We start from the raw sequence: 49754 nt of genomic DNA on the forward strand, positions 1-49754 counted from the left end.
CCCCCCCCCCCCGCCCCCCCCCCCCCCCCCCCCCCCCCCCCCCCGCCCCGGGGGGGGGGGGGCGCGGGCCCCCCCCCCCCCCCCCCCCCCCCCCCCCCCCCCCCCCCCGGCCCGGAGGGTCACCGGTGCCGGCTGCCCCGCTCGGGGGCTACCAGTGCTGGGAGGGGGGCGGCAGCGGCCGGTTGACCGCCGTCACCGAGACCCCGGTGTCCAGGTTGTCGGGGGTCAGCACCAGCGGCCCGAACGCCCTCTCGTCCGGTGCGGCGTATCCCGGGGGCGGGCAGACCTCCTCCCAGTAGTACGTCCCCGGCCCGCCGGTGCCCCGGCAGATGCCGTCGGTCCCGGTCGTGCAGAGGTCGCCGACCTTCGTGTCCGCCCACTTCGTCCTGGTCTGCGTGCCACCGGAGCCTTTCGTCCCCTGCCACGTCTTCCACAGCTGGAACTTCGCCCCGGCCAGCGGCCTGCCGTCCGGGTCCTGCTTGATCAGGCTCAGCACGCCCTTGTGCTGTTTGCAGTGACGGAAGCCGAAGTCGTAGGTGTGGTTGTTCTCTCCCGGCCCGCCGGTGGTCAGCGCCCGCTCCGGGAACGTCCCGCCGGGCGGGACGATGCCCTTGGAGTTGATGAAGGGGTTGTCGCCGACATCCGGGACGGTGGGTACCCACTGGTGGAGCGGACCGCCCTCGGCGTAGTCGGCCGGGTTGTCCAGGCGGATGGTGTACCCGGTCCTCGGCTTGAGGCCGCCGGTGACGTTGGAGTCGTCGAAGTAGTACTCACCACGGGCCGTCGTCTTCGCCGTTCCGACCAGCTTCTCCGACGCGTCGTACAGGTTGACGGTCACGCCCGCGACCGGGTTCTGGCCCGGCTTCTGGATGCCCTTGCGCTCGGGGTCGTACCAGACCCGGTTGCCGATCTGCAGCGGGGCCTGGTCGCAGAGCACCTCCAGGTCGCCCATCGAGGCGCCCTTGCCGAACGGGGCGATGCCCCCTGCCGGGTTGAGGCGCAGGCCGTACCTCGGGTCCTGCCGGCCGTCGCGCTGGACGAAGGCGGTGCCGTACCCGAAGGCGGTGCTGTTGGGGTCGAAGCTGGAGGTCGCGATGGTGTTCTCGACCTTGGAGAGCGCCATGCCCGCGTAGGCCGCGTTGTGGTGGAAGGTCATCCGGCTGTTGTCGAAGAACCGGGTGCCCCGGGGGGAGAGTCCGCAGCCGTTGTTGGTGTCCATCACGTACATCCCGTCCGCCGGGCACGCCTTGTCCAGGTCGCCGCCCGACAGGACGGCGGCGACCGATTGGGGCGTGGGGGAGGCCGGAGAACGGTCGGCGAAGCGGTCGCGGAAGTCCAGCAGCATCGAGCCGTCGGTCTCGAAGCCGATCTCGCCCAACTCCGGCTCGGGCTGGGCCAGATTGGCCTGGCAGGCCTGGCCGTTCTGGGAGGTCGGGAAGGTGTTGGTCCAGGGGAACCAGCCGGCGCCGTCGCACGGGCCCGAGCCGACGGTGGACTGGCGCGGGTAGTCCAGCGGCTGGTCCAGCACCGGCTTGTGGAACGCGCCGGTGTGCGGGTCGAAGGGCAGGACCACCGCGCGCAGGTCCGAGGCCCTCCCGGTGGACTCGCCGGAGCACACCCCGCCGAGGTAGCCGACGCCGTCCTGGAGGCCGAGACCGAAGGGACGCCAGTCCCCGGCCGCCGGGCAGCCCGGGGCCGGGATCGGGTAGACGGCCTTCGGCGCCGCCGCGGTGGGCACGGTGGCGTCGTAGCGGTAGAGCCGGCGGTCGTTGAGGTTGACGACGAACAGGTCCGCGCCGTCGTCGGTGACCTTGATGCCGCCGAGGCTCTCCTTGCCGGGTACGGCGAGGAAAGCGTCGTCGGTGCCGCCGCCGTGGGCGGTCGTCCCGGCGTCCGGGACGGTGGCGAACAGCGTGGTCCTGTTCTGGGCGAGGTCGGTGACGTAGATCGCCCCCGCGCCGCCCGGGCCGTAGTCCGTGGACCGCTTGGCCAGCGCCGAGGAGAACACCCGCTTGTCGGCCTTGTTCCACGCGATGCCGAACAGCGTGCCGGTCTCCGCGTCGGTGGCGATGTTCGTGACGTTGACGTCGACGCCGTCCTGGCCGCGCGCGCTGTACGGGAAGGACACCAGCGTGCGCTGCGACCCGCCCTCGCGAGTGGCGGGCTGGCAGGTCGTCACCAGCGGGGCGTTCTTCTGGCAGTAGTCACCGGGGCTCCACAGCCCGGTGGTGTACGCCACGTTCTTGCCGCCGGAGAGGTCGACGAACTCCTCGTTGCTGCTCAGCTGGTTGGGCGCGCCGTCCAGCCCCTGGCGTGAGGCGAAGGCCGGGAAGAGCACGCCCGGTTTCGGATTCCTCACCTGCACCCGGTACTTGCCGCCGGTCGCCGTGCTCGTGGCCGGGGCCAGCGTCACCGTGCCGTCGGCCGCGGTCGCTCCCTCGATGCTGACCCCGGCGTCGTCGGTGAGGGTCACCCGGACGCCCGCGATGCCCGGTTCCAGCGCGGGCGTCCACACGCCGCTCGCGTCCACGGCCCGGATGACCCGGACCGTCACCGATCCGTCGCCCGCCTGCGGGTACGCCGCTGGGGCCGCCGCCAACGAGAGGCTGCCGATCCCCACGGTGAGAGCCGCGACGCCGCCGACCGCGCGGCGGCCGATGGAACCCGACCTTCGCCGACCCGGTTCGCGCGCGGCGTCGTCCGATTGTTCGTTCGTAGCTGTCATCTCCTGCTCTCATCCTTCAGAAGGGGCGGCTGCCCAACCGTGTGAGGGAGTACATAGAGATGGCGGAGAACCGCCCTGTCAGCGAAGCGTAAAGGGGATTTGTGAAAGGTCGTGGCAGAATAACGAATTTGACCTGCACCAAGCTTTTACGGAATCGTTTCTTCTCGTACGAATGTTCAGTTCGGCGATTCTGTGTGCGAATGTGGAATGCGTCAGTCGTGCACGTTCTTGCTGGAGAGCGTTGCGGATGTCGCGGGTTGACGCCCGCCGGTGCCCTGGTCGGGTACGGGCGGGTTCATCGGTGGCGGGCGGGCGGCGGGCCCGCCGCGCGTGCGCGCGGCGGGCCCTGCTCGTCCGGGTGGGGCCGGGTTACTCGACGACCAGCTCCACCGGGATGTTCCCCCGGGTGGCCCGGGAGTACGGGCAGACCTCGTGCGCCTGCCTGACCAGCAGCTCGCCGCTCTCGCCCGCGAGCGTGTCGGGCAGCTCGACGCGCAGCACGACCGCGAGACCGAAGCCCGCGCCGTCCTTGCCGATGGAGACCTCGGCCGTCACCGAGACCTCGCTGGTGTCGACGCGGGCCTGGCGGCCGACCAGGCCGAGGGCGGAGGCGAAGCAGGCCGCGTAGCCGGCCGCGAAGAGCTGCTCGGGGTTGGTGCCCTGTCCGTTGCCGCCGAGGGCGGGCGGCGTGGCCAGTGCGAGGTCCAGCTGTCCGTCGGAGCTGACCGCCCGGCCCTCCCGGCCGTTCGCCGTGGCCACCGCGGTGTAGAGCGCGTCCATTGGTCGGTTCCCTTCCGTCTCGGCGGCCGCCCGGGCCGCCCTTCGCTCACAAGTGAAGCACGCAATTCAATTGCGCACAACTGAATGGCGTGCGTGATCGGTACCATGGGGGCATGACCACGCTCCCCGAGCTCCCGGACGAGGAACTGCTCCGCCTGGACCAGCAGATCTGCTTCTCGCTGAACGCCGCCTCGCGCGCCTTCGGCGGCGTCTACCGGGTGCTGCTCAAGGACCTCGGCCTCACCTACCCGCAGTACCTGGTCATGCTGGTGCTCTGGGAGCACGGCGAGCTGCCGGTGAAGCGGATCGGCGGATACCTGCGACTGGACTCCGGCACCCTCTCGCCGCTGCTCAAGCGGCTGGAGGCGGCCGGCCTGGTGCGCCGCGAGCGGAGCCCCGAGGACGAGCGCTCCGTCACCGTCGGCCTCACCGGGGCCGGCTCGGCGCTGCGCGAGCGCGCCGGGCAGGTGCCCCGCCGGCTGCTCGCCGCCACCGGCCTGCCGGTCGAGGACCTCGCCGCCCTGCGGGCCCTGCTGGACCGGGTGACGGGCGCGCTGGACTCGGCCGTGCTGGAGGCCGCCGAAGCCTGAGGCCCGAGGCCGGGGTTGGGGTCGGGGTGTCCTGGGCCGGGTTGCCGGCCGGGCTTGGCTGTGATCTGCGTCACCCTTTTGGCGGTGGCGGGGCGTGCGCTCCCGTGAAGCGCCAGGTCAGCAGGGGTGTGCGAAAACGAACAGAAGCGATCGCCAATTGTCGGCGGGATCGGGCTAACAACCCCCGGCCACCGGACGGTTACAGCACAAGCCCCCAAAGGGCCGTCGGCCCGCCACCCGGTGGGCCGGCCAGCTGACCCACGGAAGGGGGGAGGCGTGTGGTGAACACCCCCGGGCCGGGCGAGGAGCATCGCCTGCGGGCGGATCCGCTCGACGGGCTGCCGGTCGACTTCGCGGCCTTCTTCACCCAGGAGAACCCCGGCTACCTCCGCTACGCGCAGCAGCGCCTGCGGCACCGCGAGGACGCGCAGGACGCCGTCCAGAACGCCGGAGCCGTGCTGTACAAGAACTGGCGGCGGGCGCTGGCCAGTGCCGACCTGAAGGCGTTCGCGTTCAAGGTCGTCAAGGACGCGGTGGTGGACGTCCTGCGGGAACGCCGCCGCTCCGAGCGCAAGCGCCTGCGGGTGCTCGCCCAGCGGCGGCCCGACACCAGCCAGGACGAACTGGACGAGCTCGCCGAACTCGACGCCCTGGACTGGGCGATGGAGGAACTCGCCCGGGCCGCGCCGGTCCAGGCGGACGTGGTCCGGCTGCGCCAGGCCGGCCTCTCCTACCCGGACATCGGCCGGGCGGTCGGCATCGCGCACACCACCGCCCGGACCTACTACAGCCTCGGCCGCCGCCACCTCGAGTACCTGCTCGACCACGAGGGCGCCGGCGAGGGTTCCGGCGAGGGCGCCCGCGACGGCGGGGAGAGGCGGCCGGGATGAACCTGACGGAGCTGCTCCGCGCCGACGCCGACGGACTCGAACGGGACTTCGGCAACCACGACCCGGTGTCCTTCACCCGGCGGCTGGCCGAGCTCCTCACCACCGGCGCGCGCCCGGCCGCCGCGCGGACCACCGGCCGCACCGAACGCCCCCCGGCGGCCGCCCGGCGGCAGGCGCTCCCGGCGGCCCGGGACGGACACCTGCCACGCCAGCGCGCCGAGAGCCTGGCCGCCGGGGCGCTGACCGTCGGCGGGCGGGCCGAACTCCGGCGCGATCTGCGCCACTTGTGCGGCGGCGTCGCGGGGGCGGCGGACGTCGGCGAACTCGCCCTCGACCTGGAGCTGGCCGACAAGGCGGCGTTCCGCACCCTGGGCTGCCTGCTCTACGGCATGGGCCGTCCGGCCGACGCCGTCTTCTGGTGGCGGATCGCCGCGCAGTTCGGCGACCCGCTGGCCGTCCACTGCCTCGCCGTCCACTACGCCGCCGAGGGGGAGCGGGGCGACGCGGCCCGCTGGGGCGCCCAGGCGCAGGACCTCAGCGCCCCCGACCGGCTGCCCGCCGTCGCCCTCGGTGCCGGGCCCGACGGGGCCGCCGAACTGGCCCGCGCGCTCACCGAGGGATTCGACGGAGAGATCGTGCTGACCCTGCGGGCGAGCGTCGCGACGCGACCGCGCCCGCGTCCGCGCGGCGCGACCGCGTCGGCCGGCGCGGTGGTCGGCGGCGCGTCGGGCGGTGGCGGGCCCGGATCGCCGCCCGCCGAGGCGATCGCCCCGCGAGCCGTCCGCGGCCGGGGTCCGTCGGCCCGGATCCGATGAGGCGGCGGCCGGGCGTTCGCGGGCACGGCCGCCCGGCCGCCGCCGGACCCGGGTGACGGGTGGACCACCGGGCCGGCGAACGCGCCCGTCGGTGCGGCCGGGCGGTCGACCCGCCGCGTCGACGGTCGGCCGACCGAGCGCCGGGCGTCCTACCGGGCGCTGTTCGAACTGGCCGTCGGCGGCCCGTCGACCGCCGGGTCCTGGCCGTCGTCGCGGCGCGTCCGCGAGAACATCATGGCCACCGTGCTCAGCCCCAGGGCCGTGAGCGCCATGGAACCGAGCAGGACGTAGCCAGCAGGCGGCGGCGGTGCCGGTGGCGGCCGCGGTCTGAGGACCGGGAGGATGTGCCGGCCGGGGCCCGCCGTGTTCCAGGTGGTGGCGAGGAGGCCGCCGGGGCGCCAGAACTGGCGCAACCAGACCGCCGCCATCACCGGGTAGACGAACGCCACGGGGCCGCTGAACCGGTCGTCCCGGGTGAACGGGGCGCCGGCCTCGCCACCGGAGAGCAGGACGATCCCGAGCACCAGCATCACGAGGCCGGCGGCGGCGAAGATCCCCCCGACCACGCGGCCCAGCGGCAGCATGCCCGCTCGCTCCGGGCGTTCGGGCCGCCGTCGCCACGGCGGGAGGCGCCGCGGGCCCGCGCTCGATGCCTCGGTGCCGCGCAGGAACCACCGGGCGAAACCGCGGAAGTCCATGACGAGCAGGCCGCCCAGGACCGTGGCCAGGATCCCGAACCCGAGGGTGAACGCTCCTCCCGCAGCCGCTTCATGGCCTGCCGACGTCATCCCTGCCTCTTCTCGCGCGTTCTTCGTGCGGGAACAGGTTCCCCGGCCATCGGCATCCTCGGGGACGCGAAGCGATCGGACAAGATCTTCTCCGAACTCCCGCACGCCGTCCGCCTCCTGCCGACCGCGCTGGTCCCGGTGCCCGCCGCGCTGCCCGGTCGGGGTGCCGGGTGGCCCGGCCTTCGCCCGGTGGGTCCGTCTTCGGACGGGGGCACCATGTGCCGCCGGGTTTTTCGTTCCCCGCGACCATCACCGGCCCGGCGGCCGCTGCCTACTGTTCATCAACTCGTCCACTCGCCCCCCCCCCACCCGCCGGACGGCACCTGAGCCGGGCCGTCCCGCGCGTCCGTCCCCACCGCCCGGCCACCCCCCACCCACCGCCCGGCCCTCGACCGGCCGGTGGACGGCCAGCAAGGAGAGACAGCATGACCTCACGAAGGAGGGCCACCGGGCGGCGGCGGGCAGCCTGTACCTCCGCCGTGGCCGCGGCGGTGGCCGTGTCGTCGACGGCCTGCGGCGGCGGCGCGTCCGCCGGCGGGGCCTCGACGGTCGTCGTCGCGATCGCGTCCGACCCGGGCAGTCTCAGCCCGTTGACGACCCTGGCCGGCACCGCGCTCATGATCAACAGGTTCGCCTACGACCCCCTGGTGCACAGCGCCGCGGACGGCTCGATGGCGCCCGGGGTGGCCGAGACCTGGTCGGTCGAGGGCGGCACCGCGCGGTTCACCCTCCGCGAGGGCGTCACCTGTGAGGACGGCTCCCCGCTCACCGCCTCGGACGTCGCCGCCGAGTACCACCACATCGCCGACCCCGCGAACAAGTCACCACTGCGGCCAAGCCTCCTGAGCCACCGACGGCAACCCCGTGAAAGCCACACCCGACACCCCCGGGTGAGCCAAACCCCACGAACGGCTCGCTCGACCCGATCAAGAAGGTAGGACCCCGTGACCACGACCAGGCCACTGATCGTCGAGGACCTGTACCGGTTCGCAGTCCCGGGCCAGCCGGCCCTCGCCCCCGACGGCGGGCAGGTCGCCTACACCCTGACCACCCAGGACGCCGAGCACGACCGCCCGGTGAGCTCGCTCTGGCTCGTCCCCGCCACCGGCGGACCGGCCGCCCCCCGGCGGCTCACCCACGGGCCCGCCGACAGCGCGCCGCAGTGGTCGCCGGACGGCACCGCCCTGGCGTTCCTGCGCGCCGGACAGCTCCACCTGCTCCCCGCCGGCGGCGGCGAGGCCCGGCCGCTCACCTACCGCGAGCACGGCGCCGGCCTCCCGGTCTGGAGCCCGGACGGCGGCCGGATCGCCTTCGCCGCCGTCGTCGGCCGCCCGGGCCCGGCGGAACCGCTGGTCGTCGACCGCCTCGGCAAGGCCGACGGCGAGGGCCTGCTGGGCCCGCAGCGCACCCATCTGTTCGTGGTGGAGGTGGACTCGGGCCGCACCACCCGGGTGACCGGTGGCGACGTCCGGATCACCGGTCTGCCCGCCTGGTCGCCCGACGGCACCCGGCTGGCCTTCCCGGCGGCGGTCGGCCCGGACGCCGATCTCACCGGAGCCGTCGGGGCCTTCCTCGTCGGGGCAGAAGAGGAGGACGCCGTCCCGCGGCCGGTCGGACCGGCCGGCGGCCTGATCCGGACCGTCGACTGGTACCCGGCGGGCGACGCGCTGCTGCTGGCCGGCCGCACCACCCTCGCCACCGGTCATGACGCGCTGCTGCGCCAGCCGCTCGACGGCTCGGCGCCCACCGCGCTCACCACCGCCCTGGACCGGAACGTGATGCCCGGAGGGCCCGGCTACCCGGGCGCCCTGCCGCAGTTCCACGGCGAGAAGGGCGGGCAGATCGTCTTCTGCGCCCGCGACCGGGGCGCCACCCGGCTGTACGGGCTGGGCCCCGGCGACGGCTCCGGCCCCGGCGACGGCTTCGGCTTCGGCTTCGGTGAGATCGTCGAACTTCCGCTGCCGCCCGGCAGCGGTGTGTCCGGCTGCTCCGTCGCCGCCCGGGCCGGAGCGGGCGGCAGGGCCGCGCTCGCCGTCGCCGACCGCTCCTCCTTCGGCGAGATCGACCTGCTCGACCTCGCCACCGGCGAACTCACCCGGCTCACCGCGCACATGGCCCAGGCCCTCCCCGAGGTGACCCTGCACCCCGTCACCGAACGGGAGTTCACCATCGCGGACGGCACCCGGGTGCACGGCCTGATCACCCGCGACCCGCAGGCCCCCGCCCCCGGCCCGCTGCTCGTCGACCTCCACGGCGGCCCGCACAACGCCTGGGCCCCGCACGCCACCCCCGTCCACCTCTACCACCAGGAACTCGTCAGCCGGGGCTGGACCGTCCTCACCCTCAACATCCGTGGCAGCGACGGCTACGGCGAGGACTTCTTCACCGCCGCCCTCGACGCCTGGGGCGAGAGCGACGAGCAGGACGTGCTGCAACCCGTCGCCGCCCTCGTCGCCGAGGGCCTCGCCGACCCCGGGCGGATCGCGCTCACCGGCTACAGCTACGGCGGCTACCTCAGCTGCTGGCTCTCCGCCCGCAGCGACGTCTTCGCCGCCGTCGTCCCCGGCGGCCTGATCGCCGACCTGCCCGCCCTGGCCGCCACCTCCGACGAGGGCCACGAGATCGGTCATGCCGAAATCGCCGACGCCGCCCGGCAGCGGGAACTCTCCCCGCTCACCCACGTCGACGGCGTCCGGGCGCCCACGCTGATCCTGCACGGCGCCGCCGACGACACCTGCCCCGCCGGCCAGGCCGAGCAGTGGTTCCACGCGCTGCGGACCAGGGGCGTCCCGGTCCGGATGGTCCGCTACCCCGGGGGCTCGCACCTGTTCATCCTCGCCGGACGCCCCTCGCACCGCGTCGACTACAGCCGCCGCCTCGTCGACTGGGTCACCGAGCACACCGCCCGCTGACCGCACCACTCGCCCCACCACGCACCACCTCCCGATCCCACCGCGAACAGGAGCCGCACCATGACCGCACCCCAGAACCGCTCGCTCGACACCGCCCACTGGGCCGGCCGCCTCGCCGAACTGGCCGCCCGCCACTCGGTGCCCGGCGCGAGCCTGGCCATCTGGCACCACGGCCGGCAGATCGAGGCCGCCACCGGCTTCGCCAACGCCGACGCCCGGATCGAGGCGACCACCGACACCCTCTGGCAGATCGGCTCGATCTCCAAGGTGTGGACGACCACGGTCGCGATGGCCCTGGTCGAGGAGGGCGTGCTCAACCTGGACAGCCCGATCGTCAAGGTCCTGCCCGAACTCCGGCTCGCCGACGAACACCTGACCCAGAACGTGACCCTGCGCCACCTGGTCACCCACACCAGCGGCATCGACGGCGACTTCTTCGCCGACACCGGCCGGGGCGACGACTGCCTGGAGAAGTACACCGAACTGCTCGCCGACGTCTCCGTCAACCACCCGCTCGGCGCGACCATGTCCTACTGCAACGCCGGGTTCTCGCTGCTCGGCCGCGTCCTGGAGCGGGTCACCGGCGTCCAGTGGGACGAGCTGATGCGCGCCCGCCTCTTCCGCCCGCTCGGCCTGACCCACACCGCGACCCTGCCCGAGGAGGTGCTGCGCCACCGCGCCGCCGCCGGACACCTCGGCGACCCGCTCAAGGTCGCCGCGCACTGGTCGCTGATGCGCTCCGCCGGCCCGGCCGGCCTGATCTGCGCCACCGCGAGCGATGTGCTGGCCTTCGCCCGCCTCCACCTCGCCGAGGGCGTCACCGAGGACGGCACCCGGCTGCTGAGCGCCGAGTCCGTCCGCGCCATGCAGACCCCGCAGGTCGAACTGCCCGACCGGCACCTGTTCGGCCACGCCTGGGGCCTCGGCTGGATCCTCGCCGAGTGGGACGGGCGCCCGGTGTACGCGCACGACGGCGGCACCATCGGCCAGAGCGCCTTCCTGCGCGTCCTGCCCGGCGAGCGGCTCGCGATCTGCCTGCTCACCAACGGCGGCAGCACCAGGGACCTGTACGAGGACCTGTTCCGGGAGATCACCGCCGAACTCGCCGACGTGACCATGCCCGGCCCGATCCGGCCCGCCGAGGGCCCGGTGGCGACGGACCCGGCCGCCATCACCGGCGTCTACGAGCGCGCCTCCTCGCAGATCGAGATCCTCGAACGGGGCGGCGAGCTGATCATGGTCAGCCGCTTCACCGGCGAACTGGCCGACCTGGTCAAGCAGCCGGAGCAGGAGCACCCGATGCGCCCGCTGGAGCCCGGCACCTTCGTCGTCCAGCGCGACGGCGCGGCCGGCTGGTTCCCGGTCGTCTTCTACACCCTCGCCGACGGCTCGCGCTATCTGCACCACGGCGGCCGGGCCAACCCGAAGGTGAGCTGACATGCCGCCGACCACCACACCCCCGCACACCGCCTCCCGGCGCTCGGCCGACCCCTCGGCCGTCGCCCGGCTGGAGGCCCGGCTGCCCGAGCTGGTCGCCGACATCGAGACGCTCGTCACCGCCGAGTCCCCGACCGCCGACCGGGCCGCCGTCGCCCGCTGCGCGGACCTCGTCGCCGAGCTCGGCACCCGTCTCACCGGCCTGGCCCCGGAACGGCTGGAGACCGCCGGCCGCCCGCAGCTGCGCTGGCGCTTCGGCGCCGGCGACGGCGTCCTGCTGCTGGGCCACCTCGACACCGTCTGGCCGGTCGGCTCCCTGGCCACCCACCCCTTCGGCGTCACCGACGGCAGGCTCACCGGCCCCGGCTGCTTCGACATGAAGGCCGGACTGGTGCAGCTCTTCCACGCCCTGGCCACCCTCGACGACCTCGACGGCGTCACCGTCCTGGTGACCAGTGACGAGGAGACCGGCTCCGCCGACTCCCGCGCCCTCATCGAGGCCGAGGCCCGGCGCACCCGCGCCGTCCTGGTCCTGGAGGCCGCCGAGGACGGCGCCCTGAAGACCGAGCGCAAGGGCGCCTCCCTCTACGACCTGGCGATCACCGGCCGCGCCGCGCACGCCGGGCTGGAGCCCGAGCGCGGCATCAACGCGACCACCGAACTCGCCCGCCAGGTCCTCGCCCTGGCCGCCCTCGCCGATCCGGACGCCGGCACCACCGTCACCCCGACCGTCGCCACCGCAGGCACCACCCGCAACACGGTGCCGGACACGGCGCTGCTGCGGATCGACGTCCGCGCCCGGACCGCCGCCGAGCAGCAGCGGGTCGACACCGCCCTGCACGGACTCGCCCCCACCCTGAAGGGCGCCGCGCTCGCCCTCTCCGGCGGGCCCGACCGGCCCCCGCTCCCCGCCGCCTCCTCGGCCGGGCTGTTCGCCCGCGCCCAGCGGCTGAACGACGCCCTCGGCCTCGGGCCGCTGCGCGGCGCGGCCGTCGGCGGCGGCTCGGACGGCAACATCACCGCCGGTGTCGGCACCCCGACCCTGGACGGGCTCGGCGCCGTCGGCGGCGGCGCCCACGCCGACCACGAACACGTGATCGTCGCCGAACTCCCGCGCCGGGCCGCCCTGCTGGCGGCCCTGGTCGACGAACTGCGCGGACGGCCGGCATGACCGCCCCGCACCCGCCCCCGCACCCCGTCCGGCCCCCGGGGCCGGCCGACCTCCTGCGCGGCGCGCGCCGGGCCGCCGAGCGGGCCGCGCTCGGCAGCGGTGTCACCATCGGCGAACTGCACGGCCTCGACGCCATGCGCGAGGCCTGCGACCTGCTCCACCGGGTCTGGCGGCCCGAACCGGGCAACCCGATGATGACCCCCGAACTGCTGCTGGTCTTCGCCCACTCCGGCAGCTACGTCGTCGGCGTCCACCGGAACGGCCGGATGATCGGCACCTGCCTCGGCATGCTCGCCGCCGTCGGCCTCCACTCGCACATCGCCGCCGTCGTCGACGACGTCCGGGGCCGCAGCGTCGGCTACGCCGTCAAACTCCACCAGCGCGCCTGGTCGCTGGAGCGCGGCATCACCACCGTCACCTGGACCTACGACCCGCTGGTCAGCCGCAACGCCTACTTCAACCTCGCCAAACTGGGCGCGGTGCCCGCCGAGTACCTCGCCAACTTCTATGGCGCGATGCGCGACGGCGTCAACGCGGGCGCCGACTCGGACCGGCTGCTCGTCCGCTGGGACCTCGCCGGCGAGCGGGCCGCCCTGGCCTGCGAGGGCCACCCGCGCACCGTCGACCCCGCCGCGCTGCGCCCGCCCGCGGCGGTCGCCCTCGACCTCGGTCCTGACGGCCGCCCCGTCGCCCGGCGGCTGCCCGGCGGCGCCCGCGACGGCACCGTCCTGGTCCGCGTCCCGCCCGACATCGAGGCGCTCAGACAGACCGACCCCAAGGCCGCGGGGGAGTGGCGCCGCGCCCTGCGCGACGTCCTCGGCGGCCTGATGGACGACGGCCGGCACACCGTCACCGGCTTCGCCCGGGACGGCCGGTACCTCATCGAACGACGTCAGGAGAACAGAGCATGAAGCCCGTCGGAGTGGAACTGCGCCGGATCGCGATGCCACTGGTGTCGCCGTTCCGCACGTCGTTCGGCACCCAGACCACCCGTGAACTCCTGCTGCTGCGGCTGGAGACCACCGAGGGCGAGGGCTGGGGCGAATGCGTCACGATGACCGACCCGGTCTACTCCTCGGAGTACACCGAGGCCGCTGCCGACGTGCTCCGCCGTCACCTGCTGCCCGCCCTGTTCGCCCAGCCGCACCTCGACCCCTGGACGGTCGCCCCCGCCCTCGCCGCCTTCAAGGGCCACCGGATGGCCAAGGCCGCCCTGGAGACGGCCGTCCTGGACGCCTGGCTGCGGGCCCGCTCGATCTCCTTCGCCGAATGGCTCGGCGCCACCGCCGACCGCGTCCCGGCCGGGGTCTCGGTGGGCATCATGGACGACATCCCCGCCCTGCTCGACGCCGTCGAGGGCTACCTCGCCGAGGGCTACCTGCGGATCAAGCTGAAGATCGAGCCCGGCTGGGACATCGAGCCCGTCCGCGCCGTGCGCGAACGCTTCGGCGACGGCATACCGCTCCAGGTCGACGCCAACACCGCGTACACCGTGGCCGACGCACAACACCTCGCCCGGCTCGACGAGTTCGGCCTGCTGCTGATCGAGCAGCCGCTCGACGAGGAGGACGTGCGCGGCCACGCCCGGCTCGCCCGGCAGCTGCGCACCCCCATCTGCCTGGACGAGTCGATCGTCTCCGCCCGCTCGGCCGCCGACGCCCTCGCCCTGGGCGCCTGCTCGGTCGTCAACGTCAAGCCCGGCCGGGTCGGCGGCTACCTGGAGGCCCGGCGGATCCACGACGTGAGCGCCGCGCACGGGGTGCCCGTCTGGTGCGGCGGCATGCTGGAGACCGGCCTCGGCCGGGCCGCCAACGTCGCGCTCGCCGCCCTGCCCGGCTTCACCCTCCCCGGCGACACCTCCGCCTCCGGCCGCTACTACCGCACGGACATCACCGAGCCCTTCGTCCTCCGCGACGGCCACCTGGACGTCCCCCGGGGGCCGGGCCTCGGCGTCTCACCGATCCCCGAACTGCTCGCCGAGGTCACCGTGTCGAACGAATGGACCGCCCGATGAACACCGCTCGACCCGCCCTGCGGGCCGTCTTCGAGGAGGCCGGCGTCCGGGGCCACGTCTTCGCCCGCGACATCGACGGCCCCGCCGCCCTCGGACTCGACGAGGACACACCGGTCGTCCTCGCCTCCGTCTTCAAGATCCCGGTCGCCCTGGCCTACGCCCGCGAGGCCGCCGCCGGCCGGCTGGAACGCACCGAGCGGCACCCGGTGCCCCCGCCGCTGCGGGACGGCGGCATCGGCACCTCCGGCTGCGCCGACCCGGTCGAGCTGAGCCTGCGCGACCTCGTCCTGCTGATGCTGACGATGAGCGACAACGCCGCCACCGACGTCGTCCTGCACCGGGTCGGCCTCGACCGGGTCAACGCCCTGCTCGCCGGGCTCGGCCGCGACCGGACCCACCTGATCGGCGGCTGCGCGGACCTCATCGGCTCACTGCTCGCCGACCTCGGCGCCGCCGACGAGGAGGAGGCACAGGCCAGGCTCGCCGCCCTCACCCCCGCGCAGACGATGGCACTGTCGGTCTGCGTGCCCGAGCGCACCACCCGGGGCACCGCCCGCGACACGGCCGAACTCCTGGCCCAGATCTGGCGCGACGAGGCGGGCCCGGCCGAGGCCTGCGCCGAGGTCAGGGCGGTGATGGGCCGTCAGATCTGGCCGCACCGGCTCAGTTCGGGCTTCGAGGACGGCTACCGGATCGCCGGCAAGACGGGCACCCTGCCCGGCTGGCGCAACGAGGCCGGGGTGGTCGAGCACCCCGACGGCGGACGGTACGCGGTGGCGGTGTTCACCCGGGCCGAGACGCCCCGGCAGCGTGACCCCGGCGCGGACCGGGCGATCGGCCGGGCCGCCCGGATCGCGGTCGACGCACTGCGGGCGACGGCACCGTCCACCCCGGAGCCGTCGTCGGTGGTGAACCCGCCTACTGTGACCGCATGATCCCGACCGCGCGGGCCGTCCTCGGCCGCATCCTGACCGACCTGGGATCGACGCTGGTCGAGGTCGTGGCCGGGGACCCCGACCCGGTCCGACCGGTCGGCGGGGTGCTCATCCACGACCCGATGGACGAGCCCGCGCGGCTGCCCGGGGCCGTCGTCCTCGGCGTTGGTGTCGCCGGTGCGCCGGCCGTCGCCGCCCTGGTCGAGCGGGCGGCCGGCCTCGGCGCGGCCGCCGTGATCGTCCGCTCGCCGGTCGCCGTCGACGACACCGTCACCGCCGCCGTCGCCGGGAGCGGCGTGCCCGTCCTCGGCCTCACCCCCGGCGCCTCCTGGGCCCAGGTCGCCGCCCTGCTGCGGGCCCTGCTGGCCGTCGACGAGTTCGCGGGCGAGGACCTGGCGGGCGCCGGGGAGGACGTCGGCGGCCCGCTCTCCGGCGATCTGTTCGCCCTCGCCAACGCGATCGCCGCCCTCCTCGACGGGCCGGTCACCGTCGAGGACCGCGGCGGCAAGGTACTCGCCTTCTCCAGCCGCCAGGACGAGGGCGACCCGGCCCGGATCGCGACCATCCTGGACCGCCAGGTCCCCGCCGAGAAACTCCGCGACCTGGAGGCCCGGGGCGCCTTCCACGCGCTCTACCGCAGCGAGGGCCCGCTCTACGTCGACGGCGTCGCCGACAAACCCCGGGTGGCGATCGCCGTCCGGGCGGGCGGGGAGATCCTCGGCTCCATCTGGGTGGTCGTCCAGGACCGCCTGGGCCCCGACGGCGAGCACGCCCTGACCGAGGCCGCGAAGGTCGCCGCCCTCCACCTGCTGCGCCGCCGGGCCGGCGAGGACGTCGGCCACCGGCTCCGCGCCGACCTGCTGGCCACCGTCCTCGAAGGCGGCGCCGCCGCACCGCAGGCCGCCGCCCGGCTCGGGCTGACGGCCCAGCCCGCCTGCGTCCTGGCCCTGACGGTGCTCGGCGATTCCTCCGCCCCCGACCTGCTCGCCGCCGGCCACCGCTCCGGCGAGGCGCTCGCCCTGCACCTGGCCGCCGTCCACCCGCGCGCCGCCACCGCCTCGCTCGGCGGTGTGACCTACGCCGTCCTGCCGAGCGGCTCCGACGAGGCGGCCGTCCGGGTCGCCGACACCTTCCTCTCCCGGATCGCCCCCCGCGTCCCGGCGGTCATCGGCCTCGGCCGGCTCGCCGCCCACCCCGGCGAGCTGCCCCGCTCACGGGCCGACGCCGACCGCGCCCTGCGGGTGCTCACCGCCGGCGGCACGCCGCACCGCGTCGCCCATCTCTCCGACGTCTACGTCGCGTCGCTCCTCCTCGAACTCGCCGACCGGGTCCACGCCGAGGACGACCTCCCCGACAACCCCGTCGCCCGCCTGCGGGCCTACGACGCCGAACACCACAGCGCGCTCACCGAGACCCTCGCGGCCTGGCTGGACACCTTCGGCGACGTCGTCGCGGCCGCCGCCGCCGTCCACATCCACCCCAACACCTTCCGCTACCGGCTCAAGCGCCTCGCCGAGGTGGCGGACCTCGACCTCGCCGACCCCGGGGCCCGCTTCGAGGCCATGCTCCACCTCCGCCTCACCCCGCCCACCCCCTGACCGGGGCGCGGCTCTGCGTACGGGCCGCGGGTCGCCGCCCGGGGAGCTTCGGGGCGGAGCCGGAGGGAGCGGCACCCTGGACTTGCTAGGACGTCCGACTATATGGTCGTGGCCAAGGCCCGCAGTGCAGGGAAGCCGGTGTGAGTCCGGCACGGTCCCGCCACTGTGACCGGGGAGCGCGTCACCGCAGTACCAGCCACTGGCAGCCGGCCGGGAAGGCCGGGTGGCGCGCGCTGATCCGGGAGTCAGGATGCCGACTGCGGGTGTTCCGTGTTGTCCACGAGGATGGAGCAAACACGCATGGCACCGGTCTGTGTCCTTCCTGGCCCTGGTGATCCTGCGACGGTCGCGGCACGCACGTCACCCTGACGGCTCGCCGCGCCCGGCAGCACCCGCGTCCCGCACACCTGCGTGTCGGGCGGGCGTGCCGCCGTGCCCCGGTTCCCTCGGATCCCACCTGACATCCTGACGAGAGCAGGCTTGTGATGGTCCGTGAACTCACCCATTTCATCGGCGGAAAGCATGTCCCCGGTACGTCCGGGGTGTTCGGCGACGTGTACGACCCCAGCACCGGCACGGTCCAGGCGCGGGTACCGCTCGCCGGCCGGGCCGAGACCGAGGTGGCGATAGCCGACGCCGAACAGGCCCAGACCGAGTGGGCCGGCTGGAACCCGCAGCGTCGCGCCCGGGTGCTGCTGCGCTTCCTGCAACTCGTCGAGGCCGAACGCGAGCCGCTGGCCCGACTGCTCTCCGCCGAGCACGGCAAGACCGTCGCCGACGCCCACGGCGACCTGCAACGCGGCCTGGAGGTGGTCGAGTTCGCCGCCGGCGTGCCGCACCTCCTCAAGGGCGAGTTCACCGACGGCGCCGGCCCCGGCATCGACGTCCACTCGCTCCGCCGGCCGCTCGGTGTGGTCGCCGGCATCACCCCGTTCAACTTCCCCGCGATGATCCCGCTCTGGAAGGCCGCACCCGCCATCGCCTGCGGAAACGCCTTCCTCCTCAAGCCGTCCGAACGCGACCCCTCGGTGCCGCTGCGGCTGGCCGAGCTGTTCCTGGAGGCCGGCCTGCCGCCGGGCGTGCTGAACGTGGTCAACGGCGGCAAGGAGGCGGTCGACACCCTGCTCGACGACCCCCGGGTACAGGCCCTGGGATTCGTCGGGTCCACACCGGTCGCCCAGTACGTGTACGCCACGGCGGCGGCCCGCGGAAAGCGGGCGCAGTGCTTCGGCGGTGCCAAGAACCACCTGATCGTCATGCCCGACGCCGATCTCGACCAGGCCGCCGACGCGCTGATCGGTGCGGGCTACGGCTCCGCCGGCGAGCGGTGCATGGCCATCTCCGTCGCGGTGCCGGTGGGGGAGGAGACCGCCTCCGCCCTGGTCGCCAGGCTCACCGAGCGGATCGCCGCGCTGAAGGTCGGCGCCGCCCACGATCCCGAGGCCGATTTCGGCCCGCTCATCAGCCGGGACGCCCTGGAGCGGGTGCGCGGCCTCCTGGACCTCGGCGTCCAGGAGGGCGCCGAACTGGTGGTCGACGGACGCGAGTTGACCGTGCCCGGGTACGAGGGCGGCTACTTCCTCGGCGCCACGCTCTTCGACCGCGTCACCCCCGGGATGCGGATCTACCAGGAGGAGATCTTCGGCCCGGTCCTGTGCGTGGTCCGCGCCGCGGACTACGAGGAGGCGCTGCGGCTGCCGAGCGAGCACGAGTACGGCAACGGGGTGGCGATCTTCACCCGGGACGGCGACACCGCCCGGGACTTCTCCCGGCGGGTGAACACCGGTATGGTCGGTGTCAATGTGCCGATTCCGGTGCCGGTGGCGTACCACACCTTCGGCGGCTGGAAGCGCTCCGGGTTCGGCGACCTCAACCAGTACGGGCCGGACGCGATCCGCTTCTACACCCGGACCAAGACCGTCACCTCGTGCTGGCCCTCCGGGGTCAAGGAGGGCGCGAGTTTCACCATCCCCACGATGGGCTGAGGGCCGCTGTGCACAGGGAACTGACCGAGGATCAGCTCGCCATCGTCTCGACCACCAGGGACTTCGCGCAGGAGTGCCTTGCCCCGTACGCGGTGGAGTGGGACCAGAACAAGCACTTTCCCGTGGACGTCCTCGCCAGGGCGGCCGCTCTCGGGCTCGGCGGCGTCCACGTCCGCGAGGAGTGCGGCGGCTCCGGCCTGACCCGGCTGGACGCCGTCCTGGCCTTCGAAGCCCTCGCCACCGGCTGCCCCTCCATCGCCGGCTACACCTCCATCCACAACATGGTCGCCGGGATGATCGACCGCCACGGCACACCCGGGCAGCGGGCCCGCTGGCTGCCGGGCCTCTGCTCGATGCGCGACCTGGCGAGCTACTGCCTCACCGAGCCGGGCGCCGGCTCGGACGCCGCCGCACTCACCACCCGCGCCCGCCGCGACGGCGACCACTACGTCCTGGACGGCGTCAAGCAGTTCATCTCCGGCGCCGGGTCCTCGCAGGTGTACGTGGTGATGGCCCGCACCGGTGGCGAGGGGCCGCACGGCATCTCCGCGTTCGTCGTCGAACGCGGGGATCCGGGACTCTCGTTCGGGCCCAACGAGCGCAAGATGGGCTGGAACGCCCAGCCCACCCGCCAGGTGGTCCTGGACGGCGTCCGGCTGCCCGCGGACCGCCTGCTCGGGGTGGAGGGCGGAGGTTTCCGGATCGCCATGAACGGCCTCGACGGCGGCCGGCTCGGCATCGCCGCCTGCTCCCTCGGCGGGGCCCAGGACGCACTGGAACGGGCCACCAAGTACCTCGCCGAACGGGAGGCGTTTGGCGCCAGGCTCCTGCACGCCCAGGCCCTGCAGTTCCAGCTCGCCGACATGGCGACCGAGCTGGAGGCCGCCAGGTCGCTGCTCTGGCGCGCCGCCACCGCGCTGGACGACGGCGACCCGCAGGCCCCCCACCTGTGCGCGATGGCCAAGCGCTTCGCCACCGACACCGGTTACGAGGTCGCCAACCGCGCCCTCCAACTGCACGGCGGCTACGGCTACCTCGCCGAGTACGGCGTCGAGAAGATCGTCCGCGACCTGCGGGTGCACCAGATCCTCGAAGGGACCAACGAGATCATGCGCGTCATCGTCGCCCGCGGCCTGACCGGGGCCGCCTGATGAACACCGGGACGGAACAGGAGGACGTCCTCCTCGAACGCGAGGGCCGGATCGGCCGGATCGTCCTCAACCGGCCGAAGGCCCTCAACGCGCTGACCCACCCGATGGTCCGCCGGATCGACGAGGCCCTCGCCCGCTGGGAGCAGGACGAGACCGTGGCGGCCGTGGTCATCACCGGCGCGGGGGAGCGCGGCCTCTGCGCGGGCGGGGACATCCGCGCCATCTACGAGGACGCCCGGGCCGGCGGCACCGCCTCCCTCGGCTTCTGGCGCGACGAGTACCGCCTCAACGCCAGGATCGCCCGCTACCCCAAGCCGTACATCGCCGTGATGGACGGCATCGTGATGGGCGGCGGAGTCGGAATCTCCGCCCACGGCCGTGTCCGCGTCGTCACCGAACGCACCAGGATCGCCATGCCCGAGACCGGCATCGGCTTCGTCCCCGACGTCGGCGGCACCTACCTGCTCGCCCTCGCCCCGGGCGAACTCGGCACCCACCTCGCACTCACCGCCGCGACCGCCGGACCGGGCGACGCGCTGCTGTGCGGACTGGCCGACCTCCTCGTCCCCGCCGCGAAGCTGCCGTCGTTCCTCGCCGCGCTCACCGAGGAGGAGGTCACCGCCGCGGTGCACCGCCACGCCGCTCCCGTCCCCGCCGGCCCGCTCGCCGCACAGCTCGACTGGATCGACCACTGCTACGCCGCCGACACGGTCGAGGAGATCCTCGACCGCCTGCGCGCCAGCGGGGAGGGCGCGGCGAAGGAGGCCGCCGAGCAGATCGCCGCCAAGTCGCCCACCGCCCTCAAGGTGACCCTGCGCTCGCTGCGCCGGGCCCGCCGGCTCGGCCCGCTGGAGCAGGTCCTGGACCAGGAGTACCGGGTCTCCAGCGCGGCCCTGCGCTCGCCCGACCTGGTCGAGGGCGTCCGGGCCCAGGTGATCGACAAGGACCGCTCCCCACGCTGGTCGCCACCGGCCCTGGAGGCCGTGACCGAGGACGACGTGGACCGCTTCTTCACCCCGCTGGGCCCGCAGGAGCTGGGCCTCGGCACCACCACCGCATGGGAGGAACGCTGGTGACCATCCGCACGATCGCCTTCGTGGGACTGGGCAACATGGGCGGCCCGATGGCCGCGAACCTCGTCAGGGCCGGCCACCGGGTGACCGGCTTCGACCTCGACCCCGACGCCCTGCGCCGCGCCGAGGCGGCCGGCGTGCCGGCCGCCGCCTCCGCGCCGGCCGCCGTGGCCGACGCGCAGCTGGTGATCACCATGCTGCCCGCGGGCCGCCAGGTCCTCGACCTCTACCGGGACGGCGGACTGCTGGCCGCGGCCGAGCCCGGAACCCTGTTCGTCGACTGCTCGACCATCGACGTGGCCGACGCCCGCGAAGCGCACGCGGCGGCCCTCGCGGCGGGCCACCGGGCGCTGGACGCGCCGGTCTCCGGCGGTGTGACCGGTGCGAGCGCCGCGAGCCTCACCTTCATGGTCGGCGCGGCGGAGGCGGACTTCGCCGCCGCCCTGCCGGTCCTGGAGGCGATGGGCCGCAAGGTCGTGCACTGCGGCCCGTCCGGCGCCGGGCAGGCCGCGAAGATCTGCAACAACATGATCCTCGGGATCTCGATGATCGCCGTCAGCGAGGCCTTCGTCCTCGGCGAGCACCTCGGCCTGAGCCACCAGGCGCTGTTCGACGTGGTCTCGACCGCCTCCGGCCAGTGCTGGGCGCTCACCAGCAACTGTCCAGTGCCCGGTCCGGTGCCCGCCAGCCCCGCCAACCGGGACTACCGGCCTGGCTTCGCCGCCGCGCTGATGGCCAAGGACCTCGGCCTGGCCGCCGACGCCGCGAAGGCCGCCGGTGTTCCGGTGGAACTGGGCTCCCACGCGGCCGAGCTGTACGCCGGGTTCGCCGCGGACCAGGGTGCCGGGCTGGACTTCTCGGCGGTCATCAACACCATCAGGGAGAGCGCGAAGTGACGGGCCACGAGCCGGTCCTGGCGGAGGTGTTCTGACCCGTGAGGCCGGGGTCGGGGTCGGGGCCGGCGAGTGGCCGGCCCTTGACCCCTTCTCCGCACGACCGACATGATGAGCCGTCATGTACTGACTCCGCCGCTGGGGGAAGTCCGGTCCGAGTCCGGCGCTGACCCGCAACGGTAGGCCGCCGACGGCTGTCGGCGGCGAGCCCGAGGACCCGTCGGCGGAGGCGTGTGTTCCCTCCTCCCGTCGTGGTCTGCGGGCCGGAGTTCCCAGGGCTGCCCGGTTCCGCACCGGCGGCCGGGCGGGGACCCCGTGCGCCCGGGCCCGGAAAGGCGTCCCATGCCCACGCTCCGCCGCTCCCTCGGTCTGCTCGCGATACCCGCGCTCGTCCTGACCGCCGTGCTTCCGGCGTCCGCCGCCCAGGCGGCCCCGGCCCCGGCTCCGGCTCCGGTCTCGGCGACCGTCCGTCCCGACGCCGCCGCGGCCGGCTGGCTCGCCCGCCAACTCGTCGACGGAGACCACTTCGAGACCGTCTTCGACGGCACCGCCTACCCCGACCAGGGGCTGACCATCGACGCCGTGCTGGCCTTCGCCGCCTCCCACAGCTCCGACCAGGCCGCCGCGAAGGCCACCGCCTGGCTCGCGCAGCCCGGGATCATCAGCGGCTACCTCGGCGACGGCACCACCGAGGCGTACGCCGGGGCCACCGCCAAGCTGCTGCTCGCCGCCGAGGTCCGCGGCGAGGACGTCCACGGCTTCGGCGGTGTCGACCTCCCGGCCCGGCTCCGCTCGCTCCAGAGCCCGAGCGGCCGCTTCTCCGACCGCTCCCAGTGGGGCGACTACAGCAACGCCTTCGGCCAGTCCCTGGCGGTGATCGCCCTCCAGCGCACCCCGGACGGCGCCCCGGCCGCCGCCGTCGACTTCCTCGCCGGCAGCCAGTGCCCGGACGGCGGCTTCCCCGTCGCCTTCGGCCAGACCACCTGCGCGGGCGACCCGGACGCCACCGCGCTCGCCGTCCAGGCCCTTGCCGCCACCGGCCGCACCGCCAAGGCGAACGCCGGACTCGGCCGGCTGACCGCCCACCAGAACACCGACGGGGGGTTCGCCGCAGCCGGCGCGACCACCTCCAACGCCAACACCACCGGACTAGCCACCCAGGCCCTGCTGTCCACCGGACGGCTCGGCGCGGGTCTCAAGGGCTGGAGCAGCCTGGTCAAGCTCCAGCAGGACTGCGCCGCCGACGCCGCCGTCCGCGGCGCGGTCGCGTACGACGCGTCCGGGTTCAGCCAGGCCAACGGAGCCCGGGCCACCGCGCAGGCCGTCCTGGGTCTGTCCGGCACCCCGCTGGCCGCCCTCTCCGCCCACGGCGCGCGCCCGGCAGCCCCGGTCCTGGCCTGCCCGGCACCGGCCGGCCGCTGAAACCGCCGAAACCGCCGATCCCGTGAGGAGCCTTTCGATGACCCGCACCCCTGCCCCGGCCCCGGCCCGCCGGATCCGCCGCACCGTCGGTTCGGTCGCCGCCGTCGCGGCCCTGACCGCCGGCCTGCTCGGCGTCTCCGCCGCCCAGGCGCCGCGGGCGAGTGCCACCGCCTGCACCGGTACGACCGGCGTGACCGTCGTCGTCGACTTCACCGCGCTCGGCGGCGGAATCGAGACCGGCTGCGCCCCCGGCGACCCGGCCAGCGGCCTGGCCGCACTGACCGGCGCCGGCTTCCCGTACGCCTTCCACCCGCGCTACCCGGGCTTCGTCTGCAAGATCAACGCTCTCCCCGCCACCTGCACCAACCCCACCGGCACCGCCTACTGGTCGTACTGGCACGCCCAGCACGGCGGCCCGTGGTCGTACAGCTCGCTGGGCGCCGGAAGCTACGACCCGGCCCCCGGGGACGTCGAGGGCTGGTCCTTCGGTGCCGGTGCCCAGCCGGGTATCACCGCGCCCTGATCCCCACCGGGCCGATCCGCCTCGGTGCTCCGGCTGGAACGGAGAAATCCGGCTGGAGCACCAGGAGGCCCGTCATGGTGCCGGCTCCACCCATTGGGCACGCCAGGCGGGCGGAGCGAACGGATCCGCGAAATACTGGGTCTCGCGGGCGACCTTTCCATCGCGGAATTCCATCACGCTGACGGTGGGTACCGGTTTTCCGTCGTAGTCGAGCACGTATTCGGTGATCCAGAGGTCCCCGCTGCCGAGAATCCGGCGGATGGTGAAGCCGAGCCTGGCCGGGTGGTGTGAGCGCAGCGCCTGCAGGTTGTGGCGGCCGTGGATGCGCTCACCCGACTGGGGATAATCAACGATGACGTCGTCGTGGTAGATCTCGTGCTCGGTGTCCTGGTCCCCCGCGGCGGACGCTGCCCAGTGCCGATCCAGCGCCGCTCGGGTCTCCTGGTGCCCCATCGTGTTCCCTCCGATCACAGCGGTGTCGGACGAGGCGCACATCCGGTGTGCCGGCCTCCTGCCGACCACCGTAACCCCGGCGGCGGTCCCGCCGCCGAGCATGGTTTCCGGACGGTCATCCCGGCGGCCCACGATGACAATGACAGACAGGGAGTGGTCCCATGACCGGGGCGACCGGCAGGGTGGCATTGGTGACAGGGGCCGGCAGCGGAATCGGTGCGGCCACCGCGCGCCTTCTGGCCGCACGAGGGATGCGCGTGGTGGTCAACTACCTGCACAGCGGCACGGCAGCCGGGAAGGTCGTGGCCGGCATCGAGGCCGCGGGCGGCCAGGCCATGGCCGTGCAGGCCGACGTGCGCGAGGCAGCGGCGGTCGAGAGCATGATCGAGCAGGTCCGGGCGGCATGGGGCGGCACCGACGTGCTCGTGCACAACGCGCTCACCCCGTATGTGGTCAAGCCGTTCCAGGACATGACGTGGGAAGAGCTGGGCGGCAAGCTCGACGACGAGCTGCGTGCGGCGTTCGCGGTCACCAAGGCCGTCCTGCCCGCCATGACCGAACAGGGCTGGGGACGCATCGTCTATCTCGGCACCGTCCTCAGCCGCCAGCCCCGGGAGGGCATGATCGCACTGGGCACGGCCAAGGCCGCACTGGCGCAGTTCGCCCGGTACCTCGCCCAGGAGCTGGGCCCGCTGGGCATCACGGTCAACGTCGTCGAGCCCGGCCCGGTGGACGACACCCGCATGGCGGCGGATGTGCTCGACGAGGAGCACAGGCGTCGGCAGGTGGCCGCCACCCCCCTGGGCCGCCTGGCACACCCGGACGACGTCGCCCGGGCGGTCGCCTTCTACGCCGGCGAGGACAGCGCCGTCATGACCGGCACCACGGCCGCGGTCAACGGCGGGATGTCCATGTACTGACGCCCCGCCGTCCTGTGCGTACGGCGGCGGCACGATCAAGGAAAAACGTTCATGTACACGATCGATCTCGCCTACGTCGGGCGGGGCCTGCACGAGGAACTGGCCGCCTACATCGCCGACCAGCAGGGCTACTACGCCGACGAAGGCGTCCACGTCGCGCTGCACGACGGCTGCTCGTGGGACGAGGAGCGGCTGCGCCACGGCGCCACCATCGGGCTCGGCCGGGCACTGCTGTCCCGACTGGCCGACGGCACCCCCTGGGTCGCCCTCAGCGTCAACACCCACCGCCCGCTGTTCTGGTTCCTCGCCCGCCCCGGCCTGACCTCCCTGGCCGACCTGGCCGGCCGACGGCTGGCGGTGCACGCCCCCCACACCGCACCCGGGTGCTTCACCCGGATCGTGCTGCGCCGGGCCGGCCTCGACCCGGACCGCGACATCCACACCGTCGTCCGCCCGCCCGGCGACTACGGCATGGACCTGCGCCGGCTGCACGAGGGCGGGATCGACGCCGCCCTGGTCGGCAGCACCATGGCACCGGAAGCGGTAGCCGCCGAGTACGGCTGGCAGGTGCTGGCCTGGGTCGGCGACCACTTCAGGATCCCCACCGTAGGCGTGGCCGTCGACCCCACCCACCTCCACCCGGACGACCCCGCGGTCCAGGCCGTCGTACGAGCCCACCGGCGTGCCCTGCAGGTGATCCACAACGAACCCGACACCACGGTGCGCCACATCCGGACGTTCCTCGGCCGGCACACCGCGGACGAAGCCCGAGCCCACTACGAGACGTTCATCGCACCGCATTTCACCACCGACGGCCAAGCCGACCTCGCCGTCGGCGCCACCGCGATCACCGCGGTCGCCGCCGAACTCGGCGTCCCCGCCACCGTCACCGCAGCCGATTTCTACCGCACCGCGACCGCCGACGGGGCCGGGTGACAGCGTGGCTGAGGCGGTTACCTGCCCGGAATCGGTCTCATCCGACCATCCGGTATCCGGACGGACGGTGACGGCGGGCCCCGCGGGCCCTAGTCTGTGCGGTGCAGTTGGTTCGTCATGTCCTCCAGGCATGGCGTCGTAAGAGGGAACCCGGTGTGAATCCGGGACTGCCCCGCAGCGGTGAGTGGGAACGACCGCCGTCACATGCACTGGGCCCCGTCGGGGTCCGGGAAGCGACGGCCAGTAGGTGCCGGAGAAGGCCGACAGGCCCGGCGTGCCCGCGAGTCCGAAGACCTGCCACTGCCCGCGTGCACCCCGCATGCGGTGATCTCGGTGACCTCGAGGGCGGGTCGGCGGAGCGGGCGGGCACATCCTGGTGTCGCGCACCCCTGTCGTACCTTCGCCTCCTCGTGCTCTCCCGGGATCGCAGCGCGACTCGCGAAGGAGAGTTCCGTGTCAACGAGTTCCACCACCCCGCAGGCCACCGTGTATGGCTACCCGAGGCAGGGGCCGAACCGGGAGCTGAAGAAGGCGGTCGAGGGCTACTGGGCCGGCCGCGTCACCGCCGCCGACCTGCACGCCACCGCCGCGGACCTGCGGCGCGACACCTGGCGACGGCTCGCCGAGGCCGGTGTCACCGAAGTCCCCACCGGGGACTTCTCGCTCTACGACCAGGTGCTGGACACCACGGTGGCGGTCGGCGCGATCCCCGCCCGGCACCGCGCCGCCGTCGACGCCGACCCGCTGGACGGCTACTTCGCCATGGCCCGCGGCACCCAGCAGGTGGCGCCGCTGGAGATGACCAAGTGGTTCGACACCAACTACCACTACCTCGTACCCGAGTTGGGACCGGACACGGTCTTCGCCGCCAACCCGGCCAAGCCGGTCGGCGAGCTGCGCGAGGCGATCGCCCTCGGCCACACCGCCCGCCCGGTCCTGGTCGGCCCGCTCACCTACCTGCTGCTCGCCAAGCCCGCCCCCGGGGTCGCCGCCGACTTCCGGCCCATCACCCTGCTGGACCGGCTGCTGCCCGTCTACGCCGAACTCCTCGCCGACCTGCGCGCCGCCGGAGCCGAGTGGGTCCAGCTCGACGAGCCCGCCCTCGTCCAGGACCGCACACCCGCCGAACTCTCCGCCGCCGCCCGCGTCTACCGGGAGCTCGGCGGGCTCACCGACCGGCCCAGGCTGCTGGTCGCGACCTACTTCGACCGGGCCGGCGAGGCCCTGCCCGTCCTGGCCAGGGCCCCGATCGAGGGCGTCGGGCTCGACTTCACCGGCCCCGGCGCGGCCAACCTCGACGACCTCGCCGCCGTCGGCGGCCTGCCCGGCAAGCGCCTGGTCGCCGGCGTCGTCGACGGCCGCAACATCTGGCTCAACGACCTGGAGAAGTCGCTCTCCACCCTCGGCACGCTCCTCGGCCTCGCCGACCGGGTGGACGTCGCCGCGTCCTGCTCGCTGCTGCACGTCCCGCTGGACGCCGCCGCCGAGCGTGACCTCGACCCGCAGGTCGCCCGCTGGCTCTCCTTCGCCCGCCAGAAGACCGACGAGATCACCACCCTCGCCCGGGGCCTGCGCGAGGGCACCGACACCGTGGCGGCCCAACTCGCCGCCAACCGGGCCGACCTGGCCTCCCGCGCCGCCTCCGCGCTCACCCACGACCCCGCCGTCCGCGCCCGGGTCGCCGCCACCACCGCCGAGGACGCCCGCCGCGCCCAGGCCTACCCCGAGCGCGCCGGGGCCCAGCGCGCCCGCCTCGGCCTGCCGCTGCTGCCGACCACCACCATCGGCTCCTTCCCGCAGACCACCGAGCTGCGCACCGCCCGCGCCGACCTGCGCGCCGGACGCATCGACACCGGCACCTACCAGGACCGGATGCGCGCCGAGGTCCGCGAGGTGATCGCCTACCAGGAGAAGGCCGGGATCGATGTCCTGGTCCACGGCGAGCCCGAACGCAACGACATGGTCCAGTACTTCGCCGAGCAGCTGAGCGGCTACCTGGCCACCCAGCACGGCTGGGTGCAGTCCTACGGCACCCGCTACGTCCGCCCGCCGGTGCTGGCCGGCGACGTCTCCCGGCCCCACCCGATGACCGTCGAGTGGTTCCGCTACGCCCAGGACCTGACGGACCGTCCGGTCAAGGGCATGCTCACCGGCCCGGTCACCATGCTCGCCTGGTCCTTCGTCCGCGACGACCAGCCGCTCGCCGACACCGCCCGCCAGGTCGCCCTCGCCCTGCGCGACGAGGTCACCGACCTGGAGGCGGCCGGCGCCGCCGTCGTCCAGGTCGACGAACCCGCCCTGCGCGAGACGCTGCCGCTGCGCGCGGCGGGCCGCCCCGGCTACCTGGCGTGGGCCACCGAGTCCTTCCGGCTCTCCACCTCCGGGGTGCGCGCGGACACCCAGATCCACACCCACATGTGCTACGCGGAGTTCGGCGCGATCATGACCGCGATCGACGACCTCGACGCCGACGTGATCTCCCTGGAGGCGGCCCGTTCGCACATGCAGGTCGCGCACGAGCTGGCCGAGGCCGGCTACCCGCGTGAGGTCGGCCCGGGCGTCTACGACATCCACTCGCCCCGGGTGCCGAGCACCGAGGAGGCCGCGGCCCTGCTCAGGGCCGGACTGGCGGCCATCCCCGCCGAGCGGCTCTGGGTCAACCCCGACTGCGGCCTGAAGACCCGTGGCTGGCCCGAGACCCGCGCCTCGCTCGACCACCTCGTCGAGGCCGCACGCCTGGTCCGTGCCGAGCTGAAGGGCTGACCCGAGCCGAAGCCGACCCCGGTGCCGGGGTGGGGCGGGGGCGACCGTCCCCGCACCCACCCCGTACCGGCTGTCGGCCGGTTCCCCGGATGCGACAGGAGGGGAGCGGTGGGAAGGAAGTTCGAGGCTCGTCGCATCCGTGTTGACGGGCAGGTGATGATCGCCATTCCCGAGAAGGAGTACGCGATCCTGCTGGCCGGCCGTCGGCAGGTCGGAGCACAGGGAGCCCGGATCCGGGTGCTGCAGCACGCCCTCGGCCATGCCCTGGCCAGGCTGGCGGCGGCCCAGCCCCACACCTCGCCTGTTGCGGGACCGCCGCTTCCGGGCGGGTCGTCGGCGTCGGACGGCGCGAGCCCTCCGGCGACAGGGGAGACGTGATCGCCTCGCCGCCCGGACCGGTGACGTGGTGGCCGGTGACGTGGTGGCTGGTGACGTGGCGGCCGGTGGCCCTCCGCCGGGGCTCGGGCGGGGGCCACCGGCCACCGGTGTCAGTTCCGGTTGTGCAGGCCGAGATTCTGGTAGATCTCCGTCGTGACCGTGGAGAAGTTCATCGTCATGAAATGGAGCCCGGGAGTGCCCTCGGAAATCAGCCGGCGGCACATCTCGGTGGCGAAGTCGATACCGATGGAGCGGACCTGCTCGGCGTCGTCCTGCGCGTTGGTCATTCTTTCGACGAATGACGGAGGAATGATCGCGGTGCTGAGCTCGGGAATGCGCCGGAGTGACCGGATCGTGGTAATCGGCATGATTTCCGGGATGATCGGGACGGTGCACCCGGCCTTCTCCGCCCGGTCGCGGAACCGGAGATGGCCGTCCACGTCGAAGAACATCTGGGTGATCGCGTAGTCGGCCCCGGCCCGGCACTTCTCCACGAAATGCCGGATATCGCTGTCGCGGTCGTGCGAGCGGGGGTGCGTCTCGGGGAACGCCGCGACGCCGACACAGAACTCGCCGGACTCCTTGATCAGCTCGACCAGCTCCGTCGCGTACGTCACGCCCTCGGGGTGGCGCACCCAGTCGCCCAGCGGGTCGCCGGGCGGATCGCCCCGGAGGGCGAGGATGTTGCGAACGCCCTGGTCAGCGTAGTGGCCGAGGATGTTGCGCAGCTCGGCGACGCTGTGGTTCACCGCGGTCAAATGGGCGACCGGGGTCAGCGTGGTCTCCTGGGCGATCCGCCCGGTGATGCCGACGGTGCGTCCGCGCGTCGATCCACCCGCGCCGTAGGTCACGGAGACGAAGGTGGGTGACAGTGCCTCCAGCCTGCGGATCGCATTCCACAGACCGGCCTCCGCCCGCGCACTGCGGGGAGGCATGAACTCGAACGAGTAGGAGCATTCCCCGGCCGCCAGGAGCTCGCGGATCGGGACTGCCCGGTCGGTCCTCGTACTGGGGGTTCCGAGAGTCATGCGGGATATTGTCGACCGGTGCCGGGAATTCCCATGCGGGTGTCCACCTAGTGATACGCGGGCCCGCCGGGACGCCCGTTCCGGAGGGAGCTCCCGGGCTTCGGACCGGCTGTTCGGGAGTGCGGTGCGGAATTTGTGCGAGGGTGCTGCGGACAGTGGGTTCCGGGCACGGCACAATGACCTCATGGACGCGTACGAGTACTCGCTCACCGGTGTGGAGAACTGGGGTCGCTGCGGGGTGATGGGCATCGTCAATGTCACCCCGGATTCCTTTTCCGACGGTGGTCTGTGGCTGGATCCCGGCAAGGCGGTCGCCCACGGCCTGGAACTGGCCGCCGGGGGAGCCGACGTGGTGGACGTCGGTGGTGAGTCGACCCGTCCCGGGGCGGCCAGGGTGCCCCTGGAGGAGGAACTGCGCCGCGTGCTGCCCGTCGTCCGGGAGCTGGCGGCGCGGGGAGTGACCGTCAGCGTGGACACGATGCGGGCCGCTGTGGCCGAGGCGGCGGTGGAGGCCGGCGCGCGGATCATCAACGATGTCAGCGGGGGTCGCGCGGACGCCCTGATGGTGTCCGTCGCGGCGAGGACGGGGGTTCCCTTCGTGGTGATGCACTGGCGCGGGCACTCCGCCGCGATGGACGGCCTGGCCGATTACGAGGACGTGGTCGACGAGGTGGTCGGTGAGGTGGCGCGGCAGCTGGACGCCATGGTGTCGGCCGGAGCGGACCCCGCCCAGCTGATCGTCGATCCCGGGCTCGGCTTTGCGAAGGGACGGGAGGACGACTGGGCGCTGCTCGCCCGCCTGGACGCCTGGGCCCGGCTCGGCCGTCCCGTCCTGGTGGCGGCCTCGCGCAAGCGCTTCCTCGGGACGCTGCTCGCCGACCCGTCGACCGGCGAGCCCCGGCCCGCCCGGGAGCGCGACGCCGCTACGGCAGCCGTCTCGGCCCTCGCCGCCGCGAAGGGTGCCTGGGCGGTTCGGGTCCATGACGTGTCGGCGAGTGCGGACGCGGTCCGCGTCGAGGCGGCGTTGCGCCGGGCGCTCGCCGGCATGCCCGTCCGGGCCGGTGCGCCGACCCGGTGACGAGCCGCCCGGGCCCGGTGCACGCGGGCCCGGCGCCGCCGCGCACCCGGGCGGTCGGTACTCTTGTCGCCCGGTTTCCGGTCGGCCGGACGGCTCGCGCTGCCCGCCCGCGTGACGCCGCCGGCGGCTCCGGCCCAGCCAGGCCCGGCTCACTCTCACCCGAACTCACCCGAACTCACCCGAAGGCGGCCCGTTCCATGGCGTTCCCGCAGCAGAAGGCGGCCTTCACCGAACCGGTCGGCCGGACCGGCGGGGCGGTGGAGGTCGAGCGGTCCTGCCGGTTCGAGGACGGTGAGTGCCGGCACCTTCTGCTGTGGCGGGCCGGTCCAGGCTGGCGGATGCTCAGCAGCGCGGTGCTCGGGGGCGGCCTCGGCGAGCGGGAGTGGGTGGTCAACGCACAGGTCAGGCCCGGGTGCGGCCGGATGGACCCGGACCGCCACCTCGCCGGGCTGGCCACCGGGCTGGGGCTGAGCGGCCCCGGCGCCGGGCTGATGACCGCCGCGCGGGTGGACGACTTCACCTGGGCCTGCGACGGCGGGGTCACCGCGGTGGTGACGACGGGGATCGGGGTGCCGGCCTGGGCGGCCGCCCCCGACCCGGCCGCGGAGGCCGGGGCCGGATTCCCGGGCACGATCAACATCCTGGTGGTGGTGCCCGCCGCGGTGTCGGACGCCGGTCTGGTCAACCTGCTGGCGACGGCGACCGAGGCGAAGGTCCAGGCGCTGGTGGAGGCCGGGTACGACTGTTCCGGGACGCCGTCGGACGCGGTGTGCGTGGCGGTCCGCCGAGCCGGTCCGGGCCAGGTGCCCGAGCCGTTCGGCGGCCCGCGCTCCCGGTGGGGCGCCCGGGCCGCCCGCGCCGTCCACGAGGCCGTCACGCTGGGCGCCGAGCGGGACCGCACAGGCCGGGCACGGGGGGCCGTGCCCGGCCATGCGCGGTCGACTCCGGAGTGCGCCAGGACCTTTGTGCTGTCCGGCGCGCGGTGATCAGCTGCCGAAGCGCAGCGAGACGGTGTCGCCGACGCTGATCACGGTGCTGCGGGCGGCGCCGGTGGCGGCGGCGCCGTCGATGCTCACCTTCCAGCTGGAAGTCCCGCTGTTGGCGGTGCCGTTGACGGCGGTGACGGTGCCGCTGCCGGAGGACGGCGTGACGGCGGTGACGCAGCCGCCCGGGGTCGCCGCCCCGGCGGCGTCGAGGACGGCGCCGAGCGTCGTGGTGGTGCCGGTCGGGGTGACGGTGACCGCGCAGACCCTGGGCGAGCCGGTGCCGTCGTCGACGACCAGGGCGAGCCGGGCGGCGGTGCCGGCGGTGAAGGAACCGGTGGTGGCCCAGGTCGGCTCCCCGGCGGTGGTCGGGGTGGGCGGGGTGGCGGTGAAGCCCGCCCCGGCGACCGCACGCAGCCCGTCGACGGAGGCGTAGGGGGAGGGGGCGGTGTCGGTGGGCAGGTACTTGAAGCCGCCACCGGGCTTGAACTGCTGGGAGATCAGGAAGTCGACCGGGGTCTTGCCGGTGCCGCTGGTGAAGTCGGCGCCCTGGGGGTTGATGCCGCAGGCGTTGAGACCGGAGACGGCCCAGCCGTTGGAGTCGGTGTTGGCGCCGAACATCGAGTTGAAGGCGCCGGAGGCGACGAGCTTGCCCTTGAGGAAGTTCTTGGCGGCGACGATCGCGGGGTCGGTGCCGGGCACGCCGCTGCTGCACAGCGAGGCCATGGCGGCGCCGGTCATGTCGATGTCACTGGCCTGGGCGAGTGCGGCCGGATCGCCGGCGGCCTTGCCGAAGTTCCAGCCCCCGTCGTTGTGCTGGTTGGCGCGGACCGCCGTGACCGAGGCGTCGAGCAGGGCCTGCGGCACCCGCTGGGCGCCGCTCTGCGTCCTGGCGCCGCCGAGGGCGAGCAGGCCGAACACGGTGCCGTTGAAGTTGGCGGACGGGCCGTAGTAACCGGGCTCGGCGGTCTGCCAGTAGGCGGCGACGTCCGCGATGAGGTTGCGGCCGGGGCCGACGCGCGCGGGGTCGATCCCGGCGGCGTAGGCGTTGAGGACGCCCCGCTCGTAGTCGGTGACGACGGGCGCGGCGCTCGGCCAGGTGGTGGCGGCGAGCTGGTTGCGGTACACCAGGCGGGCGTTCCTGGTGGCGTCGCCGCCCGGGGCCACGTCCGCCGCGGCGGTGCCGGCGGCCGCCAGCGCGCTGAACGCCCACTCGTCGGAGAGGCCCCCGCCGGTGACGTAGCTGCCGTCGGCGGCCTGGAGGGACTTCAGATAGGTGACGCCGGTGCTCTTCGAGGTGGCTGTCTGGGCCGGGGTGGCGGTCGCGTGGGCGGGGACGGCGGAGAGCAGCAGGGCGCCGGCCGTTATCGGGACGGCCACCGCGGAGGAGACGCGCGAGGAGGAGAGGAGGGACGACACGGGGCGGGCTCCTTGGAGTGACGGGCGCCGACCCGGCTCCGGGCCCCGGGGCTCCCTCGGGAGTTCGGCGGCCGGAGCGGCCGCCGCCCGGATCGCGTGGGCAGGCTTTCGCCGGTGGTACGTGGCCGGGCGGGCATTCGGGCTCGGGACGGCGGAACCGCCCCATACCGTTGCGCGTCAGCCCTGGAATCGCACCAGGTTCCCCCGCTCGGCCACCGGGGACGCTACCGCACGGTGCTGCCACCGGCGAGGTGTCCAAGACGACATGACGACTCATTGACGGCCGACGCGGGAGCGTGGTCTGATGAACCGTTTTTCATCCTCGGCAGTAGGGGAAGCCGGTCCAACTCCGGCGCTGACCCGCAACCGTAGATCCGCCCCTCCGGGCGGATGAGCCGGACTGCCTGCGCCGAGGGCCTGTTCAGAAGCACTTGCGTCGTCGAGGACTACGACGCGGTCGGGACGGTCCCCATGCCGGGGAGCCGTCGGCTGCGCCGTGACACCCCGTCGACCGATCAGGGAGTCGCCGGTGAGGGTCAACAGCACGCGCACACGTCACAGAGCCCGGGGTCTGACGTCCCTGCTGGCCACCGGCGCCGTCGCTGCCGCCGCGGGCGGTACGGTCCTGCTCGGCCACCCCGGTACCGCGGCCGCCGACCCGATCGAGGAGTGCACCGCCACCACCGGCGCGATCGTCGCCGTCGACTTCGGCCACTGGGGCGGCGGGGTCGTCCGCGGCTGCGACGCCCACCCCACCACCGGGATGAACCTGCTGCACAACGCCGGCTTCACCACCACCGGCACCGAGCACGACGGCCCGGCGTTCATCTGCCGGCTCGGCAACGGCACCTTCAACAGCGGCACCCAGTACCCGACAGCCGCCGAGGAGCCCTGCGTCAACACCCCGCAGGCCACCGCGTACTGGTCGTACTGGATCGCCGAACCCGGTCGGCAGACCTGGTCCTACAGCCAGTTCGGCGCCGCCACCCAGAAGCCGAAGCCCGGCGAGGTCGAGGCCTGGGTGTACGGCGGCACCGACATCGGCGGCACCAGCGGGGCACCCTCCTTCACCCCGGACTCCGTCCGCGCCGAGAACGGCGCCGGTCCGTCCCCCTCGGCCTCCATCTCCCCCTCGGCGTCCCCGAGCCCGACCGGCCCGTCGCCCGCCGCGGGCGACCCCGTCGCGGCGGCCGCCTGGCTGGCCGGCCGGCTCGTCGACGGCGACCACATGGAGAACTGGGCCTTCGAGGGCCCCGACCTCCCCCGGACGTCCCTCACCGCGATCGCCCTCGCCGCCGCCGGGACGGAGGACCCGGCCCTGCGCAAGGTCCTCGCCTACCTCGCCGCCCACACCGACGCGTTCCTCCTCCCGGACGGGCCGTCCGCCAAGCCCGACGCCAGGGCCGCCGCGCTGCTGGCCCTGGTCGCCGAGAGCACCGGCGGCAACCCCCGTGCCTTCGGCGGCCGCGACCTGATCGCCGCGCTCACCGACCACGTCTGTGCCTCGGCCGGCGAGAACGGCAAGTGCACCGCCGCCGGGGACTTCCACGGTGCGGCCTCGCCCTGGGTCCAGGCCCTGGGCGTCATCGCCCTGCAGCGGGCCGAGGTCGCTCCGCCCGCCTCGGCGCTCACCCGGTTCACGGCGCTCCAGTGCGCCGACGGCGGCATCGCCGGAGCGATGATCGTGGCGGGCGACTACTGCGAGTCCGATCCGTCCGGCACCGCTCTCGCCGTTCTCGCCCTGCGCAAGGCCGGCGGCTTCGAGCAGACGGCGAAGAAGGCCGCCGACCAACTGGCCGCGAGCCAGCAGGCCGACGGCTCCTACCTCCCCTACACCGGCGCCGCGGGCGGCGACACCGGCAGCACCGCCCGCGTGGCCCAGGCTCTCAAGGCCACCGGCCGGAGCGCCGGACAGACCGCCGCCAGGACCTGGCTCGCCGCCCGGCAGGGCCAGGACGGCGGCTTCGGCACCGACGAGTCGACCACCGAGTCCGACCCGGACGCCACCGAACAGGCCATCCTCGCCCTGACCGGCACCGACCCGACCGGCGTCCGGCACGACCCGAACGCGGCCACGACCGCGCCGCCCGGCCCGCACCCCGGGAAGACCCCCGATCTCGGCAAGGGCAGCGCCTACCTGACCGACCCGGCACGCCTGATCGACGGTCACTACTACGAGGCCTTCCCGGCCTTCGCCGACTTCGGCCTCACCATCGACGGCGCCTACGCCCTCGCCGCCACCGGCGCGGACGACGCGGCCCTGCGCAGGATCGTCGACTTCCTGGACCAGCAGGGCAAGGACGCCGGCGACCGAACCGTCAACGACTGGACGGGCATCGGCACCGAGTACGCCGGCGGCGGCTCGATCGGCAAGGAGGCGCTGCTCGCCGAGATCACCGGCCGCGACCCGCGCGCCTTCGGCGGCCACGACCTGATCGCCGCCCTCGCCACGGCGGTCTGCGCCCAGACGAACCCGGACACCGGCTGCGCGGCGCCCGGCAACTACACCTACGCCACCTCGGTCTTCTCCCAGGCGCTCGGCATCATGGCCCAGCTGCGCGCCGGGGAGACCGGGCCGGCCGCCGCGCCGGTCGCCTACCTGAAGAGCCTCCAGCACGCCGACGGCTCCTGGCCGAGCCTGATCCCCGCCACCGGGGACTCCGACGTGGACAGCACCGCCATGGCGGCCATGGCCCTCGCCCTCGCTCCCGGGGACGACGGCGCCCAGGCCGTGGACAAGGCCCTCGGCTGGCTGGCCGACAAGCAGGAGGCCGACGGCGGCTTCCCCGGCGCGGCCGGTGACTCCACCAACTCGGCCGCCCTCGCGATCCAGGGGATGACGCTGCGTCAGAGCGCCTACGCCGGCCCGATCGCCAAGGCGCTGGACTTCCTCGCCGGCCAGCAGAACAGCGACGGCGGCTTCAACGTCGCCACGAGCGGACAGCGCGGCTCGGACGTCCGGGCCTCCACCCAGGCGGTGGGCGGCGCCACCGGGATCTCCTTCGGCACCCTCCGGCGGGACCTCGGCAGCACGCCCACTCCGACCGGTTCGCCGACGGCGACGCCGAGTTCGACGCCGAGTTCGACGCCGACGGGCTCCCCGACGGAGACCGGATCCCCGGCCCCGACCGGCTCACCCACGACCGCCCCGACCGCCCCGGCCACCGCGGACACCGGGACGCCCGGTGTGTCCGGCGGGCCCGTCCCGGGCGACCCCGGATACCCGGCCCAGCCCGGCGTACCCGGAAACCGCGTGCCCGGCACGGCCGACGGCGGCAGCCTCGCCCGCACCGGGACGGACACACCGGCCCTGATGGCAGCCGCCGGGCTGCTGGTCGGCGCCGGAGCCGCAGCCGTCCTCGCCGCCCGCCGCCGCGCGGCCTCCGCACCCGGGCGCCACCGGTGATCCGGCGGACCGGCCGGCTGCTCGGGGCCGTTGCCACGACGCTCGCCCTCGCCTTCGGCGGGCTCGGGGTGGCGGCTGCCCCGGCGGTGGCGGCCCCGCTGCCGATCGAACAGTGCACCACCACCTCCGGCGTGGTGCTCGCCGTCGACTTCGGCAAGTGGGGCGGCCCGCTGCTGCGCTCCTGCGGCACCACCCCCACCACCGGCTACACCCTGCTCAACCAGGGGGGCTGGAAGACCACCGGGACGGGGCACGACGGCCCGGCGTTCATCTGCCGGATCGGTTACAGCGGCTACCAGGGCGGCAAGCAGTTCCCCACCCCGGATCAGGAGAAGTGCGTCCTCACACCGCCCGCCACGGCCTACTGGTCGTACTGGCACGCGGACCCGGGTGAGAACACCTGGTCGTACAGCCAGCTCGGCGCGATGAGCTATCGGCCGAAGCCCGGCAGCGTCGACCTGTGGATCTTCGGCGGGACCAACATCGAGGGCACCGAAGGACGTCCCGCCTTCTCGCCCGACACCGTCCGCGCGCACAACACCGCACCGGGCGGCGGAGCGGACGCCATCCCGGAGCCGCCCAGGCCGCCGGCCGGTGCCGGTTCGGCCGGCGGCGGTGGCTCCGGTAGTGGCGGCACCGCCGGCGGTGGCGGCAGCGGCGGCGGCACCGGGGGGACGTCCGGCGGTTCGGTCACCGGCGGCACCGGAGGCACCGGTGGCGGCGGCACGAAACGTCCGCCCGCCGCCGGGACCCCGGGAGGCACGGGCCGTACCGAACCGGCGATCCCGCCGGCCGGGCTGCCCGAGCAGACCACCCCCGCACCCGATCCGGCCGCGTCCGTGCCCGCGCCCGACGAGACCCCTGCCCAGGTTCCGTCCGGCACCCCGTCGGCCACCGACACCGCACCACCGCCGTCCACGGACCCGGCGACCCCGGCCCCGTCCGCCGACGCCGGCGGTCCGGCCGTGGTGAACGCCGCCCCGGTCGCCGACGCCCCGCACGACGCGGGCCCGATCGCGCCCGTGGTCGCCGGAGTCGTGCTCGTGGCCGCCCTCGGCACCGCCACCGTCATCGCCGCGCGCCGCCGCCGACGGGCCGAGTGATTCCGTGACCGTGCTCGACCGACCCGGCACCGGGTCCCCGCAGTCCGCCCCCGGGCGGGCCGCGGGGGCCGGGCGACTCCCGCGCAACCTGCACCCGCTGGCCTGGTGGGCCTGGGCCCTGGCCCTGGCCACCGCGGCCAGCCGCACCACCAATCCGCTGCTCCTGTTCCTGGTGCTCGCCGTCCTCGGCTACGTGGTCACCGCCCGTCGTACCGAGGCCCCGTGGGCCCGCGGCTTCAAGTACTACCTGTGGCTCGCCCTGACCGTGGTGGCGATCCGGGTGGTCTTCCGGTGCGTCTTCGCCACCGGCATCACCCCCCACGACCACCTGCTCTTCTCGCTCCCGCACATCCCCACCCCCGACTGGTACGCGGGCATCCGGATCGGCGGCCCGGTCTCCCTGGAGGCCACCCTCTCGGCCGCCACCGACGGCCTGCGGCTCGCCTGCCTGCTCTGCTGCATCGGCGCGGCGAACACCCTGGCCAATCCCAAACGGGCCCTGCGCGTGCTCCCCGGCGCCCTCTACGAGCTGGGCGTGGCCGTGACGGTCTCGATCAGCGTCGCCCCGCAGCTGGTGCAGAGCGTCCAACGGGTGGTTCGCGCGAGGCGGTTGCGCGCCGGGCGGAGCAAGGGCATCCGGGCTCTGCGCAGCATCGTCGTCCCGGTGCTGGAGGACGCGCTGGAACGCTCGCTGCACCTGGCCGCAGCGATGGACTCCCGGGGCTACGGCCGCTCCGGCACCGCCACCCGCGCGTCCCGCCGGGCCACCGGCGCGCTGATGCTGCTCGGCATGATCGGTCTCTGCGCGGGCGTGTACGGGCTGCTGGACGGAACCGCCCCCGCCGCGCTGGGGCTGCCGGCCCTGCTCGCGGGCTCGCTGCTGTGCGCGGCCGGCCTGGCGCTCGGCGGCCGACGGGTACGCCGCACCACCTACCGGCCGGACCCGTGGCGGTCCGCCGAGTGGGGCGTCGCCGGCTGCGGAGTGGCGGCCGCGACCCTGCTGTTCGTCACCGTGGGGTACGACGCCACCGGCCTCAACCCGTCGCTCTACCCGCTGAGCTGGCCGAGCCTGCCGGTCGTCCCCGTGCTGGCCCTGCTGCTGGCCGGTGCCGCCGGGGTCATCGCCCCGCCCCCGGGCCGCACACCCGAACCCCCGGCCGTGCCCCGGCAGCGGGCCGCCGACCGTACCACCGGGGACCGCCGTACCGGCGGCCGCACGCACACCGAGGTGACCAAGTGATCCGTTTCGACCAGGTCGGCGTGGTGTACGAGGGCGCGGCCGCACCGACACTGCGCGACGTCGACCTGCACATCCCGGAGGGCGAACTCTGCCTGGTGGTCGGGCGCACCGGCGCCGGCAAGTCCACCCTGCTCGGCGCGGTCAACGGCCTCGTCCCGCACTTCACCGGCGGCACCCTGTCGGGCCGGGTCACCGTCGACGGCCGGGACACCGCCCACCACCCGCCGCGCGAACTCGCCGACGTGGTCGGCGTGGTCGGACAGGACCCGCTGGCCGGCTTCGTCACCGACACCGTCGAGGAGGAACTCGCCTACGCCATGGAGCAGTTGGCGATCCCCCCGGAGACGATGCGCAAACGCGTCGAGGAGACCCTCGACCTGCTCGGCCTCGCCGACCTGCGGTACCGCGCGCTGCACGAGCTCTCCGGCGGACAGCAGCAGCGCGTCGCCATCGGTTCCGTGCTCACCGCCCACCCCCGGGTCCTGGTCCTGGACGAGCCCACCTCCGCACTCGACCCGACCGCCGCCGAAGAGGTCCTGGCGGCCGTCACCCGGCTGGTGCACGACCTCGGCGTCACCGTCCTGCTCGCCGAACACCGCCTGGAACGGGTCGTCCAGTACGCCGACCGCGTCGCCTACCTCCCCGGTGACGGCACCGTCGCCCACGGACCGCCCGCCGAGATCTTCACCGGCACGGCGATCGCGCCACCGGTCGTCGACCTCGGCCGGCTGGCCGGCTGGCACCCGCTGCCGCTGTCCGTCCGCGACGCCCGCCGGGCCGCCGCACCGCTCAGGGAACGCCTCTCCGGCCACCCCGCCCCGCCGCCGCGCCGCGAACCCGCCGGAGGACGGACGGTGCTGACCGCCGAGCGGATCGTCGTGCGCTACGGCCAGGTGGCCGCCGTCCGGGAGGTCGACCTGGAGCTGCGGGCCGGCCAGGTCACCGCGCTGATGGGCCGCAACGGCTCCGGCAAGTCCTCCCTGCTCTGGGCCCTGCAGGGCTCCGGCCCGCGGCAGGGCGGCTCCGTCAAGGTCGCCCGGGCCGAAGGCGGACCGGCCAGGGACCCGAAACGGCTCCCGGCCGTCGAGGCCCGCCAACTCGTCGGGCTGGTCCCGCAGACCCCGACGGACCTGCTCTACCTGGAGTCGGTGGCCCAGGAGCTGGCCCAGGCGGACCAGGACGCCGCGGGTCGGCCGGTGCCGGCCGCCCGGCGGATCCTGGACCGGCTGGCTCCCGGCATCCCCGACGGCACCCACCCCCGCGACCTCTCCGAGGGGCAGAAGCTGGCCCTGGTCCTGGCGGTCCAGCTGGCCGCCGCGCCGGAGGTGGTCCTGCTGGACGAACCCACCCGAGGACTGGACTACCACGCGAAGGAGGCGCTGATCGGCATCGTCGACGGGATCGCCGCCGACGGGCACACCGTCGTCGTCTCCACCCACGACGTCGAGTTCGTCGCCGCGGCCGCGGACCGGGTGGTGGTGATGGCCGAGGGCGAGACCGTCGCCGACGGCCCGACCGCCGAAGTGATCGTCGCCTCACCCACCTTCGCCCCCCAGACCGCCAAGATCCTCGCCCCGCTGCCCTATCTGACCAGCCGTCAGGTCGCCCGGGCCCTGGGCGGGCTGGAGGCCGGCCGGTGACCGCCCCCACCCGGGCGGCCGTCCGGATCCCCGGCCGGGCCCGCATCGTCGTGGCCCTCGCCGCGTTCATCGGCCTGACCGCCTTCACCTGGCCGTTCGTCGTCGCCCCGGGAACGTTCGGCTCCTCCTACGCGCCGCCGCTCATCTTCGGCGCCCTGCTGATCCTGGTCCTCGCCGTCGTCATCGCCGAGATCTCCGCCGGCGGCATCGACGCCAAGGCGCTCGCCATGCTCGGCGTCCTGTCCGCCGTCAACGCGGGCCTGCGGCCGCTAGGCGCGGGCACGGCCGGCGTCGAGACGGTCTTCTTCATCCTCGTCCTCGCCGGCCGCGTCTTCGGCCCCGGCTTCGGCTTCACCCTCGGCTGCACCTCGCTCTTCGCCTCCGCCCTCATCACCGGCGGAGTCGGCCCCTGGATGCCCTACCAGATGTTCGGCTGCGCCTTCGTCGGCATGCTCGCCGGGCTGCTGCCGAAGCTCCGGCGGAGGTGGGAGGTGCTGATGCTGGCCGGCTACGGCGCCGTCTCCGGTTATCTCTTCGGCTTTCTGCTCAACCTCTCCTTCTGGCCGTTCTCCACCGACCCGAACAGCTCGATCGCCTACCTGCCCGGGCTTCCCTTCACCGAACAGTGGCACCGCTACCTGCTCTTCGACCTCGCCACCTCGCTCGGCTGGGACACCGGCCGCGCCGTCACCACCGGCCTGTGCGTCCTCATCGTCGGCCCGGCCGTCCTCACCGTCTTCCGCCGCGCGGCCCGTCGCGCCAACTTCGAGCCGACCGTGCGCTTCGCGGGCCTGCCCGACTCCCGCGACCGACCCGGACCCACCGGTACTCCGGCCGGTGTCTGACCTCCTTGTGCCCGGGCCGTCCGCAGGGTGCGCGGAGGGCCTTGAGGCGGAGCCCGAGCGGAGGGCGAGCAGCAGGTTGCGGGGGCGGGCGAGGGCGGCTGGGCCGGTGAGCATGTTGGCGACCCTGATGTAGTCGGTGTACATCGCGGGGTGGTCGGGGATGAGGTCCTGCCAGGCGCGTAGGTAGCGTTGCGCGGCGCGGGCCGCCAGTGGCGTGTGCTGGTCGGGTTGCCAGGCGCGGTCGCTGAGGGTGGCCATGGCCCAGGGCCAGCGGGTGGTGCGGTTGAGGTGCCGTTGGAAGTGGCGGGCGAAGTCGTGTGGTCCGCCGGGCGGCTGGTTGGCCAGCAGGTGTCGTAGAAGGTGGGCTTCGAGGGCGGCGACGGTCATGCCCTGGGCGTAGAGGGGGTTGAAGACGCAGGCGGCGTCTCCCAGCGCGATGAGTCCGTCGGGCCATGGGCGCAGGCGGTGGTAGTGCATGCGCCGGTTGGCGGTGTGGCGGTAGCGTGCGATTCCCGAGGTGGGTTCCATGCTGTTCAGGGCGTCGTCGAGGCCGCAGTTGAGCGATGCCGCGAAGGCTTCGAACCCGGCTGTGTCGTTTGGCGGGTGGTGTCCGGAGGCCCCTTGGAGGGTGATCAGGTATCGGTCGTGCTCGATATGCAGGGCGAAGCAGCCGCGGGGTGTGTCGGGGGCACGCAGCGGCACGAGGAGGGCCTGCCACGGCGGGTGCGAGCCCGGGGGCGCCCGAAAGAGGCGGCTGGCGTAGCCGATACCGGGATCGATCACCGTCTGCGAGGGGCGCGGCCGGAGGCCGTCGGCGGTGAGCCAGTCGGGCAGACGCGAGGTACGGCCGGAGGCGTCGACGACCAGGTCCGCATCCAGGAGCCGGGTGGCAGTTCCGGGCGGCTGCCGTGGTCGGAGGAGGACGCCGTTCACCCGGAGCGGTCTGTCGAAGTGCAGTCCGGTGATGGTGTGGCGGTCCAGAATCCGCAGGCCGGGCAGGGCGGCGGCGCGGGAGCGGATGGTGGTTTCGAGCAGGGGCCGGCTGACGGGCTGGACGAGGATGCCGGAGGTGACCGGCTCGGGTCGCCCGGCGGGGAGGTGGAGCCGGGCCTGCCGGCAGAAGTCGAAGACGGGGGCGCCCTCGGCGGTGAGTTCGTCGCGGATGCCGGGGAACAGCTCCTCGATGGCCTGGGCGCCGCGGGTGGTCAGCGCGTGGGCGTGTCTGCCCTGGGGAACCCCGGGCCGGGGGGTGGGCGCGTCGGTGAGCCGGTCCCGTTCGACAACGGTGACGTGTTCGAACGTCTCGGCCAGGACGCGGGCCGCGAGCAGCCCGGCGATGCCCGCCCCGATCACGACGGCGTGCCCGCGGCGTCGGGCGCGGCCTACGGCCGGGGAAGGTCGAACCATGAGGGAAGCACGATCGGGTGGCTGACCAAGGAGGCCAGGAGCATGACGAGCTGGAGCGCGAGCATGCAGACGGTGGCGAAGCCGACGCCGGCGAGCAGCCGGATCCACGGCTGGGCGCGTGGCGGGAGGGACAGGGAGCCTTCCAGCAGCCAGGCTTCCCGGCCGGGTCCCGCGTACAAGGTCATCAGCAGCACCGGCAGCGCGGCGAGGAGGACCAGGCACAGTGGTGAGGTGAGGGGGAGCTGGTACCAGTGGCCTTCGAAGAGCGTGAGATACGGCAGTGCGCGGGGGTAGCCGTAGCCACCGAAGCGCATGTAGGCGTGCTCCATGGGGATGTCGCAGATCAGGCTGATCACGACGGTCGCCGCTGCGGTGCGGGCCCGTGACCAGCGGGGCCTGTACCGACGCAGGAGCGCGGCGATGCCCAGGGCCATGAAGATCCAGAAAACGACCCAGGGGTAGGCGCCGTTTTCCAGGAAGGTCTCGGTCTGCGGGGTCGGGCCGTGCCATCCGGGCAGGTAGGGGCCCCAGGAGACGAGGTTGACGTCGTACCGGTTCGCGCTGACCGTGTGGTGGAAGCTGCCGGAATAGGGGTCGGTCCACCAGACCAGGAAGTAGCCCGTGACGAGTGCGGCGGACAGCGTGATGTGTCCGGCCTTGCGGGACTGCCGCCAGGCCACCACGATCAGCAGGACAGAGCCCGCCAGGGCCACGGCGTCCTCGATCCGGGTGGCGAGCTTCATCCCCGCCGACATCGTGTAGCCGCCTGAGGAACAGGCGTGCAGGTTGCCGTCGGCTGCCCAGCGGGCGAGCACCCAGATCTGGAAGAGAACGCACAGGAGGCCGAACGCTGCCCAGCACACGGGCGGGCGGCGCCAACGGCTGTGCCGTCCCCCGGCGGGGGCGGCAGGCTCTTTGGCCCGACGGGCCGGGAAGGTGCTCTCGTACGGCATGTGCTGTCACCCCTGTGTGAGGTGGTGAGGCGGCTCAGGACCGGGGGCGGTCGCGGATCGCTCTTCCGCGTCGCTGTCAGGCCCGCCGGTGCTGAGGCCCAGGTGTCCCATGAGCCAGTGAGCGAGGCCCGCGGGGGTGGGGTTGACCCAGATCACCCCGGGTTTGACGGTGATGCTGAGGGCTCGCTGGATGCGCTGTTGCAGCTGGACGGCGCCGAGGGAGTCCATACCGAGGACGACCATGCTGGTGTGGGGGCCGATGTGATGGGTGGTGCCGCCGAGGAGCTCGCGTACGCAGTCGATGATGAAGGACTCCAGCAGCTCCCGGCGCGCTCCTTCGCCCTCGGCGGTCAGGAGTTCCTCGCGCACCGGCGCCTGCCCGCCGTCGTCCTGGCCGGAGGTCAGGAGTGGGGTGAGCAGGGTGGAGTGGCGCAGGGCAGGGTAGGGGGCGGTCCACTGGTCGAGGTCGAGCGGGGAGTAGGCGATCTGCCGGAATCCTGCGGTCAGGATGCGTTCGAGGGCGTCGATGCCGTCGACGGGGGTGATGGTGATCAGTCCCCGGTCGGCGAGGTGTTGTCCGCGTCCGACTTCGCTCCAGGCACCCCAGTGGATGCCGGTGGCGGGCAGGTCCCGGGCGCGGCGCCAGGCCGTCAGCTGGTCGAGGAAGGCGTTGGCGGCCGCGTAGGCGCCCTGCCCGGGTGAGCCGATCAGCGAGGCGACCGACGAGTAGAGAACGAAGAAGTCCAGCTCGATGTCGGCGGTGGCCCGGTGCAGGGCCCAGGCTCCTTCGGCTTTGCCGCGCCATACCCGCTGAAGCAGGTCGGGACGGAGGTTGCCGAGGGCGGCGTCCTCGACGACGCCGGCGGCGTGCAGGACGCCGCGCAGCGTCATCCGGCCCTGGGTGGCGGCGACGACGCACCGCTCGGCCGTGCGGGGGTCGGCGATGTCACCGCGCACGACGCGGATGTCGGTGCCACCGGTACGCAGGGCGGCGAGGGCGGCCCGTGCCCGGGTGCCGGGGGCGGAGCGGCCGCTGATCACCACGCGGCCGGCGCCACGCCGGGCGAGCCAGGTGACGGTCAGCAGGCCGAGGCCGCCCAGGCCGCCGGTGACCAGGTAGGCGGCACCGGGGCGTACCGGGCCGGCGGGCGGGTCGGCCGGGAGCGTGGGGGTGTCGGCGCCCGCGTGGAGGCGGGCGACGTGTCGCCGGCCGCCGTGGTAAGCGAGTTCGGTGACCGGCTGGGCGGAGTCGAGCAGTTCGTCGATGAGCCGGTCCCAAGGGGTGCCGGTGTCGAAGGTGATACTGCTGGGGGCGAGTTCGGGGTGTTCGTAGGCGGCCGTGCGCAGCAGTCCGGGTAGCCCGGCCCCGGTCAGCGATGTCCGGTCCGGTGCCTGTGGGCCGGTGAGGATCCACAGCCGTGGCGGGTGGTCCAGGGCGGTGAGTTGCTGGATCACCGTGATGGCGCGGGCGACCTGCTCACGGGCCGCACCGGCTGGATCGGCTGTCGTGGCTCCGGTGCCGACGGCGAGGACGACGCCGGTGCACGGCGAGGGAAGCGCTGCCGCCAGCGGACCGGTGTCGTGGGGCAGCAGGCGGCACGCGATACCCCGTCGCGTCATCGCCCGGGCGAGTTCGGCGGGCCGGCCTTCCCCGTCGGCCGCGAGCACGGCCCAGCCCGCCTGGCCCGTCTGCCCCAGCGGGGTGGCCGACGGGACGGCGGGTTCGGGCTGCCAGGTCAGATGGGCCAGGCGGGTGGCGAAGCGTTCGGCTGAGGGTGTGATGTTGGACAGGCGCAGGCCGCGGACTTCGGCGACCACGGTGCCGTCGGCGGTGGCCAGTTTTCCGGAGGAGGTGCAGGTCAGATCGTCGGCGTGGTGCAGTTCGACCAGGGCGGTCCGGACGTGGGCGGTGGGCCCGTAGACGCGGACCTCGTCGAAGCCGGCGACGACGACGGGGCCGGGGCTGGTGGCCCGGTGGGCCAGCCACAGCGATACCACCGTCTGGACGAGTTCGTCGTGCAGGGCCGGGTGCAGGGACATCATCCAGGCCGAGACACGGGCACTGGCGTGGGTGCGCAGTGAGGAGGTGGCCCGGTCTTCGGTGGGGTGGATCCTGATGTGTTCGATGGCGGTGAAGGCCGGGCCGTGGTGGACGTTGTGGCGCTCGCGGAAAACGCGGTACAGGTCGGCCGGATCGCTGTCCTGCCACCCCTGCACGGCCGGACCGAGGGTGATGGGCGGCGGGGCGCCTTCGGCGCCGTCGAGAGGACGCACGGTGCCATGGGCGTGGACCACCGTGGCCCCGTCCTCGGTCCGGGAGAGGATTTCGACGTGCGCGCTGTCGCCGTCGTGGACCAGACGGGTGGTGACCAGGGGTTCGGGGTCCAGGATCAGCGGGCTTTTTATGGTCACGTCGTGGACGCTGACGCGGTCGGTGGCGAAGACGCGGGCTGCGGCGGCGAGCATCATCTCCACCATGCCGGTACCGGGCAGCACCGGTACGTCCGCGACCTTGTGGTCGTCCAGCCAGGGCAGCCGGGCCGGGCCGAGGGGGGTCTGCCACAGGAACCGTTCCGGGTGGTCGGGGTCGTGGACGGAGCCGCCGAGCAACGGGTGCTGTGCTGCGCCGACCAGGTACGGGGCGACGAGCCGGTAGGGGGTGGTGTCACCGCCGCGGCGGGTGCGGTGCCAGGCCGTGCCGGGCACCTCGGCGAGTTGGCCGTGGCCGTAGTGGGAGGAGAAGTCGATGCCGTCGTAGCCGGCCGCGTGCAGCCGGCCGAGGTGGGTGAGGAAGGCGTCCTGGTCGTCGCTGCCCTGACGCAGGCTTCCCAGGGCGACGGCATCGTGGATGCCGTGGTGGCGGGCGGTGTCCAGGATGGGCCGGACCGCCAGGGGATGGGCCGTGCACTCGATGAACAGCCGGTGGCCATCGGCCAGAGCGGCTGAGACGGCGGCGTGGAAGCGTACCGTTTCGCGCTGGTTGCGCACCCAGTACTCCCCTCCCAGCTCCCCGGGCACCCGTGGATCGTCAGTGACGGTGGAGTAGAAGGTGGCCGCGGGCCGTGCCTGCGGGAGATCGGCCAGGGCGGTGCGCAGCCGGTCCAGGATGGGGTCGACCTCGGGCGAGTGGGACGCCACGTCCACGTCGATCGGCTTCACCACGACGTCGGCGGCCTCCCACCGTGCGGCCAGGGCGGCGATCTGGGCGGCATCGCCGGAGACGACCGTGCTGTCCGGGGAGGTGAGCACCCCCAACGTGACCCCGTCGGCGCCGGCGTCGTCGATGGCGGCCTGCACCTCCGGTGCGCCGAGCATCACCGAGGCCATCGCCCCGCCGGAGATGGTGGCCAGCAGTGCGGAGCGCCGGCAGATGATTTCCACCCCCTCGGCCAGGCCCAGCCCGCCCGCCACCACCATCGCCGCGACCTCGCCGAGCGACTGCCCGATCACCGCGACCGGTTCGACTCCCCAGGACCGCCACAGCCCGGCGAGGGCGACCTGGACGGCGAAGAGGGTGGGCTGGATACGCGCCAGACCCACCAACTCCTCAGGGCGGGTGAGCACTTCACACAGGGAGAATCCTGCTTCCCGGGTGACCAGCGGTTCCATCTCCTCGATCGCGGCCCGGAACACCGGCTCACCGCGCAGCAGGCCCTGGCACATCCCGGCCCGCTGCGAACCCTGCCCGGTGAACACGAACACCGGCCCCGGATGCGAAGGCGGCAGCACCGGCACACCCGAGACCACCCCCTCGGCCTCCCGGCCTGAGGCGAAGGCGCGGGCCCGCACCGCCAGTTCACGGTGGTCGCGGGCGACGATGCCCAGGCGGTGGTCCGCCGGCGAACGGCGCAACGCCAGGGTGTGTGCGACGTCGAGCAGGCCGGTGCCGGCACCCTCGCCCTCCGCCCAGTCGGCCAGCCGGGCCGCCGCCAGCGCAAGGGACTGTGGTGAACCGCCCGACACCGCCAGCAAGAAGGACTCTTCAGCGCTCTGCGGCGACGCCGGGCGCGGGCGACGGGGCCGCAGGCGTGCGGGGGCGGCCTCCAACACCAGGTGCGCGTTGGTACCGGTCACCCCGTAGGAGCACACGGCGGCCAGCCGTGTGCGCGTGTCGACCGGCCACGGTGTCAGGGCGGTCGGCACGAACAGCCGGGATTCCCGGTCGCGCGGGATCGAGGGGTTCCACTGGTCGAAGTTGAGGTTGGGCGGGATCACGCCACGCCGCAGACACTCGACCGCCTTGATGGTTCCGGCGATCCCGGAGACCGGCTCCGAGTGCCCGATGTTGGTCTTCACCGAACCCAGCGCGCACCGGCCCTTTCCCCGGCCGTAGACGGCGTCGATCGAGCTGTACTCGATCGGGTCGCCGACCGCGGTCCCCGGGCCGTGCGCCTCCACCAGCCCCACCTCACCAGGATCGACCGCGGCCTTGCCGACGGCGTCTCTGAAGAGCTGCTGTTGCATCAGCGTGGACGGCGCGGTCAGCCGGCTGGACTGCCCGTCGTTGTTGACCGCGCTGCCGCGGATCACCGCCAGCACCCGGTCCCCCTCCCGCCGCGCGTCCACCAGCCGCTTGAGGAGCAGCACTCCCGCCCCCTCACCGCGCACGTATCCGTCGGCCCGCGCGTCGAAGGCATGGCAGGCACCGCGCCGCGACAGCAGCAGCGGGGCCTCGTAGTACTGCGTCTCCGGCGAGATCATCAGCAGCACCGCACCCGCGAGCGCCGTATCGCACTCGCCCAGCGTCAGTGCCCCGCACGCCGTATCCACCGCCACCAGCCCGGACGAACAGTGCGTGCTGACCACCATGACCGGGCCGCGCAGGTCCATCGCGAACGCCACCCGCCCGGCGGCCCCCGCTGTGAAATTGCCGAACAAGTACGGGCTGTTCGGGGCGTCCTCGACCGGCCGCGCCTCACGGAACAGATTGTCCGGCGCATAGGTGCCCACATACACGCCTGTTCGCGACCCCCGCAACCGTGCAAGCGGAATTCCGGCGTGCTCCACCGCCTCCCAGGCCACCTCCGCCAGCAGCCGGAACTGCGGATCCACCCAGTCCTGCTCCGCCGGCGCCACCGACAGCGCCACCGGATCCCACGCCCAGACATCCCCCTCCACAAAGCAGCCCAGCCCGGCCCGCACCGCGTCATCCGGATCGTGGACAGCCGCCAGCCGCGCGGCGTCCCAGCGGTCCACAGGTACCGGGCCCACCGTCCGCCGTCCGGCGGCCGCGAGCCTCCACAGGCCGGCAGCTGACTCCACACCGCCCGGGAACCGGCACCCGATACCCACGATGGCAATCGGTTCAGCATTCGATGCCGACATGGCCGTACCTCCGCCTGAAACCACCGCTCCGGCTCAAGGCCCGGGCCTGAGATATGACCGGAAGGCGATGCTCAGTACTCACTGATCGTTTCAAAATGAGTTCAGCTCAGGGGCTTGGCAGTTGATGTGTTCGGGCGGCAGAGTGCTCCACGTGTCGGATGATCTTGTGCCTGAT

Annotated in this window: 36 protein-coding genes, 1 pseudogene and 5 riboswitches; of the genes and pseudogenes, 28 read left to right on the forward strand and 9 right to left on the reverse strand. The window is 73.9% G+C overall.

The genetic code is table 11. The features are described 5' to 3' along the window. Positions 1–148 precede the first annotated feature (148 nt). Together ACIP82_RS20645 and ACIP82_RS20650 are read right to left on the reverse strand one after the other, a co-directional pair. On the reverse strand, positions 149–2725 hold the full coding sequence (locus ACIP82_RS20645; RefSeq protein ID WP_400654980.1) for an SdrD B-like domain-containing protein: 2577 nt from the start codon (positions 2723–2725) through the stop codon (positions 149–151). Between the two features lie 369 nt (positions 2726–3094). Continuing rightward, complete coding sequence (locus ACIP82_RS20650) at positions 3095–3505, reverse strand: organic hydroperoxide resistance protein (RefSeq protein WP_400654983.1); 411 nt, start codon at positions 3503–3505, stop codon at positions 3095–3097. Between the two features lie 113 nt (positions 3506–3618). Here ACIP82_RS20650 and ACIP82_RS20655 point away from each other — a divergent pair, with 113 nt between their 5' ends. From ACIP82_RS20655 to ACIP82_RS20665, 3 genes are all read left to right on the forward strand, one after another. After that, positions 3619–4095: a MarR family transcriptional regulator gene (locus ACIP82_RS20655; RefSeq protein WP_363610299.1), complete on the forward strand. Its 477-nt coding sequence runs from the start codon at positions 3619–3621 to the stop codon at positions 4093–4095. A gap of 278 nt (positions 4096–4373) precedes the next feature. Next, complete coding sequence (locus tag ACIP82_RS20660; protein WP_400654986.1) at positions 4374–4985, forward strand: RNA polymerase sigma factor; 612 nt, start codon at positions 4374–4376, stop codon at positions 4983–4985. Beyond that, entirely contained in the window at positions 4982–5800 is an 819-nt protein-coding gene (locus ACIP82_RS20665; protein WP_400654988.1) for a hypothetical protein, read from the forward strand. Before ACIP82_RS20660 ends, ACIP82_RS20665 begins: the two co-directional genes overlap by 4 nt. A gap of 149 nt (positions 5801–5949) precedes the next feature. Here ACIP82_RS20665 and ACIP82_RS20670 read toward each other — a convergent pair whose 3' ends face one another. Continuing rightward, entirely contained in the window at positions 5950–6588 is a 639-nt protein-coding gene (locus tag ACIP82_RS20670) for a hypothetical protein (protein ID WP_400654990.1), read from the reverse strand. A gap of 425 nt (positions 6589–7013) precedes the next feature. Between ACIP82_RS20670 and ACIP82_RS20675 the strand changes: the two genes are divergently transcribed. The 14 genes from ACIP82_RS20675 (at position 7014) to ACIP82_RS20740 (ending at position 23702) form a co-directional block, all read left to right on the forward strand. Then, positions 7014–7526, forward strand: a complete 513-nt coding sequence (locus ACIP82_RS20675) for an ABC transporter substrate-binding protein (protein WP_400654992.1) — start codon at positions 7014–7016, stop codon at positions 7524–7526. Between the two features lie 6 nt (positions 7527–7532). Next, positions 7533–9500, forward strand: coding sequence for a S9 family peptidase (locus ACIP82_RS20680; RefSeq protein WP_400654994.1), 1968 nt, complete (start codon positions 7533–7535; stop codon positions 9498–9500). A 60-nt stretch (positions 9501–9560) separates the two neighbouring features. Then, positions 9561–10937 (forward strand): serine hydrolase domain-containing protein, encoded by a 1377-nt coding sequence (locus tag ACIP82_RS20685; protein ID WP_400654996.1) that lies wholly within the window; start codon positions 9561–9563, stop codon positions 10935–10937. Position 10938: 1 nt separating this feature from the next. Continuing rightward, complete coding sequence (locus ACIP82_RS20690) at positions 10939–12108, forward strand: M20/M25/M40 family metallo-hydrolase (RefSeq protein ID WP_400654998.1); 1170 nt, start codon at positions 10939–10941, stop codon at positions 12106–12108. Continuing rightward, positions 12105–13019: a GNAT family N-acetyltransferase gene (locus tag ACIP82_RS20695; protein ID WP_400655000.1), complete on the forward strand. Its 915-nt coding sequence runs from the start codon at positions 12105–12107 to the stop codon at positions 13017–13019. Before ACIP82_RS20690 ends, ACIP82_RS20695 begins: the two co-directional genes overlap by 4 nt. After that, a complete protein-coding gene (menC, locus tag ACIP82_RS20700) occupies positions 13016–14122 on the forward strand; it encodes an o-succinylbenzoate synthase (protein ID WP_400655003.1) in 1107 nt (368 codons plus the stop codon). Before ACIP82_RS20695 ends, menC begins: the two co-directional genes overlap by 4 nt. Further along, entirely contained in the window at positions 14119–15057 is a 939-nt protein-coding gene (locus tag ACIP82_RS20705; protein ID WP_400655005.1) for a serine hydrolase, read from the forward strand. Before menC ends, ACIP82_RS20705 begins: the two co-directional genes overlap by 4 nt. Next, the gene (locus ACIP82_RS20710) at positions 15054–16655 is read left to right on the forward strand and encodes a PucR family transcriptional regulator (protein ID WP_400655007.1); all 1602 of its coding nucleotides are present in this window, start codon (positions 15054–15056) and stop codon (positions 16653–16655) included. Before ACIP82_RS20705 ends, ACIP82_RS20710 begins: the two co-directional genes overlap by 4 nt. A gap of 129 nt (positions 16656–16784) precedes the next feature. Continuing rightward, positions 16785–16910: riboswitch (cobalamin riboswitch) on the forward strand. A 230-nt stretch (positions 16911–17140) separates the two neighbouring features. Beyond that, positions 17141–18640 (forward strand): CoA-acylating methylmalonate-semialdehyde dehydrogenase, encoded by a 1500-nt coding sequence (locus tag ACIP82_RS20715; protein ID WP_400655009.1) that lies wholly within the window; start codon positions 17141–17143, stop codon positions 18638–18640. A gap of 8 nt (positions 18641–18648) precedes the next feature. Beyond that, positions 18649–19791 carry an acyl-CoA dehydrogenase family protein gene (locus ACIP82_RS20720; protein WP_400655011.1) on the forward strand — a complete coding sequence of 381 codons (1143 nt, stop codon included), beginning with the start codon at positions 18649–18651 and terminating at the stop codon, positions 19789–19791. Then, complete coding sequence (locus ACIP82_RS20725) at positions 19791–20867, forward strand: enoyl-CoA hydratase/isomerase family protein (RefSeq protein WP_400655013.1); 1077 nt, start codon at positions 19791–19793, stop codon at positions 20865–20867. Before ACIP82_RS20720 ends, ACIP82_RS20725 begins: the two co-directional genes overlap by 1 nt. 2 nt (positions 20868–20869) lie before the next feature. Beyond that, the gene (gene mmsB, locus ACIP82_RS20730; RefSeq protein WP_400655060.1) at positions 20870–21760 is read left to right on the forward strand and encodes a 3-hydroxyisobutyrate dehydrogenase; all 891 of its coding nucleotides are present in this window, start codon (positions 20870–20872) and stop codon (positions 21758–21760) included. A 107-nt stretch (positions 21761–21867) separates the two neighbouring features. Further along, positions 21868–21997, forward strand: a riboswitch (cobalamin riboswitch). Positions 21998–22099: 102 nt separating this feature from the next. Then, positions 22100–23179 (forward strand): peptidase, encoded by a 1080-nt coding sequence (locus tag ACIP82_RS20735; protein ID WP_400655015.1) that lies wholly within the window; start codon positions 22100–22102, stop codon positions 23177–23179. 37 nt (positions 23180–23216) lie between these two features. Then, entirely contained in the window at positions 23217–23702 is a 486-nt protein-coding gene (locus ACIP82_RS20740; RefSeq protein ID WP_400655017.1) for a flagellar hook-length control protein FliK, read from the forward strand. A 72-nt stretch (positions 23703–23774) separates the two neighbouring features. Here ACIP82_RS20740 and ACIP82_RS20745 read toward each other — a convergent pair whose 3' ends face one another. Further along, the gene (locus ACIP82_RS20745) at positions 23775–24287 is read right to left on the reverse strand and encodes a nuclear transport factor 2 family protein (RefSeq protein ID WP_363607672.1); all 513 of its coding nucleotides are present in this window, start codon (positions 24285–24287) and stop codon (positions 23775–23777) included. Between the two features lie 29 nt (positions 24288–24316). Here ACIP82_RS20745 and ACIP82_RS20750 point away from each other — a divergent pair, with 29 nt between their 5' ends. The 4 genes from ACIP82_RS20750 to ACIP82_RS20765 all read left to right on the forward strand — a co-directional run bounded on the left by ACIP82_RS20750 (position 24317) and on the right by ACIP82_RS20765 (position 29152). Then, entirely contained in the window at positions 24317–25075 is a 759-nt protein-coding gene (locus ACIP82_RS20750) for an SDR family NAD(P)-dependent oxidoreductase (RefSeq protein WP_400655020.1), read from the forward strand. A gap of 51 nt (positions 25076–25126) precedes the next feature. Further along, on the forward strand, positions 25127–26011 hold the full coding sequence (locus ACIP82_RS20755; protein ID WP_400655022.1) for an ABC transporter substrate-binding protein: 885 nt from the start codon (positions 25127–25129) through the stop codon (positions 26009–26011). A gap of 91 nt (positions 26012–26102) precedes the next feature. After that, positions 26103–26328, forward strand: a riboswitch (cobalamin riboswitch). A gap of 136 nt (positions 26329–26464) precedes the next feature. Further along, positions 26465–28774, forward strand: a complete 2310-nt coding sequence (gene metE, locus ACIP82_RS20760) for a 5-methyltetrahydropteroyltriglutamate--homocysteine S-methyltransferase (RefSeq protein ID WP_400655024.1) — start codon at positions 26465–26467, stop codon at positions 28772–28774. 108 nt (positions 28775–28882) lie between these two features. After that, complete coding sequence (locus ACIP82_RS20765; RefSeq protein ID WP_400655026.1) at positions 28883–29152, forward strand: hypothetical protein; 270 nt, start codon at positions 28883–28885, stop codon at positions 29150–29152. A 110-nt stretch (positions 29153–29262) separates the two neighbouring features. Here the strand turns inward: ACIP82_RS20765 and metF are convergent, their stop codons facing one another. Then, complete coding sequence (gene metF, locus ACIP82_RS20770) at positions 29263–30180, reverse strand: methylenetetrahydrofolate reductase [NAD(P)H] (protein WP_400655028.1); 918 nt, start codon at positions 30178–30180, stop codon at positions 29263–29265. A 184-nt stretch (positions 30181–30364) separates the two neighbouring features. Here metF and folP point away from each other — a divergent pair, with 184 nt between their 5' ends. Beyond that, a complete protein-coding gene (gene folP / locus ACIP82_RS20775; RefSeq protein WP_400655030.1) occupies positions 30365–31258 on the forward strand; it encodes a dihydropteroate synthase in 894 nt (297 codons plus the stop codon). Between the two features lie 197 nt (positions 31259–31455). After that, entirely contained in the window at positions 31456–32244 is a 789-nt protein-coding gene (locus ACIP82_RS20780) for an adenosylcobinamide amidohydrolase (protein ID WP_363607665.1), read from the forward strand. On the opposite strand, the gene ACIP82_RS20785 is transcribed toward ACIP82_RS20780, so the two are convergent. Further along, positions 32245–33660 carry a hypothetical protein gene (locus tag ACIP82_RS20785; protein WP_400655033.1) on the reverse strand — a complete coding sequence of 472 codons (1416 nt, stop codon included), beginning with the start codon at positions 33658–33660 and terminating at the stop codon, positions 32245–32247. Between the two features lie 110 nt (positions 33661–33770). Continuing rightward, a riboswitch (cobalamin riboswitch) is annotated at positions 33771–33895 on the reverse strand. A 52-nt stretch (positions 33896–33947) separates the two neighbouring features. Then, a riboswitch (cobalamin riboswitch) is annotated at positions 33948–34087 on the forward strand. 102 nt (positions 34088–34189) lie between these two features. On the opposite strand from ACIP82_RS20785, the gene ACIP82_RS20790 reads away from it, so the two are divergent. The 5 genes from ACIP82_RS20790 to ACIP82_RS20810 are packed head-to-tail and all read left to right on the forward strand — an operon-like array spanning position 34190 to position 41894. After that, complete coding sequence (locus ACIP82_RS20790; RefSeq protein ID WP_400655036.1) at positions 34190–37066, forward strand: prenyltransferase/squalene oxidase repeat-containing protein; 2877 nt, start codon at positions 34190–34192, stop codon at positions 37064–37066. After that, the gene (locus tag ACIP82_RS20795) at positions 37063–38169 is read left to right on the forward strand and encodes a hypothetical protein (RefSeq protein WP_400655038.1); all 1107 of its coding nucleotides are present in this window, start codon (positions 37063–37065) and stop codon (positions 38167–38169) included. Before ACIP82_RS20790 ends, ACIP82_RS20795 begins: the two co-directional genes overlap by 4 nt. A 10-nt stretch (positions 38170–38179) precedes the next feature. After that, the gene (locus ACIP82_RS20800) at positions 38180–39409 is read left to right on the forward strand and encodes an energy-coupling factor transporter transmembrane component T (RefSeq protein ID WP_400655062.1); all 1230 of its coding nucleotides are present in this window, start codon (positions 38180–38182) and stop codon (positions 39407–39409) included. Next, the gene (locus tag ACIP82_RS20805) at positions 39406–41049 is read left to right on the forward strand and encodes an ABC transporter ATP-binding protein (RefSeq protein WP_400655040.1); all 1644 of its coding nucleotides are present in this window, start codon (positions 39406–39408) and stop codon (positions 41047–41049) included. The genes ACIP82_RS20800 and ACIP82_RS20805 overlap by 4 nt, the downstream gene beginning before the upstream one ends. Next, the gene (locus ACIP82_RS20810) at positions 41046–41894 is read left to right on the forward strand and encodes an ECF transporter S component (protein ID WP_363607661.1); all 849 of its coding nucleotides are present in this window, start codon (positions 41046–41048) and stop codon (positions 41892–41894) included. The genes ACIP82_RS20805 and ACIP82_RS20810 overlap by 4 nt, the downstream gene beginning before the upstream one ends. A gap of 348 nt (positions 41895–42242) precedes the next feature. Here ACIP82_RS20810 and ACIP82_RS20815 read toward each other — a convergent pair. The 3 genes and pseudogenes from ACIP82_RS20815 to ACIP82_RS20825 all read right to left on the reverse strand — a co-directional run. Continuing rightward, positions 42243–43301, reverse strand: a pseudogene (locus tag ACIP82_RS20815) (NAD(P)/FAD-dependent oxidoreductase); the annotation flags it as partial. Beyond that, the gene (locus tag ACIP82_RS20820) at positions 43277–44254 is read right to left on the reverse strand and encodes a spirocyclase AveC family protein (protein WP_400655044.1); all 978 of its coding nucleotides are present in this window, start codon (positions 44252–44254) and stop codon (positions 43277–43279) included. The pseudogene ACIP82_RS20815 and the gene ACIP82_RS20820, both read right to left, overlap by 25 nt. A 6-nt stretch (positions 44255–44260) precedes the next feature. Then, positions 44261–49579: a type I polyketide synthase gene (locus ACIP82_RS20825; protein WP_400655046.1), complete on the reverse strand. Its 5319-nt coding sequence runs from the start codon at positions 49577–49579 to the stop codon at positions 44261–44263. Positions 49580–49754: the final 175 nt, after the last annotated feature.

The sequence above is a fragment of the Kitasatospora sp. NPDC088548 genome (genome assembly GCF_044753005.1).
Lineage (GTDB): Bacteria > Actinomycetota > Actinomycetes > Streptomycetales > Streptomycetaceae > Kitasatospora.

Coding starts and splice junctions, on each gene's coding strand:
- ACIP82_RS20755 (WP_400655022.1), top strand. CDS start 25,127: ATGTACACGATCGATCTCGCCTACGTCGGGCGGGGCCTGCACGAGGAA.
- ACIP82_RS20740 (WP_400655017.1), top strand. CDS start 23,217: ATGACCCGCACCCCTGCCCCGGCCCCGGCCCGCCGGATCCGCCGCACC.
- ACIP82_RS20750 (WP_400655020.1), top strand. CDS start 24,317: ATGACCGGGGCGACCGGCAGGGTGGCATTGGTGACAGGGGCCGGCAGC.
- ACIP82_RS20670 (WP_400654990.1), bottom strand. CDS start 6,588: ATGACGTCGGCAGGCCATGAAGCGGCTGCGGGAGGAGCGTTCACCCTC.
- ACIP82_RS20695 (WP_400655000.1), top strand. CDS start 12,105: ATGACCGCCCCGCACCCGCCCCCGCACCCCGTCCGGCCCCCGGGGCCG.
- ACIP82_RS20825 (WP_400655046.1), bottom strand. CDS start 49,579: ATGTCGGCATCGAATGCTGAACCGATTGCCATCGTGGGTATCGGGTGC.
- ACIP82_RS20685 (WP_400654996.1), top strand. CDS start 9,561: ATGACCGCACCCCAGAACCGCTCGCTCGACACCGCCCACTGGGCCGGC.
- ACIP82_RS20665 (WP_400654988.1), top strand. CDS start 4,982: ATGAACCTGACGGAGCTGCTCCGCGCCGACGCCGACGGACTCGAACGG.
- ACIP82_RS20735 (WP_400655015.1), top strand. CDS start 22,100: ATGCCCACGCTCCGCCGCTCCCTCGGTCTGCTCGCGATACCCGCGCTC.
- ACIP82_RS20650 (WP_400654983.1), bottom strand. CDS start 3,505: ATGGACGCGCTCTACACCGCGGTGGCCACGGCGAACGGCCGGGAGGGC.
- ACIP82_RS20655 (WP_363610299.1), top strand. CDS start 3,619: ATGACCACGCTCCCCGAGCTCCCGGACGAGGAACTGCTCCGCCTGGAC.
- folP (WP_400655030.1), top strand. CDS start 30,365: ATGGACGCGTACGAGTACTCGCTCACCGGTGTGGAGAACTGGGGTCGC.
- ACIP82_RS20780 (WP_363607665.1), top strand. CDS start 31,456: ATGGCGTTCCCGCAGCAGAAGGCGGCCTTCACCGAACCGGTCGGCCGG.
- ACIP82_RS20675 (WP_400654992.1), top strand. CDS start 7,014: ATGACCTCACGAAGGAGGGCCACCGGGCGGCGGCGGGCAGCCTGTACC.
- ACIP82_RS20820 (WP_400655044.1), bottom strand. CDS start 44,254: ATGCCGTACGAGAGCACCTTCCCGGCCCGTCGGGCCAAAGAGCCTGCC.
- ACIP82_RS20725 (WP_400655013.1), top strand. CDS start 19,791: ATGAACACCGGGACGGAACAGGAGGACGTCCTCCTCGAACGCGAGGGC.
- ACIP82_RS20645 (WP_400654980.1), bottom strand. CDS start 2,725: ATGACAGCTACGAACGAACAATCGGACGACGCCGCGCGCGAACCGGGT.
- menC (WP_400655003.1), top strand. CDS start 13,016: ATGAAGCCCGTCGGAGTGGAACTGCGCCGGATCGCGATGCCACTGGTG.
- ACIP82_RS20705 (WP_400655005.1), top strand. CDS start 14,119: ATGAACACCGCTCGACCCGCCCTGCGGGCCGTCTTCGAGGAGGCCGGC.
- metF (WP_400655028.1), bottom strand. CDS start 30,180: ATGACTCTCGGAACCCCCAGTACGAGGACCGACCGGGCAGTCCCGATC.
- ACIP82_RS20710 (WP_400655007.1), top strand. CDS start 15,054: ATGATCCCGACCGCGCGGGCCGTCCTCGGCCGCATCCTGACCGACCTG.
- ACIP82_RS20715 (WP_400655009.1), top strand. CDS start 17,141: ATGGTCCGTGAACTCACCCATTTCATCGGCGGAAAGCATGTCCCCGGT.
- ACIP82_RS20690 (WP_400654998.1), top strand. CDS start 10,939: ATGCCGCCGACCACCACACCCCCGCACACCGCCTCCCGGCGCTCGGCC.